Origin of the sequence: Pseudomonas sp. PvP089, from assembly GCF_017875165.1 — a bacterium.
Taxonomy (GTDB): domain Bacteria; phylum Pseudomonadota; class Gammaproteobacteria; order Pseudomonadales; family Pseudomonadaceae; genus Aquipseudomonas; species Aquipseudomonas fortuita.
The window spans coordinates 4,958,106-5,015,166 of the sequence record NZ_JAGGME010000001.1; the positions used below are offsets into that span (position 1 = coordinate 4,958,106).

The 57,061-nt window shown below is 63.2% G+C and carries 49 protein-coding genes, 4 tRNA genes and 1 pseudogene (2 of these 54 only partly in view); 29 read left to right on the forward strand and 25 right to left on the reverse strand.

Annotated elements, in window-relative coordinates; translation table 11 throughout:
• The 3 genes from ngg to J3A71_RS22590 all read left to right on the forward strand — a co-directional run.
• Positions 1–879, forward strand: the 3' portion of a protein-coding gene (gene ngg, locus J3A71_RS22580; RefSeq protein ID WP_016485338.1) for an N-acetylglutaminylglutamine synthetase. The gene continues 867 nt to the left of window position 1, outside the view; only the last 879 of its 1,746 coding nucleotides appear in the window; the start codon falls outside the window, past its left edge; it ends in the stop codon at positions 877–879.
• A 118-nt stretch (positions 880–997) separates the two neighbouring features.
• Entirely contained in the window at positions 998–2,182 is a 1,185-nt protein-coding gene (locus J3A71_RS22585) for an osmoprotectant NAGGN system M42 family peptidase (RefSeq protein ID WP_016485337.1), read from the forward strand.
• 82 nt (positions 2,183–2,264) lie between these two features.
• Entirely contained in the window at positions 2,265–2,492 is a 228-nt protein-coding gene (locus J3A71_RS22590; RefSeq protein WP_009682864.1) for a YheU family protein, read from the forward strand.
• Positions 2,493–2,528: 36 nt separating this feature from the next.
• Here the strand turns inward: J3A71_RS22590 and csrA are convergent, their stop codons facing one another.
• Positions 2,529–2,717: a carbon storage regulator CsrA gene (gene csrA, locus J3A71_RS22595; RefSeq protein WP_016485336.1), complete on the reverse strand. Its 189-nt coding sequence runs from the start codon at positions 2,715–2,717 to the stop codon at positions 2,529–2,531.
• A 120-nt stretch (positions 2,718–2,837) separates the two neighbouring features.
• Positions 2,838–3,647, reverse strand: coding sequence for an SDR family oxidoreductase (locus tag J3A71_RS22600; RefSeq protein ID WP_060518708.1), 810 nt, complete (start codon positions 3,645–3,647; stop codon positions 2,838–2,840).
• A 239-nt stretch (positions 3,648–3,886) separates the two neighbouring features.
• Here J3A71_RS22600 and J3A71_RS22605 point away from each other — a divergent pair, with 239 nt between their 5' ends.
• The gene (locus J3A71_RS22605) at positions 3,887–4,039 is read left to right on the forward strand and encodes a DUF3309 family protein (protein WP_016485334.1); all 153 of its coding nucleotides are present in this window, start codon (positions 3,887–3,889) and stop codon (positions 4,037–4,039) included.
• Positions 4,040–4,153: 114 nt separating this feature from the next.
• Here J3A71_RS22605 and J3A71_RS22610 read toward each other — a convergent pair whose 3' ends face one another.
• The 3 genes from J3A71_RS22610 to J3A71_RS22620 all read right to left on the reverse strand — a co-directional run bounded on the left by J3A71_RS22610 (position 4,154) and on the right by J3A71_RS22620 (position 7,225).
• Positions 4,154–5,818, reverse strand: coding sequence for a cation acetate symporter (locus J3A71_RS22610; RefSeq protein WP_016485333.1), 1,665 nt, complete (start codon positions 5,816–5,818; stop codon positions 4,154–4,156).
• Positions 5,815–6,126: a DUF485 domain-containing protein gene (locus J3A71_RS22615; protein ID WP_016485332.1), complete on the reverse strand. Its 312-nt coding sequence runs from the start codon at positions 6,124–6,126 to the stop codon at positions 5,815–5,817. The genes J3A71_RS22610 and J3A71_RS22615 overlap by 4 nt, the downstream gene beginning before the upstream one ends.
• Before the next feature lie 238 nt (positions 6,127–6,364).
• Positions 6,365–7,225: a glycine betaine ABC transporter substrate-binding protein gene (locus J3A71_RS22620; RefSeq protein WP_016485331.1), complete on the reverse strand. Its 861-nt coding sequence runs from the start codon at positions 7,223–7,225 to the stop codon at positions 6,365–6,367.
• Positions 7,226–7,422: 197 nt separating this feature from the next.
• Here J3A71_RS22620 and J3A71_RS22625 point away from each other — a divergent pair, with 197 nt between their 5' ends.
• Complete coding sequence (locus tag J3A71_RS22625; RefSeq protein ID WP_096425723.1) at positions 7,423–8,988, forward strand: beta (1-6) glucans synthase; 1,566 nt, start codon at positions 7,423–7,425, stop codon at positions 8,986–8,988.
• 26 nt (positions 8,989–9,014) lie between these two features.
• Here the strand turns inward: J3A71_RS22625 and J3A71_RS22630 are convergent, their stop codons facing one another.
• The gene (locus tag J3A71_RS22630) at positions 9,015–9,383 is read right to left on the reverse strand and encodes a hypothetical protein (RefSeq protein WP_209953300.1); all 369 of its coding nucleotides are present in this window, start codon (positions 9,381–9,383) and stop codon (positions 9,015–9,017) included.
• 190 nt (positions 9,384–9,573) lie between these two features.
• On the opposite strand from J3A71_RS22630, the gene J3A71_RS22635 reads away from it, so the two are divergent.
• Complete coding sequence (locus tag J3A71_RS22635; RefSeq protein WP_209953302.1) at positions 9,574–10,872, forward strand: serine/threonine protein kinase; 1,299 nt, start codon at positions 9,574–9,576, stop codon at positions 10,870–10,872.
• Entirely contained in the window at positions 10,865–11,692 is an 828-nt protein-coding gene (locus J3A71_RS22640) for a VacJ family lipoprotein (protein ID WP_016485327.1), read from the forward strand. The genes J3A71_RS22635 and J3A71_RS22640 overlap by 8 nt, the downstream gene beginning before the upstream one ends.
• Positions 11,693–11,726: 34 nt before the next feature.
• Here J3A71_RS22640 and J3A71_RS22645 read toward each other — a convergent pair whose 3' ends face one another.
• Together J3A71_RS22645 and J3A71_RS22650 are read right to left on the reverse strand one after the other, a co-directional pair.
• Positions 11,727–12,875 (reverse strand): patatin-like phospholipase family protein, encoded by a 1,149-nt coding sequence (locus J3A71_RS22645; RefSeq protein ID WP_016485326.1) that lies wholly within the window; start codon positions 12,873–12,875, stop codon positions 11,727–11,729.
• A gap of 146 nt (positions 12,876–13,021) precedes the next feature.
• Positions 13,022–13,957, reverse strand: a complete 936-nt coding sequence (locus tag J3A71_RS22650; RefSeq protein ID WP_016485325.1) for a lipid A biosynthesis lauroyl acyltransferase — start codon at positions 13,955–13,957, stop codon at positions 13,022–13,024.
• A 111-nt stretch (positions 13,958–14,068) separates the two neighbouring features.
• Between J3A71_RS22650 and minC the strand changes: the two genes are divergently transcribed.
• From minC to J3A71_RS22685, 7 genes are all read left to right on the forward strand, one after another.
• Positions 14,069–14,830, forward strand: a complete 762-nt coding sequence (minC, locus tag J3A71_RS22655; protein WP_016485324.1) for a septum site-determining protein MinC — start codon at positions 14,069–14,071, stop codon at positions 14,828–14,830.
• Between the two features lie 101 nt (positions 14,831–14,931).
• Positions 14,932–15,744, forward strand: a complete 813-nt coding sequence (minD, locus tag J3A71_RS22660) for a septum site-determining protein MinD (protein WP_016485323.1) — start codon at positions 14,932–14,934, stop codon at positions 15,742–15,744.
• 3 nt (positions 15,745–15,747) lie between these two features.
• Positions 15,748–16,002, forward strand: a complete 255-nt coding sequence (gene minE, locus J3A71_RS22665; protein WP_003252572.1) for a cell division topological specificity factor MinE — start codon at positions 15,748–15,750, stop codon at positions 16,000–16,002.
• A 151-nt stretch (positions 16,003–16,153) separates the two neighbouring features.
• Entirely contained in the window at positions 16,154–16,789 is a 636-nt protein-coding gene (locus J3A71_RS22670; RefSeq protein ID WP_011532730.1) for an RluA family pseudouridine synthase, read from the forward strand.
• Between the two features lie 169 nt (positions 16,790–16,958).
• Positions 16,959–18,248, forward strand: coding sequence for a M18 family aminopeptidase (locus J3A71_RS22675; protein WP_016485322.1), 1,290 nt, complete (start codon positions 16,959–16,961; stop codon positions 18,246–18,248).
• Positions 18,249–18,436: 188 nt separating this feature from the next.
• Entirely contained in the window at positions 18,437–18,604 is a 168-nt protein-coding gene (locus J3A71_RS22680) for a hypothetical protein (protein ID WP_012271002.1), read from the forward strand.
• A 44-nt stretch (positions 18,605–18,648) separates the two neighbouring features.
• Positions 18,649–20,802: a mechanosensitive ion channel domain-containing protein gene (locus tag J3A71_RS22685; protein WP_024717884.1), complete on the forward strand. Its 2,154-nt coding sequence runs from the start codon at positions 18,649–18,651 to the stop codon at positions 20,800–20,802.
• A gap of 116 nt (positions 20,803–20,918) precedes the next feature.
• On the opposite strand, the gene J3A71_RS22690 is transcribed toward J3A71_RS22685, so the two are convergent.
• Positions 20,919–21,632 carry a UTRA domain-containing protein gene (locus J3A71_RS22690; protein WP_023047315.1) on the reverse strand — a complete coding sequence of 238 codons (714 nt, stop codon included), beginning with the start codon at positions 21,630–21,632 and terminating at the stop codon, positions 20,919–20,921.
• Positions 21,633–21,960: 328 nt separating this feature from the next.
• Here J3A71_RS22690 and J3A71_RS22695 point away from each other — a divergent pair, with 328 nt between their 5' ends.
• The 6 genes from J3A71_RS22695 to J3A71_RS22720 all read left to right on the forward strand — a co-directional run bounded on the left by J3A71_RS22695 (position 21,961) and on the right by J3A71_RS22720 (position 27,246).
• Positions 21,961–23,019 carry an extracellular solute-binding protein gene (locus J3A71_RS22695; RefSeq protein WP_060518723.1) on the forward strand — a complete coding sequence of 353 codons (1,059 nt, stop codon included), beginning with the start codon at positions 21,961–21,963 and terminating at the stop codon, positions 23,017–23,019.
• A gap of 129 nt (positions 23,020–23,148) precedes the next feature.
• Complete coding sequence (locus J3A71_RS22700) at positions 23,149–23,955, forward strand: alkaline phosphatase family protein (protein ID WP_016485318.1); 807 nt, start codon at positions 23,149–23,151, stop codon at positions 23,953–23,955.
• Complete coding sequence (locus tag J3A71_RS22705; protein WP_016485317.1) at positions 23,952–24,803, forward strand: ABC transporter permease subunit; 852 nt, start codon at positions 23,952–23,954, stop codon at positions 24,801–24,803. Before J3A71_RS22700 ends, J3A71_RS22705 begins: the two co-directional genes overlap by 4 nt.
• Entirely contained in the window at positions 24,793–25,587 is a 795-nt protein-coding gene (locus J3A71_RS22710) for an ABC transporter permease (protein WP_016485316.1), read from the forward strand. Before J3A71_RS22705 ends, J3A71_RS22710 begins: the two co-directional genes overlap by 11 nt.
• Before the next feature lies 1 nt (position 25,588).
• On the forward strand, positions 25,589–26,578 hold the full coding sequence (locus J3A71_RS22715) for an ABC transporter ATP-binding protein (protein ID WP_016485315.1): 990 nt from the start codon (positions 25,589–25,591) through the stop codon (positions 26,576–26,578).
• A gap of 14 nt (positions 26,579–26,592) precedes the next feature.
• Positions 26,593–27,246 carry an HAD family hydrolase gene (locus tag J3A71_RS22720; RefSeq protein WP_209953304.1) on the forward strand — a complete coding sequence of 218 codons (654 nt, stop codon included), beginning with the start codon at positions 26,593–26,595 and terminating at the stop codon, positions 27,244–27,246.
• Positions 27,247–27,359: 113 nt separating this feature from the next.
• On the opposite strand, the gene J3A71_RS22725 is transcribed toward J3A71_RS22720, so the two are convergent.
• Positions 27,360–28,322, reverse strand: coding sequence for an NAD(P)H-quinone oxidoreductase (locus J3A71_RS22725; protein ID WP_096425720.1), 963 nt, complete (start codon positions 28,320–28,322; stop codon positions 27,360–27,362).
• 140 nt (positions 28,323–28,462) lie between these two features.
• On the opposite strand from J3A71_RS22725, the gene J3A71_RS22730 reads away from it, so the two are divergent.
• A complete protein-coding gene (locus J3A71_RS22730; RefSeq protein WP_016485312.1) occupies positions 28,463–30,544 on the forward strand; it encodes a carboxy terminal-processing peptidase in 2,082 nt (693 codons plus the stop codon).
• 118 nt (positions 30,545–30,662) lie between these two features.
• Positions 30,663–31,631 carry an EAL domain-containing protein gene (locus tag J3A71_RS22735; protein ID WP_023047312.1) on the forward strand — a complete coding sequence of 323 codons (969 nt, stop codon included), beginning with the start codon at positions 30,663–30,665 and terminating at the stop codon, positions 31,629–31,631.
• 59 nt (positions 31,632–31,690) lie between these two features.
• On the opposite strand, the gene J3A71_RS22740 is transcribed toward J3A71_RS22735, so the two are convergent.
• The 4 genes from J3A71_RS22740 to J3A71_RS22755 form a co-directional block, all read right to left on the reverse strand.
• Positions 31,691–32,059: a hypothetical protein gene (locus J3A71_RS22740; protein WP_016485310.1), complete on the reverse strand. Its 369-nt coding sequence runs from the start codon at positions 32,057–32,059 to the stop codon at positions 31,691–31,693.
• Positions 32,056–32,394 carry a helix-turn-helix transcriptional regulator gene (locus tag J3A71_RS22745; protein ID WP_016485309.1) on the reverse strand — a complete coding sequence of 113 codons (339 nt, stop codon included), beginning with the start codon at positions 32,392–32,394 and terminating at the stop codon, positions 32,056–32,058. The genes J3A71_RS22740 and J3A71_RS22745 overlap by 4 nt, the downstream gene beginning before the upstream one ends.
• Positions 32,395–32,505: 111 nt before the next feature.
• A complete protein-coding gene (locus tag J3A71_RS22750) occupies positions 32,506–32,946 on the reverse strand; it encodes a YkvA family protein (protein ID WP_016485308.1) in 441 nt (146 codons plus the stop codon).
• 288 nt (positions 32,947–33,234) lie between these two features.
• Positions 33,235–33,987, reverse strand: a complete 753-nt coding sequence (locus J3A71_RS22755) for an FKBP-type peptidyl-prolyl cis-trans isomerase (RefSeq protein ID WP_016485307.1) — start codon at positions 33,985–33,987, stop codon at positions 33,235–33,237.
• Between the two features lie 365 nt (positions 33,988–34,352).
• Here J3A71_RS22755 and J3A71_RS22760 point away from each other — a divergent pair, with 365 nt between their 5' ends.
• A complete protein-coding gene (locus tag J3A71_RS22760) occupies positions 34,353–35,684 on the forward strand; it encodes a hypothetical protein (protein ID WP_245353445.1) in 1,332 nt (443 codons plus the stop codon).
• A gap of 61 nt (positions 35,685–35,745) precedes the next feature.
• Here the strand turns inward: J3A71_RS22760 and pcaQ are convergent, their stop codons facing one another.
• The 4 genes from pcaQ to J3A71_RS22780 form a co-directional block, all read right to left on the reverse strand.
• Positions 35,746–36,678 carry a pca operon transcription factor PcaQ gene (gene pcaQ / locus J3A71_RS22765; protein ID WP_016485305.1) on the reverse strand — a complete coding sequence of 311 codons (933 nt, stop codon included), beginning with the start codon at positions 36,676–36,678 and terminating at the stop codon, positions 35,746–35,748.
• A gap of 122 nt (positions 36,679–36,800) precedes the next feature.
• Positions 36,801–37,163 carry a nitrite reductase small subunit NirD gene (nirD, locus tag J3A71_RS22770; protein WP_016485304.1) on the reverse strand — a complete coding sequence of 121 codons (363 nt, stop codon included), beginning with the start codon at positions 37,161–37,163 and terminating at the stop codon, positions 36,801–36,803.
• Positions 37,163–39,715 (reverse strand): nitrite reductase large subunit NirB, encoded by a 2,553-nt coding sequence (gene nirB / locus J3A71_RS22775; protein WP_209953306.1) that lies wholly within the window; start codon positions 39,713–39,715, stop codon positions 37,163–37,165. The genes nirD and nirB overlap by 1 nt, the downstream gene beginning before the upstream one ends.
• A 290-nt stretch (positions 39,716–40,005) precedes the next feature.
• Complete coding sequence (locus tag J3A71_RS22780; RefSeq protein ID WP_209953308.1) at positions 40,006–44,031, reverse strand: bifunctional nitrate reductase/sulfite reductase flavoprotein subunit alpha; 4,026 nt, start codon at positions 44,029–44,031, stop codon at positions 40,006–40,008.
• Positions 44,032–44,296: 265 nt separating this feature from the next.
• Between J3A71_RS22780 and map the strand changes: the two genes are divergently transcribed.
• Complete coding sequence (gene map / locus J3A71_RS22785) at positions 44,297–45,145, forward strand: type I methionyl aminopeptidase (protein ID WP_060518738.1); 849 nt, start codon at positions 44,297–44,299, stop codon at positions 45,143–45,145.
• 81 nt (positions 45,146–45,226) lie between these two features.
• On the opposite strand, the gene J3A71_RS22790 is transcribed toward map, so the two are convergent.
• The 4 genes from J3A71_RS22790 to J3A71_RS22805 all read right to left on the reverse strand — a co-directional run bounded on the left by J3A71_RS22790 (position 45,227) and on the right by J3A71_RS22805 (position 45,728).
• A tRNA-Asp gene (locus tag J3A71_RS22790) sits at positions 45,227–45,303 on the reverse strand.
• Between the two features lie 13 nt (positions 45,304–45,316).
• Positions 45,317–45,392: transfer RNA gene (locus tag J3A71_RS22795), tRNA-Val, on the reverse strand.
• Positions 45,393–45,562: 170 nt separating this feature from the next.
• Positions 45,563–45,639: transfer RNA gene (locus tag J3A71_RS22800), tRNA-Asp, on the reverse strand.
• Between the two features lie 13 nt (positions 45,640–45,652).
• A tRNA-Val gene (locus J3A71_RS22805) sits at positions 45,653–45,728 on the reverse strand.
• 215 nt (positions 45,729–45,943) lie between these two features.
• Between J3A71_RS22805 and rdgC the strand changes: the two genes are divergently transcribed.
• The 3 genes from rdgC to sugE all read left to right on the forward strand — a co-directional run bounded on the left by rdgC (position 45,944) and on the right by sugE (position 48,565).
• Positions 45,944–46,864, forward strand: a complete 921-nt coding sequence (gene rdgC / locus J3A71_RS22810; RefSeq protein ID WP_016485300.1) for a recombination-associated protein RdgC — start codon at positions 45,944–45,946, stop codon at positions 46,862–46,864.
• 186 nt (positions 46,865–47,050) lie between these two features.
• A complete protein-coding gene (locus J3A71_RS22815) occupies positions 47,051–48,016 on the forward strand; it encodes a bile acid:sodium symporter family protein (protein ID WP_209953310.1) in 966 nt (321 codons plus the stop codon).
• Between the two features lie 231 nt (positions 48,017–48,247).
• Positions 48,248–48,565, forward strand: a complete 318-nt coding sequence (gene sugE / locus J3A71_RS22820; protein WP_012270979.1) for a quaternary ammonium compound efflux SMR transporter SugE — start codon at positions 48,248–48,250, stop codon at positions 48,563–48,565.
• Positions 48,566–48,575: 10 nt separating this feature from the next.
• Here the strand turns inward: sugE and J3A71_RS22825 are convergent, their stop codons facing one another.
• Positions 48,576–50,453, reverse strand: coding sequence for an MFS transporter (locus J3A71_RS22825; protein WP_209953313.1), 1,878 nt, complete (start codon positions 50,451–50,453; stop codon positions 48,576–48,578).
• Between the two features lie 184 nt (positions 50,454–50,637).
• Between J3A71_RS22825 and J3A71_RS22830 the strand changes: the two genes are divergently transcribed.
• Both J3A71_RS22830 and J3A71_RS22835 read left to right on the forward strand, forming a co-directional pair.
• A complete protein-coding gene (locus J3A71_RS22830; protein WP_095117048.1) occupies positions 50,638–51,816 on the forward strand; it encodes an MFS transporter in 1,179 nt (392 codons plus the stop codon).
• A 125-nt stretch (positions 51,817–51,941) separates the two neighbouring features.
• Positions 51,942–55,421, forward strand: a complete 3,480-nt coding sequence (locus J3A71_RS22835) for a hybrid sensor histidine kinase/response regulator (protein ID WP_016485296.1) — start codon at positions 51,942–51,944, stop codon at positions 55,419–55,421.
• On the opposite strand, the gene rmuC is transcribed toward J3A71_RS22835, so the two are convergent.
• Positions 55,393–56,763, reverse strand: coding sequence for a DNA recombination protein RmuC (gene rmuC / locus J3A71_RS22840; protein ID WP_209953499.1), 1,371 nt, complete (start codon positions 56,761–56,763; stop codon positions 55,393–55,395). The two genes, J3A71_RS22835 and rmuC, sit on opposite strands and share 29 nt — an antisense overlap.
• 180 nt (positions 56,764–56,943) lie before the next feature.
• Positions 56,944–57,061, reverse strand: a pseudogene (locus tag J3A71_RS22845) (sel1 repeat family protein); its annotated part runs 221 nt beyond the window's last position; the annotation flags it as partial.

Genomic DNA, 57,061 nt, shown 5'->3' on the forward strand with positions numbered 1-57,061 from the left:
GACGTGCAGGTGGATGACGCCGCTGGCGGTCTGTTCACCCTGAGCCTTGGCGGGCGCCGCATTCGCTGCCGTGAATCGCTCAGCGACCTGACCAGTGCCGTGACCATGACCCTGTGCCAGGACAAACGCCTGACCCAGCATGCCCTGCACAACGCCGGGCTACAGGTGCCAGCGCAGCAGCTGGCCGGCAATGCAGACGACAACCTGGCGTTTCTCGACGAGCATGGCGCGGTGGTGGTCAAACCGGTCGATGGCGAGCAAGGCCAAGGCGTGGCGGTGAACCTGACCTGCATTGACGAGATCACCCGCGCCGTTGAGCACGCCCGCCAGTTCGACAGCCGCGTACTGCTGGAGAGCTTCCATGCCGGGTTCGACCTGCGCATCGTGGTAATCGGCTACGAGGTGGTGGCCGCGGCCGTTCGCCACCCTGCCCAGGTGCTGGGTGACGGCAAGCACAGCATCCGCCAGCTGATCGAAGCCCAGAGCCGTCGCCGCCAGGCCGCCACCGGTGGCGAAAGCCGCATTCCGCTGGACGGCGAAACCGAGCGCACAGTGCGTGCAGCGGGCTTTGCCTATGACGATGTATTGCCAGCCGGGCAGCGCCTGGCGGTACGGCGCACCGCCAACCTGCACACCGGCGGCACCCTGGAAGATGTGACCGAACGCCTGCACCCGGTGCTGGCCGACGCTGCCGTGCGCGCTGCACGGGCGCTGGAGATTCCGGTGGTTGGGCTGGACTTCATGGTGCGTGATGCCGGGCAGCCTGAATACGTGATCATCGAGGCCAACGAACGTGCCGGGTTGGCCAACCATGAACCGCAGCCAACCGCCGAGCGCTTTATCGACCTGCTGTTTCCGCATAGCCGGGCCTTGGCGTGAATCAATGACGGCCTTTTCGCGGGGCAAGCCCGCTCCCACAGGTCCACGGTGGCTCTCAAGTCAGCACTGACCTGTGGGAGCGGGCTTGCCCCGCGAAGAGGCCGATGAAGGAGTACATATGTCTGAGCACTACCCCGAGCCCGATCTCGACTACCTCAAACGAGTGCTGCTGGAGATGCTCGCCATCCCCAGCCCCACCGGTTTCACCGACACCATCGTGCGCTACGTGGCCGAACGCCTGGACGAACTGGGTATACCCTTCGAGTTGACCCGTCGCGGCACCATACGCGCCACCCTCAAGGGGCGGCAGTCATCCCCCGACCGGGCCGTATCGGCCCATCTGGATACCATCGGCGCCAGCGTGCGCCAACTGCAGGACAACGGGCGCCTGGCCCTGGCGCCGGTCGGCTGCTGGTCCAGCCGCTTCGCCGAAGGCAGCCGGGTCAGCGTGTTCACCGACACGGGGGTCGTGCGCGGCAGCGTGCTGCCGTTGATGGCCAGCGGGCATGCCTTCAACACCGCCATCGACCAGATGCCGGTCAGCTGGGACCACGTGGAGCTGCGCCTGGACGCCTACTGCGCCACCCGGGCCGACTGCGAGGCGCTGGGCGTGAGCATTGGTGACTTCGTCGCCTTCGACCCGCTGCCCGAGTTCACCGAAAGCGGCCACATAAGCGCCCGCCACCTGGATGACAAGGCCGGCGTAGCAGCGTTGCTGGCGGCGCTGAAGGCGGTGGTGGAAAGCGGCCAACAACCGTTGATCGATTGCCACCCGCTGTTCACCATTACCGAAGAGACCGGCTCGGGTGCCGCGGGTGCCCTGCCCTGGGATGTCAGCGAATTCGTTGGTATCGACATCGCCCCGGTGGCACCTGGGCAGGCCTCCAGCGAGCATGCGGTCAGCGTGGCCATGCAAGACTCTTCGGGGCCCTATGACTACCACCTGTCCCGGCATTTGCTGAAACTGGCCGGCGACCACGACCTGCCGGTACGGCGCGACCTGTTCCGCTATTACTTCAGCGATGCCCATTCGGCGGTAACGGCGGGGCATGACATTCGTACCGCGCTGGTGGCGTTTGGTTGCGATGCCACCCATGGCTACGAACGCACGCACATCGACAGCCTTGCGGCGTTGAGCCGGCTGCTGTCGGCGTACCTGTTGAGCCCGCCCGTGTTTGCCAGCGACTCGCAGCCGGCCAATGCCTCGCTTGAAAGGTTCAGCCACCAGCTGGAGCACGATGCGCAGATGGAGAGCGACACGCGGGTGCCGGCGGTGGACAGCCTGGTTGGCAATAAAGGCTGATGGCCTGGGGGCTGCTTTGCAGCCCCAAATGCCCGAACGTTTCGCGTAGCATTGCCCACACTTACTTCAGAACCTGCCCACCATGCTGATCCCCTACGAGCAACTGCAAGCCGAAACCTTGACCCGCCTGATTGAGGACTTCGTCACCCGCGATGGCACCGACAATGGCGACGACACCCCGCTGGAAACCCGTGTGCTTCGGGTACGCCAGGCGTTGGCCAAAGGCCAGGCGTTCATCCTGTTCGACCCGGAAAGCCAGCAGTGCCAATTGCTGGCCAAGCATGATGTGCCCCGCGAGCTGCTCGATTAGCACGCCAAGCCCGCGATGAGGTCAGCACTGGCAACCTCAAGCCCTGCGGGCCTTACGCTGACCTGCCTCCTTGATGCGCCTGTAGACCTCGGCACGATGCACTGACACCGCCTTCGGGGCGTCGATCCCGAAGCGCACCACCCCGTCACGCGTTTCTACCACCATGATCCGGATGTCATCGCCAATCACGATGACCTCCCCCACTTCGCGTCCTATTACCAGCATGTTCCGCTCCTCCAGCGAAAGGGAAAAACGGAGCGTGCATCGCGGGCATTCACCTACTCAATAGCTCCACAGCAAATCAGAAGCACCCTACATTCGCGGGTAATTTCCCCTACAGACCATTCACTTCGAATGCCCTCTGGCGCGCATTTTTACCGCCATTTCCGCCATTTCTTCATACAGCCGCTCAGGCGCCTGCCGCTTCAACGCCCAAGCTTCGCGCCCGGCTTCGTGGGGCAGGATCAGGAACTCGCCAGCGGCCACCTGCTGATGCATGTAGTCAGCTATGTCCGACGCACTGATCGGCGAGCCTTCCAGCAGCTTGCCCACTTGCGCTTTCATTGCCGGGTTGGGCCCGCGGAACGAGTCCAGCAGGTTGGTCTGAAAGAACGACGGGCACACCACGTGCACCGCCACCTCCAGTTGGCGCAACTCCACCAGCAGGCTCTCTGACAAAGCCAGTACACCGGCCTTGGCCACGTTGTAGTTGCTCATGCCCGGGCCCTGCATCAACGCGGCCATCGAGGCGATATTGATGATGCGCCCCTTGCTGCGCTCCAGCAGAGGCAGGAAGGCCTTGCAGCCTTTGACCACCCCCATCAGGTTGACCGCAATCTGCCAGTCCCAGTCTTCCAGCGACAGTTCAGCGAAGAAGCCGCCGGAAGCGACACCTGCGTTGTTGACGATCACATCGATGCCGCCGAGCTGCTCGGTGCAGGCCTGGGCCATGGCCGTCAGCTGGCTGTAATCGCGGACGTCGCAGCGCTGGAAGAAGCCGTCGCCGCCGGCAGCGCGGACCAGCTCCAGGGTTTCACGCAGGCCGGCTTCGTTGACATCGGCCAGCGCCACGCGCCAGCCCTCACGCGCCCAGCGCAGGGCGATCTCGCGACCGAGGCCGGACCCGGCGCCAGTGATCATGATGCGGTTTTGCATGGTGGCTGGCCTTGTTCTGGTGAGGGTGCAACGAGTCTAAACAAGGCCGAGTGGGCAGGCAGGGTTCATCAGGCTAGTGAATGGGCGGGCATGACTGTGTGGTCAGTACCGGCCCGGCGCGGCGAAGAATCCCATACCGGCAATACTCAAATGGAATCTTTGCCAAGCGGCAACAGTCCGACTTTACAAGAGGCCAGCAATCCGAGGCCCTTTACCCTCAACTACGCAAGGACTCCGTCATGACCACGATTCTCATCATCATCCTGATCCTGTTGCTGATTGGTGGCTTACCGGTCTTCCCGCACTCGCGCAGCTGGGGCTATGGCCCGTCTGGCATCGTTGGCGCCGTGCTGGTGATTCTGCTGGTGCTGTTGTTATTGGGCATGATATGAGCCTGTCCGCCTGAGCCGGGGGAGCTACTGGGCCTTTGTTATCAGCAGCCCCCCTGAAATGCAGAACGCCCCGGCAAGCGGGGCGTTCTGCATTTCAGGGGGGCTGCTACAGCATCAGTGGGAAACCGCCCCGCTGGCACCCAGGCCAGTCTGCGAACGCACGAACTGCGGGTAGAACAGCGCACGCTCGTCGTCAGCCGCCTTGGACTTGTCGGTGACCGAGAAGAACCAGATGCTGACGAAGGCAATAGCCATCGAGAACAGCGCCGGGTACTCGTACGGGTAGATCGGTTTTTCGTGGCCGAGGATCTGCACCCAGATGGTCGGGCCGAGGATCATCAGCGTCACCGCACTCACCAGGCCCAGCCAGCCGCCGATCATGGCGCCGCGGGTGGTCAGCTTCTTCCAGTACATCGAAAGCAGCAGTACCGGGAAGTTGCAGCTGGCGGCAATGGAGAACGCCAGGCCAACCATGAAGGCGATGTTCTGTTTCTCGAACAGGATGCCCAGGCCGATCGCCAGCACGCCCAGGGCGATGGTGGTGATCTTCGACACGCGGATTTCGTCCTTGTCGTTGGCCTTGCCCTTGCGCCATACGCTGGCGTACAGGTCGTGGGACACCGCCGAGGCACCGGCCAGGGTCAGGCCGGCAACCACTGCCAGGATGGTGGCAAAGGCCACTGCCGAAATGAAGCCGAGGAAGATGCTGCCACCCACGGCATCGGCCAGGTGAACCGCGGCCATGTTGTTGCCGCCCAACAGGGCGCCGGCGGCGTCCTTGAAGTCCGGGTTGGTGCTGACCAGCAGGATCGCGCCAAAGCCGATGATGAAGGTGAGAATGTAGAAGTAACCGATGAAGCCGGTAGCGTAAAGCACGCTCTTGCGGGCTTCCTTGGCATCACTGACGGTAAAGAAGCGCATCAGGATGTGCGGCAGGCCGGCGGTACCGAACATCAGCGCCAGGCCCAGCGAGAAGGCCGAGATCGGGTCCTTGACCAGGCCACCCGGGCTCATGATCGCCTCACCCTTGCTGTGCACCTTGATCGCTTCCGAGAAGAGGGTGTTGAAGTCGAAGCCTACGTGCTTCATCACCATCAGCGCCATGAAGCTGGCACCGGACAGCAGCAGCACGGCCTTGATGATTTGTACCCAGGTGGTGGCCAGCATGCCGCCGAACAGCACATACAGGCACATCAGGATCCCCACCAGGATCACCGCCACGTGGTAGTCCAGGCCGAACAACAGTTCGATCAGCTTGCCGGCACCGACCATCTGCGCGATCAGGTAGAACGCCACCACCACCAGCGAACCGGAGGCCGACAGGGTACGGATTTCCTTCTGCCCAAGGCGGTACGAGGCCACGTCGGCAAAGGTGTACTTGCCGAGGTTACGCAGGCGCTCGGCAATCAGGAAGAGAATGATGGGCCAGCCGACCAAAAAGCCGATCGAGTAGATCAGGCCATCGTAGCCAGAGGTGAACACCAGGGCTGAAATACCCAGGAAGGAGGCAGCCGACATGTAGTCGCCGGCAATCGCCAGGCCGTTCTGGAAGCCGGTGATCTTGCCACCGGCAGCATAGTAGTCCGCCGCCGACTTGTTGCGTTTGGAGGCCCAGTAGGTAATACCGAGGGTGAAGGCGACGAAGGCCACGAACATGGCAATCGCGGCAACGTTCAGCGGCTGTTTCTGCACCTCGCCGGTCAGGGCATCGGCTGCCCACACGGCGGGTGCAAAGGCTCCGCAGGCCAGTACGGCCAGGGCTTTGGCGTGACGAATCATTGTTGCGCCTCCTTGAGGATGGCCTTGTTCAGCTCATCGAATTCGCCGTTGGCGCGGCGTACGTAGATGGCGGTCAGGACAAATGCCGAAACGATCAGGCCGACGCCCAGGGGAATGCCCCAGGTGATCGACGACTCAGGGCTGAGCTTGGCGCCCAGCAGATGAGGACCGTAGGCGATCAGGAGGATGAAACCGCAGTACAGGCCGAGCATGATCGCCGAGAGAACCCAGGCGAACCGTTCGCGTTTGGTGACCAGCTCCTTGAAACGGGGGCTGTTTTGTATCGAGAGGTAAATGCTGTCGTTCATTGTTTTTGTCCTAGCAGCACAGGTAGGGGTGAAACCCACGCCCTTACTTTATGCGGCTGTTGGACGGCAACCAGACGACCTTAGTCTTAGATGCAACGGTGTTTTACCGGTTGCGTAACAAAGAAAATATGGGGGCAGGGCTGGAATGGGACCGGCTTCGGTTTAGCGGTCGGGCATAAAACGAGCGCCGCGCGGGCGGCGCTCGATCTAACTGGCGCTAAAAAAGCAACGGCAAACGCTACTTACCCGTCCACTCCTTCACGCGATCAGGGTGCTTGGCCACCCAATCCTTGGCCGCCGCTTCAGGCTTGGCCCCTTCCTGAATCGCCAGCATCACCTCGCCAATCTCGTCCTTGGACTTCCAACTGAACTTCTTCAGGAACTCCGCCACTTCTGGTGCCTTGGTAGCCAGTTCCTTGCTGCCGATGCTGTTCACGGTTTCTGCCGCGCCATACACGCCTTTCGGGTCTTCGAGGAACTTGAGTTTCCACTTGGCGAACATCCAGTGCGGGACCCAGCCGGTCACTGCAATCGACTGCTGCTTGGCATAGGCACGGCCCAGTTCCGCAGTCATCGCCGCGCCCGAGCTGGCCTGCAGCTTGTAACCCGTCAGGTCGTAGTCCTTGATCGCCTGGTCGGTCTTGAGCATCACGCCGGAGCCCGCGTCGATGCCAACAATTTTCTGCTTGAAGCTACTATCGGTCTTGAGGTCGGCGATGCTCGCCGCCTTGACGTACTCGGGGACGATCAGGCCGATCTTGGCGTCCTTGAAGTTGGCGCCATAGTCGACCACGTTGTCCTTGTTCTTGGCCCAGTACTCACCATGCGTCACCGGCAACCAGGCGGACAACATGGCATCGAGCTTGCCGGTTGCCACACCCTGCCACATGATCCCTGTGGCCACAGCCTGCAACTTCACGTCGTAGCCGAGTTTTTGCTTGATCACTTCGGCGGCCACGTTGGTGGTCGCCACGCTGTCGGCCCAACCATCCACGTAACCAATGCTTACTTCTTTAGCCATTGCCTGTGCAGCGCCCATGGCCATTACCAGGGCGGTGCCCACACCCAGGAACCGTCGCATTTTTTTCAAAGTCGCCATCAAAGCATCCCCTCGTCAGGTCTTGGAGATTGCATCATCTGCCTGCAATACAGGTCGACCTGATCCAGCAGCGACCTGCACCCGCCCCATATGCGACAGCACTGTGCCATTAGCGTCATTGGCCTACACCCGCCTGCGCGATCCTTGCATGCCAAAGCTTTGGCGCCGGGCTACTATCTACCCTTTTGCGCCTGACGATGGACCGCCCGATGCCCAGTTCTGCCCGCCTGTTGCTGCCGCTTTACCTGCTTGCCTGCCTGCTGGCCCTGGCCGGGCTCGCCGGGCTCTGGTACGGGCTTGGCAAGCCGGTGCACCTGCCCGATGCGGCCAGCCCGACGCACAAGTTGCAATGCGCGTCGTACACGCCGTTCGACAAGGACCAGTCGCCGTATGACCAGCCGTTTCGCCTGCGCCCGGCACGGATGGACGCTGACCTTGCCTTGCTGGCTGAGCGTTTCCAGTGCATCCGCACCTATTCCATGACCGGCCTTGAGGCCATCCCGGCGCTGGCCCGCAAGCATGGGCTGAAAGTGATGCTGGGCGCCTGGGTGAACGCTCACCCGGCCGACACCGACCGGGAAATCGACTTGCTGATCGCCACCGCCAACGCCAACCCCGATGTGGTCAGCGCGGTAATCGTGGGCAACGAGACATTGCTGCGCAAAGAAGTTACCGGCGCGCACCTGGCCAAGCTGATCGCCCGGGTGAAAAGCCAGGTCAAGGTGCCCGTGACCTACGCGGATGTGTGGGAGTTCTGGCTGCAGCACCCGCAGGTGGCGCCAGCGGTGGATTTTTTGACCATACACCTGCTGCCCTACTGGGAAGACGACCCGCGCGGCATTGACGATGCACTGGCCCACGTCGCCGATGTGCGGCGGGTATTCGGCACGCGCTTTGCGCCCAAGGACATCCTGATTGGCGAAACCGGCTGGCCCAGCGAAGGCCGCCAGCGCGAGACCGCCGTACCCAGCCGCGTCAACGAGGCGCGCTTCATCCGCGGTTTTGTAACCTTGGCCGAAAGCAACGGCTGGCACTACAACCTGATCGAAGCGTTCGACCAGCCATGGAAGCGTGCCAATGAAGGGGCGGTAGGCGGTTACTGGGGGCTTTACGATGCCGACCGGCAGGACAAGGGCATACTGGAGGGGCCGGTCAGCAACCTGCAGGACTGGCCGCAGTGGTTGCTGGCCAGTGCACTGTTGATGGCGGGCATGTTGTTGCTTGCCGGGCGCCCCGCCAGCCCGCAGGCTGCCTTGTTGCTGCCATTGCTGGCGGCGTTTGGCGCGGGTTGCCTGGGGCTGTGGGGCGAGCTGATGCGCACCCATGCACGCTTTGCCGGGGAGTGGCTGTGGGCCGTTGCACTGGCCGGGCTGAACCTACTGGTGCTGGCCCATGCGCTGCTGGCGTTGGCGCAGCGTGCCGGTTGGCGCATGCGCTTGTTCGCCTGGCTGCAGGCGCAGGCCGGCTGGCTGTTGCTGGCGGCGGGCTTTGCCGCGGCGGTGAGCATGCTGGCAATGGTGTTCGACCCGCGCTACCGCAGCTTCCCCAGCGCCGCGCTGGCGTTGCCGGCGCTGGTGTATGTGCTGTGGCCGGTGCCCGCGCGGCGAGCGGAGGTGGCGTTGCTCGCGTTCATTGTCGGGGCCGGGGTGGCGCCGCAGTTGTTCGTGGAAGGGCTGGAAAACCAGCAGGCCTGGGGTTGGGCGGTAGTGAGTGTGCTGATGACAGCCGCATTGTGGCGCAGCTTGCGGGTGCGCCAGGCTTGATGCCCGGGGGCCGCTTCGCGCCCCTGTCAGCCTTGCTGCGGTCTCCTGACCAGGCGCAACCCCGCCAACACCAGCGCAAACACGGCAATGCTGGCGGTATACAGCACCACCGCCGGCACCGCGAATACCAATGCCAACACCGCCAGCCACCAGCCGGCCCGCGCAGGCACGAACTGCGACAGCAGCGCCAGGCCCAGCCCGCCCCAGGCCAGCACCTGGTGGTGAATGCCTAGCCCCAGCAGCGAGCGCACCTCGCACTGCCAGTACGCCGCAGGCAATGTGCACAGCCCTACCCACTGGCCATCCTCCATCAGCCCATAACGCACGCCATAACTGGCAGCGAGCCACAGCCCCAGAAACAGCAAGAGCAGCGCAGCCGGCACTGAACGAGACATCCTGTTCTCCAATAGCGGTAATCGAAAGCATCCATGATCGCTTATGCCCGGTTGTAAGGCAAAATCACAACCCTGCAGCTATGTTGCAAATAACAAGCACACCAAAGGCCACCGCAACTGGCAACTTTGCCCGGTTGGCTGTGGTCCTAGCCTGCACACTGCTCGACCTTGCGTTCTTTTGGGGGATTACATGCATCGATCTTTGCGCCTCGCTGCCCTGCTGGGTAGCCTGCTCATGGCGGTGGCCGCTTCAGCGCGGGATATCGACGCTGCCAGCTACGGCTACCCCTTGACCAACCCGTTCGAGGCGACCATCGCCACCACGCCGCCGGATCAGCGGCCTACCCTGCCCAGCGACGAGGACATCACCCAGTCGGACTACAGCCTCAACCTGCGCCCCGAGCGTGAATTCACGTTGCCCGACAATTTCTGGGCCGTGAAAAAGCTCAAATACCGCCTGGCCCGCCAAGACCGCGAAGCGCCGCTTATCTTCATTATTGCCGGCACCGGCGCACCGTACACCAGCAGCATCAACGAATACCTGAAAAAGCTGTTCTACCAGGCCGGCTTCCACGTGGTGCAACTGTCGTCGCCCACCAGCTACGACTTCATGAGCGCCGCGTCACGCTTTGCCACCCCCGGCGTCAGCCGGGAAGACGCCGAGGACATGTACCGGGTAATGCAGGCCGTGCGCGCCCAGCATCCACGCCTGCCGGTCAGCGATTTCTACCTCACCGGCTACAGCCTGGGTGCGCTCGACGCCGCGTTCGTCAGCCACCTGGACGAAACCCGCCGCAGTTTCAACTTCAAGCGCGTGCTGCTGCTGAACCCGCCGGTCAACCTGTACACCTCGATCAACAACCTGGACAAACTGGTGCAGACCCAGGTCAAAGGCATCGATCGCAGTACCACCTTCTATGAGCTGATGCTGACCAAACTGACGCGCTACTTCCAGGACAAAGGCTACATCGACCTGAACGACGCCCTGCTTTATGACTTCCAGCAGTCGAAACAGCACCTGTCCAACGAACAGATGGCCATGCTGATCGGCACTTCGTTCCGGTTCTCTGCAGCGGACATTGCCTTCACTTCCGACCTGATCAACCGCCGCGGCCTGATCATTCCGCCGAAGTTCCCGATCACCGAAGGCAGCAGCCTCACGCCGTTCTTCAAGCGTGCCCTGCAATGCGACTTTGACTGCTACATGACCGAACAGGTAATCCCCATGTGGCGCGCCCGCACCGATGGCAACAGCATCTTGCAACTGGTCAACCAGACCAGCCTGTATGCCCTGCAAGACTACCTGCGTGACAGTGACAAGATCGCCGTGATGCACAACGCTGACGATGTCATTCTCGGCCCGGGCGACATCGGTTTCCTGCGCAAGGTGTTCGGTGACCGGCTGACCCTCTACCCCCATGGCGGCCATTGCGGCAACCTCAACTATCGCGTCAACAGTGACGCCATGCTGGAGTTCTTCCGTGGTTAACAAACTCCTCTTCGCCACTGCCTTGCTTGCCGCTGGCCACACCCTGGCCGCCGAGACCGCGCCCCGGGCCAGCGTGGTCGAGGCCGACCCGCAGGTGATCGGTACCGCTCCACTGGTGCCCGAAGCCGATGGTTTCATCGACCCGCTGCGCGAGCTGAAATTCAACCCGGGGCTGGACCAGCGCGAGTTCGAGCGTTCAACCCTGGAAGCACTGAACGTGTACGACCCGCTGGAGTCGATCAACCGGCGCGTGTATCACTTCAACTACCGGCTGGACCAGTGGGTGCTGCTGCCACTGGTGAATGGGTACCAATACGTCACGCCACGCTTCGTGCGCACGGGGGTGAGCAACTTCTTCAACAACCTCGGCGACGTGCCAAACCTGCTCAATAGCGTGTTGCAGCTCAAGCCCAAGCGCTCGGCCGAGATCACGGCACGGCTGATGTTCAACACCCTCATCGGCGTGGGTGGGCTATGGGACCCGGCGACCAGCATGGGCCTGCCGCGCCAGAGCGAGGACTTTGGCCAGACCTTGGGCTTCTATGGCGTACCGGAGGGGCCGTACCTGATGCTGCCGCTGCTGGGGCCATCGAACCTGCGCGATACCACCGGGCTGGTGGTGGACTATGCCGGCGAGCAGGCGATCAATTACCTGAACGTGGCCGAAGCCAGCACCGACCACCCGGAAATCTTCGCGCTGCGCGTGGTGGACAAGCGCTACACCACCAACTTCCGCTATGGCCAGCTGAACTCGCCTTTCGAATACGAAAAAGTGCGGTATGTGTACACCCAGGCGCGCAAGTTGCAGATAGCGGAGTAAACCTGCTTCGGCCCGATCGCCGGTACAGGCAACATTAAATTCCGAGGAACTGACACAGCTCCCGCTTCTTGGCCAGGGCATCCTTGCGCCCCAGTTCGATCAGCTCACTGCAATAGCTGGCCTCGAACAGCAGATAGCTCAACACCCCCGCCCCGCTGGTGCGGGTCGCCCCTGGCCCACGCAGGAACAGGCGCAACGCCGCCGGGAGCTCACGCCGGTGCCGGGCGGCGATCTCATCCAACGGCTGGCTGGGGGCTACCACCAGCACCTCGACTGGGGCCAGCCCCAGGCGCCGGGCATCCAGATGCGCCGGCAGCAGCCGGCTCAGGTGGTTCAGCCGCTGCAGCAGCTCGATATCGTCTTCCAGGCTGTCGATGAACGTGCTGTTAAGCAAGTGCCCACCAATCTGCGCCAGGCTGGGCTGCTGCCCGCTGAACACGCGCTGAGTGGGCAAGGGCGGCGCTGGCCGCTGCGGGTTGCCGCTGACCCCGACCACCAGCACCCGGCTGGCGCCCAGGTGCAGGGCTGGGCTGATCGGCGCTGACTGGCGCACCGCGCCATCACCGTAGAATTCGTCGCCCAGCTGCACCGGGGCAAACAGCAGTGGAATGGCCGCGCTGGCCAGCAGGTGGTCGATGGTCAATGGCGTGGGCACACCGATGCGGCGGTGGCGCAGCCAGGCTTCGATGGTGCCGCGCCCTTGGTAGAAGGTGACCGCCTGGCCAGACTCGTAGCCAAAGGCGGTGACGGCCACCGCGTGCAACTGCTCGGCGGCCAGCGAATGGCCGATGCCATCCAGGTTCAGGTGTGCCTCCAGCAGGCTGCGCAAGGGGCTGCTGTCCAGCAGCGCTACTGGCGCCTGGCCGCCCAGCCCCAGCAGGCTGTGGCCGACAAAACGGCTGGCCTGACGGACTACCCCGGGCCAGTCGCTGCGGATGACCAGATGGCTGCGAAAGTTCTGCCAGAAGGCGGTTAGCCGCTGCACGGCGTCGTTGAAGTGGGTGGCGCCGCTGGCCAGGGTGACGGCATTGATGGCACCGGCAGAGGTGCCGACGATGACCGGGAACGGATTATGTGCGCCGGCGGGCAGCAGCTCGGCGATGCCGGCCAATACGCCGACCTGATAGGCGGCACGGGCGCCGCCGCCAGAAAGGATAAGACCGGTTACCGGGGGTGGGGCCATGGCTTCCTTCCTGGATTCACTTTGTCAGTACCAGCCTCTTCGCGGGGCAAGCCCGCTTCCACAGGTATCCCTGCTCCCTCAGGCCGTGTAGAAAACCCGTGGGAGCGGGCTTGCCCCGCGAGGGGCCGGCACTCACAGCACAAATTTCAGCGCTTTTTCTTGTCATACAGCCGCGGCGCACCCTCGGGCCGCGACTTGAACCGGCGGTGCGCCCACAGGTACTGCTCGGGGCACTCGCGCAACACACGCTCGACCCACTGGTTGATGCGCAGGCAGTCGGCCTCTTCGCTTTCGCCGGGGAAGTCCGCCAACGGCGGGTGGATGACCAGACGATAGCCGCTGCCATCCTCCAGGCGCTTCTGGGTGAACGGAATCACCTGTGCCTTGCCCAATCGGGCGAACTTGGTGGTGGCGGTGACTGTCGCCGCCGGGATGCCGAACAGCGGCACGAAAATGCTCTGCTTGGCCCCGTAGTCCTGGTCCGGTGCGTACCAGATCGCCCGGCCCGAACGCAGCAGCTTGAGCATGCCGCGCACGTCCTCGCGCTCCACCGCCAGCGAATCGAGGTTATGCCGCTCGCGGCCGCTGCGCTGGATGAAGTCGAACAGCGCATTGCCGTGCTCGCGGTACATGCCGTCGATGGTGTGCTGCTGGCCCAGCAGCGCGGCGCCGATTTCCAGGGTGGTAAAGTGCACGGCCATGAGGATGGCGCCTTGCCCCGCCTGCTGGGCGGCCTGCAGGTGCTCCAGCCCCTCGATATGGGCCAGGCGCGCCAGCCTGGCCTTGGGCCACCACCAGCTCATGGCCATTTCGAAGAAGGCGATACCGGTAGAAGCGAAGTTGGCCTTGAGCAAACGGCGCCGTTCGTCGACCGACAGCTCCGGGAAGCACAGCTCTAGGTTGCGGGCGGCAATGCGCCGACGCTCGCCGGCAAAGCAATACATCACGGCCCCCAACGCGGCACCGGCTTTCAACAGGACCCGGTACGGCAACTGGACCACCAGCCACAGCAGGCCCAGGCCCAGCCACAGGCCCCAGAACTTTGGGTGAAGGAAATAGGGGCGAAAACGCGGGCGTTCCATTGAAGCTTCCGGAAAGACAAAGGCTGCGCATTCTACAACGGATCAGCGTATGTTGCGGGCAACCGGTGTTCTCGTTATAAATCAGGGCACTTTTTTCGCAACAAGCCGTCTATGCAGACCATGAGCCCAAACCACACACCCGACACCGCCTCCGTGTTCCAGCTCAAGGGCAGCATGCTCGCCATCACAGTGCTGGAACTGGCGCGCAATGACCTTGAGGGCCTCGACCGCCAGCTGGCGGCCAAAGTTGCCCAGGCACCGAATTTCTTCAGCAATACGCCACTGGTGCTGGCGCTGGACAAGCTGCCGGCCGGCGAAGGGGCAATCGACCTGCCAGGCTTGATGCGTATCTGCCGCCACCATGGCCTGCGTACCCTGGCCATCCGCGCCAACCGCATCGAGGACATTGCAGCCGCCATCGCCATCGACCTGCCGGTGCTGCCACCGTCCGGCGCCCGCGAGCGGCCGCTGGAGCCGGAACCCGAGGTTGTCAAAAAACCCGAGCCGGCCCCCGTGCCACCACCCCCCCCCGAGCCCGAGGTGCGCCCGACCCGGATCATTACCGCGCCAGTGCGCGGCGGCCAGCAGATCTACGCGCAAGGTGGCGATCTGATCGTTACCGCCTCGGTCAGCCCGGGCGCGGAACTTCTGGCCGATGGCAACATCCATGTGTACGGCGCCATGCGCGGCCGCGCCCTGGCCGGCATCAAAGGCAACACCAAAGCGCGTATCTTCTGCCAGCAGATGACCGCCGAAATGGTCTCCATCGCAGGCCAGTACAAGGTTTGCGAAGACCTGCGCCGCGACCCTCTGTGGGGCACCGGTGTGCAAGTCAGCCTGTCCGGTGATGTGTTGAACATCACCCGTCTTTAACGGATACTTGCCGTCATTTTCAGAGCAACTTTTTTAACTGTTGCCGTTTTTATGCTTTTTGCCGGGACACGTGTCCCGACTTATTTTAGGGGTGAAACACCTTGGCCAAGATTCTCGTGGTTACTTCCGGCAAGGGGGGTGTGGGCAAGACCACCACCAGCGCCGCCATTGGTACCGGCCTCGCACTGCGTGGCCACAAGACCGTCATCGTCGACTTCGACGTGGGCCTGCGTAACCTCGACCTGATCATGGGCTGCGAGCGCCGCGTGGTGTACGACTTCGTCAACGTGGTCAACGGCGAGGCCAACCTCCAGCAGGCGTTGATCAAGGACAAGCGCCTTGAGAACCTGTTCGTGCTGGCCGCCAGCCAGACCCGTGACAAGGACGCGCTGACCCAGGAAGGCGTGGAAAAGGTGCTGATGGAGCTGAAGGAAACCTTCGACTACGTCATCTGCGACTCGCCGGCCGGTATCGAGAAAGGCGCACACCTGGCCATGTACTTCGCAGACGAAGCCATTGTGGTCACCAACCCCGAAGTGTCCTCGGTACGTGACTCCGATCGCATGCTGGGCATCCTGTCGAGCAAATCGCGTCGCTCCGAAAAAGGCGAAGAGCCCATCAAGGAACACCTGCTGATCACCCGTTACCACCCCGAGCGCGTGGAAAAGGGCGAAATGCTGAGCATCGCCGACGTCGAAGAGATCCTGGCGATCAAGCTCAAGGGCGTGATTCCCGAGTCTCAGGCCGTGCTCAAGGCTTCCAACCAGGGTATCCCGGTCATCCTCGACGACCAGAGCGACGCTGGCCAGGCGTACAGCGATACCGTCGACCGCCTGCTGGGCAAAGAAAAGCCCCTGCGGTTCATCGAAGTGCCGAAGCAAGGATTCTTCGCGCGACTGTTTGGAGGCAAGTAAACCATGAACCTTTTTGACTTCTTTCGTGGCAGACAGAAACAGACCAGCGCGTCGGTAGCGAAAGAGCGTCTACAGATCATCGTGGCGCACGAGCGCGGCCAACGCAGCGAGCCGGACTACCTGCCGGCGCTGCAGAAAGAACTGCTGGAAGTGATCCGCAAGTATGTGAACATCGGCAACGATGACGTGCACATCGAGCTGGAAAACCAAGGCAGCTGCTCGATTCTGGAGCTGAACATCACCCTGCCGGATCGCTGATCTGGCTGAAAGCCGGGGCTGCTTTGCAGCCCATTCGCGGCACAAGGCCGCGCCTACAAGGGATCGCGCTCCCCTGTAGGCGCGGCCTTGTGCCGCGAATGGGCCGCAGAGCGGCCCCGCTTTTTTCTCCCGATTTAACAGAGACCATGCAATGCCGCTGTCCAATATCCAGATCCTGCACGAAGACGCCGCCATCCTGGTGATCAACAAGCCGACCCTGCTGCTGTCGGTGCCCGGCCGCGCCGAGGATAACAAGGACTGCCTGATTACCCGCCTGCAGGAAAACGGCTACCCCGACGCGCTTATCGTGCACCGCCTGGACTGGGAAACCTCCGGCATCATCCTGCTGGCCCGCGATGCCGACAGCCACCGCGAGCTGTCGCGGCAGTTCCACGACCGCGAAACCGAGAAGGCCTACACCGCACTGTGCTGGGGCCAACCGGCACTGGACAGCGGCAGCATCGACCTGCCGCTGCGCTACGACCCGCCAACCAAGCCACGGCATGTGGTGGACCACGAGCAGGGCAAACATGCACTGACCTTCTGGCGCATCGTCGAGCGCTGCGGTGACTACTGCCGGGTAGAACTGACGCCGATCACCGGGCGCTCGCACCAGTTGCGCGTGCACATGCTGTCGATCGGCCACCCGCTGCTGGGTGACCGGCTGTATGCCAACCCCGAAGCACTGGCGGCCCATGAGCGGCTGTGCCTGCATGCCTCCATGTTGAGCTTTACCCACCCGGTGTCCGGTGAGCGGTTGAAGTTCGAGTGCCCCGCGCCCTTCTGATTTTCGGCTGCCTGTCCCGGCCTCTTCGCGGGCTCGCCCGCTCCCACAGGGATGACCCTGCGTTGGAAATGTGTGCAGTACCGGTGGGAGCGGGCAGGCCCGCGAAGAGGCAGACACATATTGTCGACATTGTGCGTTAAACTCGCGCCACTGCTGTCTGGAGTGAGCTATGCGCGATGCACTGAATACTGGCCTTATCGAATTCCTCAAGGCCTCCCCCACGCCCTTCCACGCCACCGCCAGCCTGGCCCAACGCCTGGAAGCTGCAGGCTATCAGCGCCTGGACGAGCGCGACAGCTGGGCCACCGTGCCTGGCGGCCGCTACTACGTCACCCGTAACGACTCGTCGATCATCGCCATCAAACTGGGCAAGCAGGCACCGTTGCTCAACGGTATCCGTATGGTCGGTGCCCACACCGACAGCCCGTGCCTGCGCGTCAAGCCGCAGCCCGAGCTGCAGCGCCAGGGCTTCCTGCAGTTGGGTGTGGAAGTGTATGGCGGCGCCCTGTTGGCGCCATGGTTCGACCGTGACCTTTCCCTGGCCGGCCGTGTCACCTACCGCCGTGACGGCAAAGTTGAAAGCCAGCTGATCGACTTCAAGCTGCCGATCGCGATCATCCCCAACCTGGCCATCCACCTGAACCGCACTGCCAATGAAGGCTGGGCGATCAACCCGCAGAACGAGTTGCCGCCCATCCTGGCTCAGGTAGCGGGTGATGAGCGTATCGACTTCCGCGCCCTGCTCACCGAGCAACTGGCCCGCGAGCACGAGCTGATCGCAGACGTGGTGCTGGATTACGAACTGAGTTTCTACGACACCCAGGACGCCGCGCTGGTCGGCCTGAACGGCGACTTCATCGCCGGGGCGCGCCTGGATAACCTGCTGTCGTGCTACGCCGGCCTGCAAGCCCTGCTGGCCGCCGACAGTGACGAAACCTGCGTGCTGGTGTGCAACGACCACGAAGAAGTCGGCAGCAGCTCGGCCTGCGGTGCCGACGGCCCAATGCTGGAGCAGACCCTGCAGCGCCTGCTACCGGATGGCGACGCCTATGTGCGCACCGTGCAGCGCTCGCTGATGGTGTCGGCCGACAACGCCCACGGCGTGCACCCCAACTACGCCGACAAGCACGACGGCAACCACGGGCCCAAGCTCAACGCCGGGCCGGTGATCAAGGTAAACAACAACCAGCGCTACGCCACCAACAGCGAGACCGCCGGTTTCTTCCGCCACCTGTGCATGGCCGAGGAAGTGCCGGTACAAAGCTTTGTGGTGCGCAGCGACATGGGCTGTGGCTCGACCATCGGCCCGATTACAGCCAGCCACCTGGGCGTGCGCACGGTGGATATCGGCTTGCCGACCTTTGCCATGCACTCCATTCGCGAACTGTGCGGCAGCCACGACCTGGCGCACCTGGTGAAGGTGCTGACTGCCTTCTACCGTAGCCGCGAGCTGCCTTGATGTAAGCAGGCCCGGCCTCTTCGCGGGCTCGCCCGCTCCCACAGGGACCGCACAACCTTCGGGAACTGCGCTGAACCTGTGGGAGCGGGCAAGCCCGCGAAGAGGCCGGGCCTGCTCAAGGTCAATCCCGCCTCGCTTGCCAAGCGCTATGCTTGTTACATGGCCCCACTGCAAAAGGATTGCTGTCCATGTCCCCGTTCCTGTCGCTGTTCGTGCCGGTGTTCCTGTTCCTGCTGCTGCTGACCATCGGCTTCAGCATGCGCGAGCGCAATATCGGTGTACTGATGATGTGGATCGGCACCTTGGGTATCTTTGGCCTTACCTGCTGGAAGATCCTCGAGAAACTGCCGACATAAACCTCTACACTCGGTCAATCGTTTGACCTGAGGTAGATTTGCCCGTGCCTGCCCTCCTGCGTTACCTGTTCCTTCTCCTGCTGCTGTTCATCACTCCGGTACAGGCAGCGGGCCTGCCCGGCCTGCTGGGCGGCAGTGCGCCCGCGCAACCGGAGGCCACCGAGCCGCTGGGCAAGTCGCTGGACGAAGTGATCAAGAACCTGGAAAACGACCAGCAGCGGGCCAAGCTGCTGGCCGATCTTAAAAAGCTGCGCGACGCCACCAGGCAATCGCAGCCCAGCGTGGAACAGGGCGTGCTCGGCCTGATTGGCGGCGCGCTGCATGATTTTGAAAAACAGTTCAGCGGCGATGCCAGCCCGTTTCACCGCTGGGCGGCAGAAATCGAACAAGCCCAAGCCGAACTGACCGACCTGGTAGTGCCGGTGCACCAGTGGCCGGCGATCCTGTTCGGCTTTGCCGCCGTCATTGCCGTGTGGAGCGTGCTGGCCTACGCCTTCAACTGGGTCGGCCACCGGATACGCCTGCGCTTTGGCCTGAGCGAAGAACTGCCCCAGCACCCGCGTACCTGGGACCTGGTGCGCTTTGCCCTGCGCAAGCTCGGCCCTTGGCTGGTGGCGCTGGTGTTCACCGTGTACCTGAGCGTTGTGCTGCCACCGTCACTGGGTAAATCGCTGGCCATGGTGCTGGCCTACGCACTGGTCGTCGGCACCTGCTTCTCGGCCATCTGCGTGATCGCCTTCTCGCTGCTCGACGGCCCGCACCGCCACCGCGCCCTGCATATCCTGCGGCATCAGGCATTTCGCCCGCTGTGGCTGATCGGCAGCTTCGCAGCGTTTGGCGAGGCCATGAGCGACCCGCGCATGCTGGTCGCACTGGGGACCCACCTGGCCCATGCCCTGGCGACCTTGGCCAACGTCATCGCCGCACTGTGCACCGGGCTGTTCATCCTGCGCTTCCGCCGCCCCATCGCCCACCTGATCCGCAACCAGCCGCTGGCACGGCGCCTGACCCGGCGAACCCTCAGCGACACCATCGAGATCCTCGGCAGCTTCTGGTTCATACCGGCGCTGATTCTGGTGGCCATTTCGCTGTTCGCCACCTTTGTCTCGGCCGGTGACACCAGCACCGCCCTGCGCCAGTCGCTGATGTGCACGGTGCTGGTGGTGGTGTGCATGGTGCTCAACGGCCTGGTGCGCCGCCACGCCGCCAACCCCAAACGCGCCAACAAGCGCCAGGCGGTGTATGCCGAACGCCTGCGCAACTTCGGCTACCTGCTGGTGCACCTGTTCATCTGGCTGGTGTTCATCGAACTGGGCCTGCGGGTGTGGGGCCTGTCGATGATCGGCTTTGCCGAGGGCGACGGCCATGAAGTGAGCCTGCGCCTGCTGGGCCTGGCCGGCACGCTGATCGTCGCCTGGCTGGTGTGGATCCTTGCCGACACCGCCGTGCACCACGCCCTGGTGCGTTCGCGCCGGGGCCTGGCGAACGCTCGTGCGCAAACCATGATGCCGTTGATCCGCAACGTGCTGTTCGTGGTCATCTTCATCATTGCGGTGATTGTCGCCTTGGCCAACATGGGCATGAACGTGACCCCGCTGCTGGCCGGTGCCGGTGTGATCGGCCTGGCCATCGGCTTTGGTGCGCAATCGCTGGTGGCCGACCTGATCACCGGGTTGTTCATCATCATCGAAGACTCGCTGGCCATCGACGACTACGTGGACGTGGGCGGGCACCTGGGCACGGTAGAGGGGCTGACCATCCGTACCGTGCGCCTGCGGGACATCGACGGCATCGTGCACACCATCCCGTTCAGCGAGATCAAGAGCATCAAGAACTACTCGCGGGAGTTTGGCTACGCGATCTTCCGCGTGGCGGTCCCGCACAGCATGAACATCGACCAGGCGATCACGCTGGTTCGCGAGGTGGGGCAGAAGCTGCGCAATGACCCATTGATGCGCCGCAACATCTGGTCACCGCTGGAGCTGCAAGGCGTGGAGAGTTTCGAATCGGGGTCGGCGATCTTGCGGGCCCGGTTCAAGACCGCGCCGATCAAGCAGTGGGAAGTGTCACGGGCGTTCAACCTGGCGCTGAAGCGGCAGCTGGATGAAGCCGGGCTGGACCTGGCGACGCCGCGGTTGTCGGTACAGGTGGTGACTGCTGGTGGAGGTGGGATAGCGGAATCCGGTTCCTCCAGTTAGGTCCCGATCGCCGGCAAGCCAGCTCCCACAGGCACTGCACAGGGCCTGAAGCCAATGCAATCAAGGTGGGAGCTGGCTTGCCGGCGATGGGCTGCAAAGCAGCCCAGAATCCAAGATCAACCGGCCTGTGCACGGATGCGGATGGCATCATGCCGCCAATACTCCAGATCACAGTCGATCAGGTGCCCATGCTGGTCGCTGTTGACCCGCGTAATGTGCAGCCCCGGGCTGCCCACCGACACCTTCAACGCCCCTGCTGCCTCCACCGGCAATGCCGTCGGCAAGATTTCGAAGCATACCTGCCCGTACCGGATGCCATACACCCGCCCATAAATCTCGGTCAGCGACTGCGCCAGGTCCTGTTCGAGAATGCCCGGAAAATAACGGGGATTCAGGTAGTGCTCGGCATACAGCACCGCGCGCCCGTCAATTCGCCGCAAGCGGCAGATTCGCACCACGCTGGACAACGCCGGTAGCTGCAAGCGGGCACAGATGGCCGCCGACGCTGGCTGCAGCCGTGCCGAGAGGAGTTCGGTAGTGGCCACACGCCCCTGATCGCGCACCATGGCATGGAAGTGGCTGCGCTCGATCAGGTCGTAGGTGAGCCGCTCGGGCGCGACGAACCAGCCGCGACGCTCTTCGCGGTAGATCAGGCCCTGGGCCTCCAGCTGCGCCAGTGCCTCACGCAGGGTGATGCGCGTGGTGTCGAACACCTCGCTGAGCTTGCGCTCGGCCGGCAGCTTGCCGCCGGGCGCCAGCAGGCCGTGCTCGATTTGCTCCAGCAGGGCATGGCAGATGGCTGTTACCGCACGCGGTGGCATCGGCTGCATGAATGGTTACCTATCTGGACTAGTCCAGCCCCAGAACAGGGCACTTGGAGAATAGTGCAAGCCTAGGCAGGGCTGATGAACATCCTGTGACAAGGCTGCCGACGGGGTACTGCCAGAATCGGGCCAGCCCCGCAAAACCGGGGGTTCACCATGGTCTACGCTGTATTGCCAGGAGCCCGTCGACACCTTGGCGGGCCCTTCCCTACATCAAATTGTCACGCAAGCGGCCTACCTTGGCTCAAGGTTTGCTGACCTAGACCAAAGGTTCCAGGCAACGGCTTCACTCATAACAACGATCGGTTAAAGGCACCCACCCAAGGAGCTACGGATGAAAAAGTTGTTCATGGCGTCACTGCTCGGTTCGGCCATCGCGTTCTGTACCTCGGCCATGGCCGAGGACCTCAAGGCCCTGGAAGATGCCGCCCGCAAGGAAGGCACCGTCAACAGCGTGGGCATGCCCGATGCCTGGGCCAACTGGAAAGGCACCTGGGAAGACCTGGCCAGCAAATACGGCCTCAAACACAGCGACACCGACATGAGCTCGGCACAGGAACTTGCCAAGTTCGAAGCCGAGAAGGACAACGCCAGCGCCGACATTGGCGATGTGGGGGCCGCCTTCGGCCCTATCGCGGTGACCAAGGGCGTGAGCCAGCCATACAAGCCAAGCACCTGGGACCAGGTGCCGGAGTGGGCCAAGGACAAGGACGGCCACTGGGCGCTGGCCTATACCGGCACCATTGCCTTCATCATCAACAAGGACCTGGTCAAGGAAGAGGAACGGCCGAAAACCTGGCATGACCTGGAAAAAGGCAAGTACAAGGTCGCCATCGGCGACGTCGGCACTGCCGCCCAGGCCGCCAACGGCGTGCTTGCCGCCGCCATCGCCTACAAAGGCGATGAAAGCAACGTGGCCCCCGGCCTGCAACTGTTCACCAAACTGGCCCAGCAAAAGCGCCTGTCGCTGGCCAACCCGACCATCCAGACCCTGGAGAAAGGCGAGGTGGAAGTCGGCGTGGTGTGGGACTTCAACGGCTTGAGCTACCGTGAACAGATCGACCCCAAGCGCTTTGAAGTGCTGATCCCGTCGGATGGCTCGGTGATTTCCGGCTATACCACGGTCATCAACAAATACGCCAAGCACCCCAACGCGGCCAAACTGACCCGTGAATACATCTTCAGCGATGCCGGGCAGATCAACCTGGCCAAGGGGCATGCCCGGCCCATCCGTGCCGAGCACCTGAAGCTGCCGGCGGATGTGCAGGCCAAGTTGCTGCCTAACGAGCAATACGGAGCTGCCCAGCCGATCAAGAATGCCGAAGCCTGGGAAGCCACCTCGAAGAAACTGCCACAGATGTGGCAGGAGCAAGTGATCATCGAGATGGAATAAACGGCTAGCTTGCCTAGTGCCTGACCCAGCCCCTTCGCGGGCACGCCCGCTCCCACAGAGGCCGTGCAAAACCCTGTGGGAGCGGGCATGCCCGCGAAGAAGCCAACGCGGTTTATGACTGGAGCCACCATGCAACACAACGTCATCCTGGTCCTGCTAGACGGCCTGAACTATCAGGTCGCCCACCACGCCATGGGCCACCTGCATGCCTATGTCGAGGCCGACCGCGCCGCGCTGTACCGCGTGGAATGCGAGCTGCCGTCGCTGTCAAGGCCGTTGTACGAATGCATCCTCACCGGCGTGCCGCCCATCGACAGCGGCATCGTGCACAATAACGTCAACCGCCTGTCCAACCAGCGCAGCGTGTTCCACTACGCCCGCGAAGCCAACCTGGGCACCGCAGCGGCGGCCTATCACTGGATGAGTGAGCTGTACAACCGCTCGCCTTTCGACCCCCAGCGCGACCGCCATACCCACGCGCCGAAGCTGCCGATCCAGCATGGGCTGTTCTACTGGGACGACCGTTACCCCGATTCGCATCTGCTGGCGGATGGCGAATACCTGCGCCGTCGCCATGCCCCCAACTTCCTGCTGGTGCACCCGATGAGCATCGACGATGTCGGCCACCGCCACGGCCTGGACAGCAGCCAGTACCGCAACGCAGCGCGCAGCGCCGATATCTTGCTGGCCGACTACCTGCCAGGCTGGCTCGAAGAGGGCTATCAGGTAATGGTCACCGCCGACCACGGCATGAACAACGACCGCTCGCACAACGGCCTGCTGACCGAGGAGCGCGAAGTGCCGCTGTTCGTCTTTGGTGACGCCTTCAGCCTGGACCCGGCGGCCAAGCCGCTGCAGACCGAGCTGTGCGGCACCCTATGCGAGCTGCTGGGCGCTGCCCACGACAAGACCGTGTGCCGGGAGCTGCTGAAGTGACCACACCCAAGCGCAGCGGCGCCCGTGGCCGCTACCTGGCCCTGCTTTGCTTGCTGCCGTTTGCCGTGTTCTTCGTCATCTTCCAGATTGCCCCGTTGGCCTGGGTGGCGATCAACAGCGTGCAATCGGAAGCCGGCTGGGGCGTCGAAAACTTCAGCAAGGTGTTCAGCTCCAAGTTCTACCTGCAGGCCATACAACGCAGCCTGGAGATCAGCTTCTGGTCGAGCCTGTTCGGCATCGTCATCGCCACCCTTGGCGCCTATTCGTTGCGCCAGGTGGACTCGAAGCTGCGCGACTTCGTCAGCGCCTTCGCCAACATGACCAGCAACTTTGCCGGCGTGCCGCTGGCGTTCGCCTTCATCATCCTGCTCGGGTTCAACGGCGCACTGACACTGCTGCTGAAGCAGGTCGGCCTGCTGGAAGACTTCAGTATCTATTCCAAAAGCGGGCTGATCCTGGTGTACACCTACTTCCAGATCCCGCTGGGTGTGTTGCTGCTCTACCCCGCCTTCGACGCCCTGCGTGAAGACTGGCGCGAGTCGGCCGCCCTGCTTGGCGCCAACCACTGGCAATACTGGCGGCACATCGGCCTGCCGGTGCTCACCCCGGCACTGCTGGGCACCTTCGTCATCCTGCTGGCCAACGCCCTCGGTGCATACGCCACCGTGTACGCGTTGACCACCGGCAACTTCAACGTACTGCCGATCCGTATCGCTGGCCTGGTAGCCGGGGACATCAGCCTCGACCCGAACCTGGCCAGCGCCCTGGCCATGGTGCTGGTGGGGCTGATGACGCTGGTCACGGTGGTGCATCAATGGCTGCTGAAGAGGAGCTACCATGCGCGCTGACGCCCGTTCCGGCGGCTGGTACCACCGCGTTGTGGTCTACCTGCTGTTCTTGATCCTGCTGCTGCCACTGGCCGGCACCCTGCTCTATTCGCTGGCCACCAGCTGGTCGGCCAGCCTGCTGCCCAGCGGCCTGACCCTGAAATGGTACGTGGCACTGTGGAGTGAGCCGCGCTTCCTCGCCGCCTTCGGCCAGTCGCTGCTGGTGTGCCTGGGCGCGCTGCTGCTGTCGGTGGTGCTGATCCTGCCGCTGCTGTTCGTGGTGCACTACCACTTCCCGCGGCTCGATGCGTTGATGAACATGCTCATCCTGCTACCGTTCGCGGTACCGCCGGTGGTGTCCTCGGTGGGGCTGCTGCAACTGTATGGCAGCGGGCCGATGGCCATGGTGGGCACGCCGTGGATTCTGATCGGCTGCTATTTCACCATTGCTCTGCCGTTCATGTACCGGGCCATTACCAACAACCTGCAGGCAATCAACCTGCGCGACCTGATGGACGCCGCCCAGCTACTCGGCGCCAGCACCTGGCAGGCAGCGCTGCTGGTGGTGCTGCCCAACCTGCGCAAGGGCCTGATGGTGGCGCTACTGCTGTCGTTCTCGTTCCTGTTCGGCGAGTTTGTGTTCGCCAACCTGCTGGTCGGCACCCGCTACGAGACCCTGCAGGTGTACCTGAACAACATGCGCAACAGCAGCGGCCACTTCAACAGCGCACTGGTGATCTCGTACTTCGCCTTCGTGCTGGTACTGACCTGGGTCGCCAACCGCCTGAACAAGGACAAGACCTGACATGAGCTTCGTCAGCGTACAGAACCTGCAGAAAAGCTACGCCGGCAGCCCGGTGTTCGAGAACATCGACTGCCATATCGAGCGCGGCGAGTTCGTGACCCTGCTGGGCCCGTCCGGCTGCGGCAAGTCCACCCTGTTGCGCTGCATCGCCGGGCTGACGCCGGTGGACAGCGGGCAGATCCTTCTCGACGGCCACGACATCGTGCCGCTGAGCCCGCAGAAGCGTGGCATTGGCATGGTGTTCCAGAGTTACGCGCTGTTCCCCAACATGACCGTGGAACAGAACGTGGCGTTTGGCTTGCGCATGCAGAAGGTCAAGGCCGACGAAAGCCAGGCCCGTGTCCGTGAGGTGCTGGCGCTGGTGGAGCTGGGCAACTTTGCCGGGCGCTACCCGCACCAGTTGTCTGGCGGCCAGTGCCAGCGCGTGGCCCTGGCCCGCTCACTGGTTACCCGCCCGCGCCTGCTGCTGCTCGACGAGCCGCTGTCGGCACTGGATGCGCGTATTCGCAAACACCTGCGCGAGCAGATTCGTGCCATCCAGCGCGAGCTGGGGCTAACCACTATCTTCGTCACCCACGACCAGGAAGAAGCGCTGACCCTGTCCGACCGCATCTTTCTGATGAATCAGGGGCGTATCGTCCAGAGCGGCGATGCCGAAACCCTCTACACAGCGCCTGTGGACCTGTTTGCCGCCGGCTTTATCGGCAACTACAACCTGCTCGACGCCGAAAGCGCCAGCCGCCTGTTGCAGCGCCCGGTCACCAGCCGCCTGGCGATCCGCCCAGAGTCGATCACCTTGGGCGTCAACGGCGAACTGGATGCCGAAGTCCGCAGCCACAGCCTGCTGGGCAATGTGATCCGCTACCGGGTAAACGTGCGCGAGGTGGAGTTGGTGGTCGACGTGCTCAACCGCTCGCCGGCCGACCTGCACGGGGACGGGAAACGGGTAAGCTTGTCCATCGACCCCACGGCGCTGCGGGAAGTGGCTTAAGGAGATTCAACACAATGGCACTGGCAATTTTCGATCTGGACGAAACCCTGATCCACGGTGACTGCGCGTCGCTGTGGAGCGAGCAGATGGCCCGGCTGGGCTGGGTAGACGGCAAAGCGTTCCTGCGCCACGACCATGAACTGATGGAGGCCTATGGCAAGGGCCACCTGCGGATGGAGGAGTACATGGCCTTCAGCCTGGAGCCGATTGCCGGGCGTACCCTGGAAGAAGTCGAGCACCTGGTGGGGCCGTGGGTAGAAGACGTGATAGAGCCGATCATCTTTGGCGACGCCTGCCGCTGCATTGCCGAGCACCGCCAGCGTGGGGACCGCATTCTGATCATTTCCGCTTCGGGGACGCACCTCGTCGGGCCGATTGCGGCACGGCTGGGGGTGGATGAATACCTGGCGATTGAGCTAGAGGCGGTGAACGGGGTGTATACGGGCAAGACCCACGGGGTGCTGACCTACCGCGAGGGCAAGATCACCCGGTTGCTGGAGTGGCTGGACCAGGAGCAGGAGAATCTGGAGGGGGCGAGCTTCTATTCCGACTCGCGCAATGACCTGCCACTGCTGCTGAAGGTGGATCACCCGCATGTGGTGAACCCGGATGCGGTGTTGCGCGTGCATGCCCAGACCAATGGCTGGCCGATCCTTAGCTGGTCCTGAAGATTTGTGTGGGCCTCTTCGCGGGCACGCCCGCTCCCACAGGTATCACCACACGCTCGGACATTGTGGGGTCTTTGTGGGAGCGGGCGTGCCCGCGAAGGGGCCGGGCCTGCTTACACCAGGCTTGGGTCTATCACCATCACCAGCTTGCCCGACACCTGATTGGTCTCAAGCTCGGCATACGCCGCCTGGGCAAACTCCACCGGGTAGGTATCGACCAGCTGGGGTGACAAACGCCCTTCGGCGAACAGCGGCCACACTTGCTGTTGCAGCTCGCGCAGCAACTCGGCCTTGAAGCCGTCATCGCGGTTGCGCAGCGTTGAGCCGGTAATTTCCAGGCGCTTGCCCAGCACCTGGGCCAAGTCCAGCTCAAACTTGCGCCCGCCCATCAGGCCGATGATCACCCAGCGCCCGTCACGGGCCAGCAGCTTGAGGTTGAGTTCGCCGTAGCTGGCGCCCACCGGGTCGAGAATCACGTCGAACGGCCCGAAACCTTCCAGTGCATCCAGGTTCTTGTTACGTACCACACCCCCCGCAGCGCCCAGCGCTTCGCAATAGGCCAGGCGATCCGGCGAGCCGACGCTGACCCACACCGGGCTGCCGAATGCCTTGCACAGCTGGATGGCAGCCGAGCCAACGCCACTGGCGCCAGCATGCACCAGCACCTTCTCACCGGCCTTCACACCCCCCAGCTGGAAGATGTTCAGCCAGGCAGTGGCATACACCTCCGGCAAGGCTGCCGCTTCATGCAGGCTGAGCCCTTCGGGCACCGGCAGTACATGACGGGCATCGACCACCACCTCCTCGGCCATGGCGCCACTGGCCAGCAGTGCGCACACCCGGTCGCCCACGCGCCAGTCGGCGCCGGCGCCCACTTCCTCGACCACCCCGGCGCACTCAAGGCCCATGTATGGGCTGGCGCCTGGCGGTGGCGGGTACAAACCTTTCATCTGCAGCAGATCGGCGCGGTTCAGGCCCGCAGCAGCCACGCGAATGCGCACTTGGCCCGCGTCACAGGCCGGGCGTTCGGCCTCGACCCACTCCACATGTCCGTCAACGCCTTGCAATGCCTTCACAGTGCCTCCATAGTTGAATCATGACTGGGCCTGGGGAACGCACACCCCAGGCTTTTTGCAGTATTTGCCCGGTTCCATGGAACCGGCAACGGAAAAGACGGCCTACTATGCGTGATCAATTGCCTCCACGTCGAATCAGCATGAAGCATTTCCTCCCAAGCACCGCCCTCGCTGTAATGATCGGCCTGGGCAGCCTCGCGCTCGGCGGCAATGCAGCGGCCGCCAACAAGTGGGACGGCCTGCAGCCGGACCGCGACGAGATCGTCGCCAGCCTCAACGTGGTGGAATTGCTCAAGCGCCACCACTACAGCAAGCCGCCGCTGGACGATGCCCGCTCGGTCATCATCTACGACAGCTACATCAAGCTGCTGGACCCGGCGCGCAGCTACTTCACCGCTGCCGACATTGCCGAATTCGACAAGTGGAAAACGCAATTCGACGATTTCCTCAAGAGCGGTAACCTGGACCCGGGCTTCACCATCTACAAACGCTACCTGGACCGTGTCAAGCAGCGCCTGGACTTCGCCCTGGCCGAGCTGAACAAAGGCGTGGACAAGATCGACTTCACCGCCAAGGAAACCTTGCTGATCGACCGCAAGGACGCCCCGTGGATGAAGGACCAGGCCGAGCTCGACGACCTGTGGCGCAAACGCGTCAAGGACGAGGTGCTGCGCCAGAAAATCGCCGGCAAGGAACCCAAGCAGATCCAGGAAACCCTGATCAAGCGCTACAAGAATCAGCTGGCGCGCCTGGACCAGACCCGTGCCGAGGATATCTTCCAGGCCTACATCAACACGTTCGCCCAGTCCTATGACCCGCACACCAACTACCTGTCGCCAGACAACGCGGAAAACTTCGACATCAACATGAGCCTGTCGCTCGAAGGCATCGGCGCGGTGCTGCAAAGCGACAACGACCAGGTCAAGATCGTACGCCTGGTTCCGGCAGGCCCGGCAGCCAAGACCAAGCAGGTAGCCCCGGCCGACAAGATCATCGGCGTGGCCCAGGGCAACAAGGAAATGGTCGACGTTGTCGGCTGGCGCCTGGACGAGGTAGTCAAGCTGATCCGTGGCCCGAAAGGCTCGGTGGTACGCCTGGAAGTCATCCCCGCCAGCAATGCGCCGAGCGACCAGACCAGCAAGATCGTGTCGATCACCCGTGAAGCGGTAAAACTCGAAGAGCAGGCGGCGAAAAAGTCGGTGCTCAAGCTCAAGCAGGACGGGCGTGACTACAAACTGGGTATCATCGAGATCCCGGCCTTCTACCTCGACTTCAAGGCTTACCGCGCCGGTGACCCGGAATACAAGAGCACCACGCGTGACGTGAAGAAACTGCTCACCGAGCTGCAGAAAGAGAAAGTCGACGGCGTGGTCATCGACCTGCGCAACAACGGCGGCGGCTCCCTGCAGGAAGCCACCGAGCTGACCAGCCTGTTCATCGAGAAAGGCCCGACCGTGCTGGTGCGTAACAGCGACGGCCGCGTAGACGTGCTCGAAGACGAAAACCCGGGTGCCTTCTACAAAGGCCCACTGGCGTTGCTGGTCAACCGCCTGTCGGCCTCGGCGTCAGAGATCTTCGCGGGTGCCATGCAGGACTACCACCGCGCGCTGATCATCGGGGGCCAGACCTTCGGCAAAGGCACCGTGCAGACCATCCAGCCGCTCAACCATGGCGAGCTGAAGCTGACCCTGGCCAAGTTCTACCGGGTTTCCGGGCAGAGCACCCAGCATCAGGGCGTACTGCCGGACATCGACTACCCGTCGATCATCGATACCAAGGAAATCGGCGAGAGCGCTCTGCCCGAAGCCATGCCGTGGGACACCATCCGCCCGGTAGTCAAGCCGGCGGCGGACCCGTTCAAGCCTTACCTGGCCATGCTCAAGGCGCAACATGAAGCGCGCAGCGACAAGGATGCCGAGTTCACCTACATTCGCGACCGCCTTGCCCTGACGCAGAAGCTGATGACCGAAAAAACCGTCAGCCTGAACGAGCAGGACCGCCGTGCACGCCACGACGAAATCGAAGCCAAACAGCTGGCGCTGGAGAACATCCGCCGCAAGGCCAAGGGTGAAGAGCCGCTCAAAGAGCTGAAAAAAGAGGACGAGGACGCGCTGCCGGTCGAGGACGAAAACACCAAGCCGGAAGACGACGCCTACCTTTCGGAAACCGGTCGTATCCTGATCGACTACCTCAGCGCCAGCACCAAGGTGGCCAAGAAGTAAGGCGAGTCGGCAGTGATGGCAAAATAGTGCGACCTGTCATCAAACAGTCATCGCGCTGTCGTGAAATACGGTGGCCGGGCATGCAAATGCCCGGCCCTTTCATTTTCAGGAATACGTCATGACCGTCGCCGAACAGCTCAGTGCCTTGAGTGCCATCCTGGCTCAACGCAGCATCCACAGTCTGTTTCAGCCGATCATGTGCCTGAGCGAGCAACGGGTTTTCGGCCATGAAGCGCTGAGCCGCGGGCCGTCCAACAGCCCGCTGCATGCCCCCCTGAACCTGTTCAGCATCGCCCGCCAGGCCGGCCGCCTCACCGAGCTGGAAGCCGCTTGCCGGGAAAGTGCCTGCCGGCGCTTTAGCGAACAGCAGTTGCAGGGCAAGCTGTTTCTCAACATCTCGCCTGAATCGCTGCTGGAGCCGCACTACCCGTCCGGCCTCACCCTGAAGCTGCTGGAGCAGGTCGGCCTGCCGCCCAGCCGGGTGGTAATCGAGCTGACCGAGCACACCCCGACCGACGACTTCCAGCTGCTGTCAAATGCGCTGCACCACTACCGTGACATGGGCTTTTCAATAGCCCTCGACGATCTGGGCGCGGGCTATTCAAGCTTGCGCCTGTGGTCGGAGTTGCGCCCTGAATACGTGAAGATCGACCGCCACTTCATCGACGGTATTCACCGCGACCCGCTCAAGCGCGAGTTCGTTGGCTCGATCTTGCAGATTGCCCGGGCATCGAAGGCACAGGTGATTGCCGAAGGCATCGAGCTGGCAGAGGAGCTGGCAGTGCTGACCGAGATGGGGGTAGACCTGGTGCAGGGCTACCTGCTGGGGCGCCCGCAAGAGCTGGGCGTACGGGAAAGCTGGCCGTTACCGGCGCTGGGCAGCGTGCCGTTGGCCGAGCAACCGACAGTGCGGCTCAACGCCACGCTTGGGCAGTTGCTGGAGTTGTTTGAGCGGCATCGGCACCTGGAGGCATTGGAGGTGGTGGATGCTGACGGCAAAGGTTGTGGATTGATCCACCGGCATGGTTTGCCTGCCCTGGCCCTATCGCCGGCAAGCCAGCTCCCACAGGTACAGCACAGGCTCTGAGTGATGGGGTGTGCCTGTGAGAGCTGGCTTGCCGGCGACAGGGCCAGAACAGGCCCCCATCAGGCGGTTTCGGGGTAGCTGTACTCGAACACCCGAGCCACCTCGGAGGCATGCCAGGAGGCCGCCTCCATTCCATCGACCGGCCCGGCAAACCGCCCCAGCCGTTCGACACATTCAAAAAAGCCGGTGCGCGGTAAACGGCTGGCGCCCTGGCTGATTACCAGCGAGCTGCGCAACGGCTGCTCGGCACGGGCATCCAGCACTGCCAGGTACTCCAGCGCGGCAGTCAGCGTCTGCATGGCGGGGCTGGGCAATTGCAGTCGCTCGATCAGCGCTCGGTAGGTCAGCAAGTGACGTTGACGTCGGGCCAGGTCAAGCTCGCCCAGCAGGTTCTCCCAGTGCTGACGGCTGATCCTGACCTGGCTCATGATGGCTCGCTCCAGCCAGCCACCCCAAGGTGCCAAGCCAAGGCGCGTCGGATGGCAGCATCCGGCTGACGTTCGCCCGACTCGATCATGGCCAGATACGCCGGGCTCACCCCGACATTGCGCGCCAGTTGCTCAGGGGCTATGCCCTTGGCCTGGCGGATCTGCCCTACTTCACTGAACGCCGGCATGGGCGCCACGGCAGCGGAGCCGGCATCTTCAGTGGCAACCGCCTCGGCAGGCGCCTGCCCTGCTGCCTTGAGCAGTGCCTGGTACTGCTCCCAGGGAACGACGGCGTACTCGGGTTGACCGTCCCGGCTGATGACCTGAATACCCATTACAAACCCCTTAAAAAAGGATTACAGCATGTAATCCGTAGGCATAACCCTTATGCCAATTATATTACCAACTCCGGGGTCTGTCCGGTTGAGGAGCAATTCAGGCTGATTTCACTGCGTATTGCGCTCCAGGCCCAGCGCTTGCGGGGTCGCTGGCAGGCGCTCGACCACGCGCAACCGCTCGGGTGCCTGGCTGTCGCGCCAGGCCCTGAAGCGCGCCAGTTCATCGGCCACAGTCTTCAACACCCAGCCCAGCACGGCGATGTCATCCAGAAAACCCACGCCCAGCAACCAGTCGGGGATGGCATCGATGGGGCTGACGAAGTACAACAAGCCGGCCACAATGGTGACCAGCGCCTTGGGGCTAATGGCGCGATACTCGCCGCGCCACCACGCCAGGCACAGCGACTGCAGCAGCTTCACGTCCTCACGCAGCTGGCCGAGGCGCGGGCCTTTGCGGGCCACTGCAAACAGCAGGGCCGGCAGCCGGCCACGGCTTAGCAGGCGCTCGGCCAAGGGCAGGAAACGGGCAAAATTCCAAGGTGCGCTCATGGAGCCTCCAGGCGGAACAGGTTATCCACATTTATTGTGGATAACCTTGTGAACAGGGGTACGTTTCTGACCCCAGGTGCCTGCCAGGCAAGGGCCACGGTCAGATCGGGCGTTTTTTACACAGCCGTTTCAAGCCGTGGATGCCGGACCGCAAACGATTTGCGTCAGAAACATCCTACATCTACACACTGCATTTTCTCGGACAGTATCAGTTGTCGCAGGTTCGTCCAATCGCCAAAAACGAAAACGCCCCGTCAGAACGGGGCGTTTGGCAAGCACCAGCCAGTGTTACTTGGCAGGTGCTTCAGCTGGAGCCTCGGCTTCCGGCTCAGCGCCTTGCAGTTGGGCCGGGTCCTTGATGGCGATCAGTTCCAGGTCGAACACCAGTACCGAGTTTGCCGGGATCAGCGGGCTTGGGCTTTGTGCGCCGTAAGCCAGTTCAGCCGGGATGAACAGTTTGTACTTCTCGCCGACGTGCATCAACTGCAGGCCTTCAACCCAACCCGGGATCACACCGCTGACCGGCAGATCGATCGGGCTGCCACGCTCCACAGAGCTGTCAAACACCTTGCCATCGATCAGCTTGCCTTCGTAGTGAACAGTGACCACGTCGGTCGGCTTGGGCTGCGGGCCATCGGCCTTCTTGACCACTTCGTACTGCAGGCCCGAGGCAGTGGTGACCACGCCAGGCTTCTTGGCGTTTTCTTCGAGGAACTTCTTGCCGGCCGAGGCGGCTTCTTCGCTGGCCTTGGCCAGACGCTCTTCGGCACGTTTCTGCAAGGCGGTGAACGCCTCTACCAGCTCTTCATCCTTGATGCGTTGCTCTTTCTTGCCAACCGCGTCTTCGATGCCCAGAGCGACCGATTTCGAATCAAGGTCTTCCATGCCTTCCTGAGCCAGGCTCTTGCCCATGTTCAGGCCGATACCGTAGGAGGCTTTCTGCGCCGGAGTCTTCAGCTCGGGGCTGCTGGCCTGTTGATCACAGCCAGCCAGTACCAGGCCTACCAGGGCAACCGCAGCCGCCAAACGATGCTGTTTCATGCTAATTCCTTGTTCATGCGCCATAAGGGCAATCAGGGTAAAGCCGCGAGCTTAGCAGGCGGCCATGACCAATGGCTACCGGCATAGGAGCGGGTTTCACGGACTAAGTTCAGTAGGCAGTGCGCTTCTTCACAATCTTCCGAGGCAATGGCCAGTATTGACCATTCGCAGCGACAGCGCCTCGCAGCCAACAGCCTTTTTAAACAACAAAAGGCTCAGCGAGCAAGCCGAAAAACCTGACATTTCTGCCAGTAGCGCCGAACTCGAGCCTGCTTTCCAATGACCAGGCAACGTAATTTGCCAAATCTGAGTGACCCGCCATTGCGGCCGCGCGCTCTGCATGTACCCTTTTCAAAGGAAATGTCATGAACGCCTCACGAAAGCCTAACCGTTCAACCCTGTTCCCCTCCGGTCCGGCCCCATCATCTACTCCATTGCCGAAGGCGCCGATCGATCAACATTATGGCGTCGGCGGGCTTGCATGTATCTTCGAAAAGGCAACTGGGTCTCGCGCCGATAGTAATGGGGTCATCAATAGCAGGACACGCCGTGGGCGCAGTTATGTAATGGGTAGGAGTAGCAACCCCAATACCGATGAGTTCAAGGTCTTCGTGGCTTGCTTGAATGAACACGGGGGGTTGGATAGCGGCTTCCATGGCGATGGCGTCTTCGATTTCAATCAGGTACCAAAAGCTGCCTACAGCAGGCTGAGCGGCCTCGTTGAAGATGCTGCAGGGAATTTACTGATCATTGCCCTCGTGGAGGGCGTGGAGGGTGAATCAACAAGTCACCTCTGGAAATTGACTGCCTCGGGGGAACCGGACCTCACATTTGGCCAAGGCAAAGGATTCGTAGATATTCGTGATGTGATCAAAGAAGAGCTGCTGCTTGAACACGTGGCACTGGCGAAAGATCGAATTTTCGCCAGCGGGTTGCGTCGCGGGCCTCAGATGTTCGAACCGGTGGTGATCGCGCTCGACCTCGAAGGCGCGCTATGGAAGCGTTTTGCGACTGATGGCGTCCTTGATGTGCTCAAGCTGATTCCAAATGCCCAGGATCACATCATCGATGGTATTGCCAGTTTCACGCTCCCCTCTGGCCCGGAGCGTCTGCTACTACCCCTGTACCTGATGCGCAACGGCGATGCGTACAGCGTCACTACGGCCTTGACCCTCGACGGAAAAATGGATGATGCCTTTGGCGATCATGGCCAGCATTGGTCGGACCCTTGGGTGATCAACAATGGCTTTTCAGTGGATGCCATCTCTCAACGCTTCAGTTTTTATGGCGAACTTTACTCCCTCGATGCAGATATCAGCCACCCGACTGTTTACCGCATCGACTATTCCGGCAAGCCAGCCAAAGAGTTCAATGACGGCAACGTTTTGGTATTCGACCGCCCCGGAGGCTGGTACGCAGGCGTCGAGGTAGCGAGCGGCCTGGTCGGCTATGGCATGTTCTACACCCACTCTCTTGCCTTTCGCTTCACCTCGGACGGCAAATTTGACACCACCTTCGTCCCTCCTCACGGTTATGGCACGTTCGGCGCTCATCTACCCGAGGACGGCTTCTATACATCGACGGGGTCGATCGCCCTCGATACACCTAACCAACGCCTGTTGCTCAGTGGCCGTGACGAAGAGGACCGAGGCTCCACTGTGCCTTGTGTGATCGCGGTCTCCTTGCGGGCTACGTGATTGCTACCGGGGTGATCCGTGCGAGCGTTTCTCAGCTGGAAACGCTCAACGGCCACGATGCTCACGGATACGACTGCTCCCGATATTGCGCCGCCACCTCACGCAGCACCTCGCATACCCACTGCCCCGGCAGGCTCTGCGGCAAGGCCGCATTGCGGCAGATGCCAACCGAGCCGCCGGGCTCGCGCACGCCCAGGTCAAGCTCGACCAGCTCGCCTCGGCGCAGGTCGAGCAGCACGGCATCGCGCGGTGCCACCCACAGGCCATCACTGCCCAGCACATAACGCCGGCTCAAAGCCAGCGACAAGGTCTCCAGGCGCTGCGCCGGCATCTGGATGCCGCATTGCACAAACAGGCTGTCGGCGTGCTGGCGGATGGTGGTCCCGGCGGGCGGCAGCACGAGCGGGTAACGCCCGACCTGCCCCCGCTCGACGGGCGTGCTGGCCAGCAGCGGGTGGCCCGGGCGCACCACCAGGCTCATCGACTCGCTGTACAGGTGTTCGAACGACAGCCCCTGGATCTGCGGGCTGTCAGTCATACGCCCGACCACCAGTTCCAGCTCGCCCAGGCGCAGTTGACCGAGCAGCTGCGCGCTGACCCCGGTGGCCACGCTGATGACCAGCGCTTCATGGCGCTGGTGCATGCGGCACAGCACTTCGGGCATGAGCAGGCCCTCGACCGTCGACAGCACGCCAATACGCACCTGCGACGGCGCCCGCGCTTCACCGCGCAGGCTGCTGACGCCATCGCGCAGGGCTTGCACGCTGGGCCCGGCATAACGCATGAAACGGGTCCCGGCCGGGGTAAGCTCGACGCCCTGCCGGCTACGCGCGAACAGGCGCGCTTCCAGCAGGTCTTCGAGTTCCTTGAGGGTCTTGGAGATGGCCGGCTGACTGATGGCGAGCACGTCGGCAGCCCTGGCCAGGCTGCCCTGCCGGGCAATCTCCAGGAAGCACAGCAGGTGGCGGTATTTGATGCGGGTGTCGAGGTTCATGGTTTAAAGCTTACCGCATCAGGATCTTCATCGCCTGGGAGACCGAGCGCCGCCCGCGCGGCGCTCGATTTCCCAGGCGACGAAAATGCAACGGCGAACAACTGCCGAGCCCCCGCAACCTCTCAGCCCACCGCCAACTCCACAGCCTCACCGTTCAAGCGCACCGGCCACACCCGCAACCTCTGCCCGCCATCCTCCAGGCACTCCCCGGTCTGCAGGCTGAAATGCTGCTTGTACAACGGCGCTGCGACCACCAGCTCGCCCTGCACACTGCCCACCAGCCCGCGGCCGATGATGTTGGCACCGGACCGCGGGTCGCGGTTGTCCACCGCATACAGCGGCTGCGCCTGCCCCGGCAGGTAGAACAGCGCCACTTGGGCCCCGTCCAGCCACACTACCACCCCAGAGTCGGGCACCAGGTCTTGTGCCAGGCACACCGCTTGCCAGTTCGCGTGGGTTTTCACAGCAGCATTGGACAGGTTCATCAGACAGCCTCCTCGACAGTAGCAATGAGGTGCAGCGGTGCAGCGGGCCGGCGTTGTTCGCGTTCGCGCACAAAGTGCACGTCGGGGTCGGCACGCCGGTCATTGACGAAAGTGCGAAAGCGCTTGAGCTTCTCCGGGTCGTTGAGCGCGTTGGCCCATTCGCACTCGTACTGGTCGACCACATGCTGCATCTGCGCTTCCAGCTCGCTGGCCAGGCCCAGGCTGTCGTCGATGATCACCTGCTTCAGGTAGCCCAGGCCGCCATCCAGGTTTTCGCGCCACACCGAGGTGCGCTGCAGCTTGTCGGCCGTGCGGATGTAGAACATCAACACGCGGTCGATCAGCCGCACCAGGGTTTCGTCGTCCAGGTCGGTGGCAAACAGTTCGGCATGCCGTGGGCGCATACCGCCGTTGCCACACACGTACAGGTTCCAGCCCTTGTCGGTGGCGATCACGCCGATGTCCTTGCTCTGCGCCTCGGCGCATTCGCGGGTGCAGCCCGACACTGCAAACTTGAGCTTGTGCGGGCTGCGCAGGCCCTTGTAGCGGTCTTCCAGGCGCAGGGCCATGGCAACGCTGTCCTGCACGCCGTAACGGCACCAGGTGCTGCCCACGCAGGATTTCACCGTGCGGGTCGACTTGCCGTAGGCATGGCCGGTTTCGAAGCCTGCGTCGATCAGCTCGCCCCAGATCAGCGGCAGTTCGTGCAACTGGGCACCGAACAGGTCAATGCGCTGGCCGCCGGTGATCTTGGTGTACAGGTCATATTTTTTGGCCACCTGGCCGATGACGATGAGCTTGTCGGGGGTGATTTCACCCCCGGGAATGCGCGGCACTACCGAGTAGGTGCCGTTCTTCTGCATGTTGGCCATGAAGGTGTCGTTGGTATCCTGCAACGGCACCAGCGCGGGGTCCATGATCGGCTGGTTCCAGCACGAGGCGAGGATGTTGCCCACCGCCGGCTTGCAGATGTCACAGCCAACGTGGCCCTTGCCGTGGCGTTCGAGCAGCTCGCTGTAGGTGCGGATGCCCTCCACCCGCACCAGCCCGTACAGTTCCTGACGGGTGTAGGCAAAATGCTCGCACAGGCTTTTGTCCACCGCTACGCCGCGGGCGGTCAGTTCGTGCTCGAACACTTGCTTGAGCAAGGCCGCGCAACCACCACAGCCGCTGGCGGCCTTGGTGCAGCCTTTGACCGCAGCAAGGTCGCTGCAGCCGCTGTCGATGGCCGCGCACACCGCGCCCTTGCTGACGTTGTGGCACGAGCAGATGGTTGCGCTATCGGGCAGCGCATCGGCGCCAAGGGCCGGTGCACCACCGCCTTGGGGCAGGATCAGCGCTGCAGGGTCGGCTGGCAGGGCAATACCGTTCTGGGCGTACTGCAAGAGGGTGTCGTAATACGTGTTGTCGCCGACCAGCACCGCGCCGAGCACGTGCTTGCCGCTGGCGTCCACCACCAGCCGGCGGTAGGCGCTGTTGGCTTCGTCGATGAAGCGGTAGCTGCGTGAACCGGCGGTGGCGCCATGGGCATCGCCGATCGAGCCGACATCCACGCCCAGCAGCTTGAGTTTGGTCGACATGTCCGCGCCGGTGAACGCTACCGCCGCCTCCCCCATCAGTAATGCGGCCAGGTTGCGCGCCATGCTGTAGCCGGGGGCGACCAGGCCGAACACGCTGCCGTTCCAGGACGCGCACTCGCCAATGGCGAAGATGCGCGGGTCGCTGCTGCGGCAGTGGTTGTCGATTACCACGCCACCGCGCACAGCGATATCCAGGCCGCAGCCACGGCCCAGGGCATCCTGTGGGCGGATACCGGCGGAGAACACGATCAGGTCGGTTTCCAGGTGCTCGCCACCGTCGAAGTTCATGCGGTAGCGGAATGCTTCACCGGTGCTGATCGACTGGGTGGCGCGCGACAGGTGCACGCCAACGCCCAGCGCTTCGATCTGTGCCTTGAGCGCGGCACCGCCCTCGCCGTCCAGCTGAACCGGCATCAGCCGTGGGGCAAATTCCACCACGTGGGCTTCCAGGCCCAGCGACTTGAGCGCATTGGCGGCCTCCAGGCCGAGCAGGCCACCACCGACCACCACGCCACGGCGGGCACCAGCGGCTGCGGCGCGAATGCCATCGAGGTCGTCGAGGGTACGGTAGACCAGGCGGGCATAGCCACTGGAGCCTTGGATCGGCGGCACGAACGGGTAGGAGCCGGTGGCAAGGACCAGTTGGTCGTAGCCATAGCGCCCCTCGGCGGTGACGACCTCGCAGCGCTCACGGTCGATTTCCAGCACGGCCTCACCGAGGTGCAGGTGCACGCCGTTGGCGGGGTAGAACTCGTGTTCGCACAGGGCCAGGGTCTCGGCACAGCTGCCGCCGAAGTACTCGGAAAGGTGCACACGGTCGTAGGCACGTTGGCGCTCTTCGCCGAACACCCGCACCTCGAAGCGCTGCAGGGCGCCGCGGCTGACCAGTTGTTCGACGCAATGGTGGCCGACCATGCCGTTGCCGACGATGACCAGTCGCTCTCGTTGCCCGCTGCTCGCTGTTGCCTTCATAAGCCGATCCTCGATCAAAAAAAAAGCGCCTGGAGCCGAAGCTCCAGGCGCCTTTGCCTGTATTCATCACGGTGTGCCCCCAGGTTGATCGCCGTTGATCAGTGGGGCTTGTTGTAGTGGAGTTAAAGCAGGGAATGTGCCAATTGCTTTGCCTGTACCAGCCTCTTCGCAGCACAAGGCTGCTCCTACAGGAGCACGCGATCCCTGTAGGAGCAGCCTTGTGCTGCGAAGGGGCCCCACAGGCGATCAAAATGCACAACCGGGGTGCACATCAGCCCATCCCGGTGCACTCAGTACACATCCCGCCGATAACGCTTGGCCTTGCTCAACCCTTCGACATAGGCAGCCGTCTGCGCCTCATCCATCCCGCCATGCTCAGCCACAACCGTGCGCAACGCCGCATCTACATCCTTGGCCATGCGCTGCGCATCGCCACACACATAGAAATACGCCCCCGCCTCCAACCACTGCCACAGCTGGGCGCCCTGTTCGAGCATGCGCTGCTGCACATAGACCTTATGCGCCTGATCCCGCGAGAACGCCGTGTCGAGCCGCAAGTGCCCTGCTTTCTCCCAAGCTTGCAACTGTTCGCGGTAATAGAAGTCGGTAGCGGCGTACTGCTCACCAAAGAACAGCCAATTCCGCCCTTTTGCGCCCCGCGCCTCCCGTTCTTCAAGAAACGCCCGGAACGGTGCAACGCCGGTACCTGGGCCAACCATGATCACCGGCACGCTGTCGTCCTCGGGCAGCCGGAAGTGCTTAGATACCTGCGGGAAAATGGCCACCTTCAACGCTTGCGCACGGTCGGCGAGGAAGGCCGAACACACCCCCTTGCGCTCGCCGTAACGCACGGTGGAGACGGTCAGTTGAACCTGGCCCGGATGGGCCAACGGGCTGGAGCTGATCGAGTAAAGACGCGGCTGCAAGGGCTTGAGCAGGCCAAGCCAGTCGGCCAGCGGCAGCTGTTGGGGAAAGGCGCGCAGCACATCGGCCAACTGCCGGCCGCACAGCCATTCCTGCAGCTCGGCCTTGCACTCCGGCCGCAGCAGGCGCTGCAGGTCCGGGCTACTGCCAGCGAAGGCCTGCAGTTGCTGACCGGTGACCTTGGCGATCTCCAGGTGCGTTTGCAGGGCTTCGGCCAGGGGCATGGCAGGCTGGCCCTTGAGCTCGACCAGCGTCTGGCCATCGAGCTGCATCAGCGCCAGCAGTTCGTCGACCAGGGCCGGGCAATTGCGCGGCCACACGCCCAGGGCATCGCCGGGGGCATACCTGAAGCCGCTACCGCTCAGGTCGAACACCAGTTGCCGAGTTTCCTTGCTGGCACCGGGGCCGTTGAGCAGGTGGTTTTCCAGCAAGGTGGCAGCCCAGGGTTGCTGTTTGCTGTAGGCCGGCATGGGTACGGGGTGGCTCGCCGGCTGCGGTGCAGCGGCACTGCCCAGCGTGGGCAGCAAGGCTTCTAGCCACCCCGCGAACGCTGCGTCAAAGTCCGGCTCGCAGTCCACCCGTTGCAGCAGGCGACGCCCACCCAGTTCGGCCAGGCGTTGGTCAAGCTTGCGGCCAAAGCCGCAGAACTGGTCGTAACTGGAGTCGCCCAAGGCCAGCACGGCATAGGGCAGCTCGGCACAACAGGCGCCCTCCTCGCCCTGCAAGGCCTGCCAGAATGCCGCCGCGCTGTCGGGCGCGTCACCATCGCCAAAGGTGCTGGTGATCAGCACCACGCTGGCCGCGCCCTGCAGTTGGCTTGGGCTGACCGCCTCCATGCAACTGAGCTGCACATCAAGGCCGGCACCGCGCAGGTGTTCGGCACAACGCTCGGCCAGCAGCTCGCCGTTACCGGTCTGCGAGGCCCACAACACTTGGTGCCGTGGGGCCACCAACGCTGCAACGGGCAGCGCCGCCGGCTGAGCGAACAGCCCGGCCAGCAAGCCGTCGATAAACAGCCGGCGGTTGCCTGCCAGTGGCGCACTGGCCGGCAGGCTTGGCACGCCCTCGGCGCGGGCCTGCTCCAGGCCCAGCAGGAAACCCTGCAGGTAATGGCGCTCTTCTTCTGCCAGCACCGGGGCTGGCAGGGTGTCCAGGCCAAGCAGACGGGACAGGGTGGCAGTGGGCATGCGGACTGGCTCCAGAATGGCAGTGTGCAGCTCAAGGGCGTCGATACGCTCGCCGGCGACCCGCTGCAGGGCGACGGCGCAGTATTTGAAAGCCGGCTGTAGCGACAGTGGATCGACCGCATCGCAGGTCACGGCATTGATTGCCAGTTGCTCACCGACCAGGTCGTTCCAGTGAAACGGCGCAAAGCAGTTGCCTGGCAGCACCCGGTCGCTGATTCGCACCGGTAGCACGGCTTGCCCGCGCCGCGAGCGGATGGCGACCTGGTCTTTTTCAGCTATGCCCAGGCGTGCGGCGTCGTCGGGGTGGACCTCGACGAAAGGGCCAGGCTCCAGCTTGTTCAGCGCCGGCACCTTGCCGGTCTTGGTCAGGGTGTGCCACTGGTGCTGCACACGGCCGGTGTTCAGCACCATGGGGTAGTCGTCATCCGGCAATTCTGCTGCCGGCAACCAGGGCCTGGCGAAGAAACGCGCCTTGCCACTGGCGGTAGGAAAGGCCAGCGCCGGGCGATCGCCCTGGGCATCGTGCAGCAGCGCCTGGCTGCTGCCGTCGTTCAGGTAGCGCAATGGGCTGCGGTCGCTGCCATGGCCGGGTGCACAAGGCCACTGGTGTGGTTGCCGGCGCAGCTCGGCGTAACCGATGCCGCGCAGATCGTAGCCCGTTGCGGGGTTATGGAAATGGCGGATTTCTTCATACACCGCTTCGGCATCGGGGTAGTCGAAGGCTTCGGCGTAGCCCATGGCGCAGGCCACCCGGGCGATGATCTGCCAGTCGGGCAGGCTTTGCCCGGGCGGCTCGACGGCGCGCGGCATCAGGGTAAGGTTGCGTTCGCTGTTTATCATTACACCCTCGCCTTCGGCCCACAGCGCGGCCGGCAGCACGATGTCGGCGTAGCGGTTGGTTTCGGTGTCGAGGAAGGCATCCTGGGTAATCACCAACTCGGCCTGGCACAGGCCATCGATCACCTGCTGACGGTTGGCGACGCTGGCCACCGGGTTGCTGCAGATGATCCAGCACGCTTTCACTTCACCCGCGTTCATCTGCTCGAACAGTGCCACCGTGCCCTCGCCGCCTTCACTGCGCAGGCTGCCGGGTGCCAGTTGCCACTGCTGCTCGACAAACGCGCGGTCGCCCTCCACCAACGCCGAGCGCTGGCCTGGCAAGCCGGGCCCCATGTAGCCCATTTCACGGCCGCCCATGGCGTTGGGCTGGCCGGTCAGCGAGAACGGCCCGCTACCGGGGCGGCAGATGGCGCCCGTGGCCAGGTGCAGGTTGCAGATGGCGTTGGTGTGCCAGGTACCGTGGATGCTTTGGTTCAGGCCCATGGTCCAGCAGCTCATCCAGTCGTTGGCACTGCCGATCCATTCGGCGGCCTTGATGATGTCGCCCACGGCCAACCCGGTGATGGCCGCCACGCGCTCCGGGCTGTAGTCATCGAGGAAGGCTGGCAGTTCGTCCCAGCCTTCGGTGTGGCGGGCAATGAAGTCGCGGTGGGTGTGGCCATTACGGTGTAGCAGGTGCAACAGGCCGTTGAGCAAGGCCATGTCAGTGCCGGGGCGTACCTGCAGGAACAGGTCGGCCTTGTCGGCGGTGGCGCTGCGCCGCGGGTCGACCACGATCAGCCTGGCGCCGGCCTTGACCCGGTCGAGCAGGCGCAGGAACAGGATCGGGTGGCAGTCGGCCATGTTGGCGCCGATCACCAGGAACACGTCGGCGTGCTCGAAGTCCTGATAACTGCCAGGTGGGCCATCGGCGCCGAGCGACAGCTTGTAGCCACTGCCGGCGCTGGCCATGCACAGGCGCGAGTTGGACTCGATGTGGCGGGTACGGATAAAGCCTTTGGCCAACTTGTTGGCCAGGTATTGAGCTTCCAGCGACATCTGCCCCGACACGTAAAGCGCCACAGCGTCGGGGCCATGCTGGTCAATGATGCCGCGCAGGCGTTTGCCTGCGTCGGCGATAGCCTGGTCCATGCCAGTGCGCGCCGGCTGCTGGCTGCGCTGCTGGCGCACATAGGCGTCTTCGAGGCGGCCGGCGGCCGTCAGCGGCAGGTGCGCGGTCAGGCCTTTGGTGCACAGCCGGCCAAAGTTGCTGGGGTGCTGCTTGTCGCCACTGACCTTGACGACTTTGCCATCGGCAACGCTCATGACGATGCCGCAGCCAACGCCGCAATAGGGGCAGACGCTGCGTACTTCGCTATTGGCCATGGGCGGGCTCCTGTTGAAAAACGCAAAAAGGCGCCGGCTGCCCCGCCTTGCTGAGCAAGTGGGGCAACACGGCGCCTTTGTCGTGAGTTTTTATGGGCTGTCGACGTTGATAGCCCGGGATGAAGGGAGATCAGCAATTTATGGGCCAGCCATACCGGCCTTTTGCGGGCACGCCCGCTCCCACAGGGCTATCGCAAGGCCTGAGGGGCGTGCCGTACCTGTGGGGCGGGCGTGCACGCGAAAGGGCCGGCACAGGCTGTGCACCATGCGGTGGCAAGCCGGTACCCGCTGGCGCTATGCTGGGGCAAATTCCAGCATGAGCAACTACCCTCCCCCCATGTCCCAGGTGATCCTCAAATCCCCCGCCCAACTCGACCTGATGCGCCGCGCCGGCCAGCTGCTGGCCCAAGTGTTCGCCGACCTCGACCGCTTCATCGGCCCCGGTGTGACCACCATGCAGATCAACGACCGCGCCGAAGCGTTCATCGTCGACACGCTCAAGGCGCGGCCAGCGAGCAAGGGCCAGTACGGTTTCCCCTACTCGCTCAATACCTCGGTGGACCACGTGGTGTGCCACGGCATGCCCAAGGTCGATGAAGTATTGAAGGAAGGCTCGATCATCAACGTGGACATCACCCTCGAACAGGGCGGCTATATTGCCGATTCGTCGAAGATGTACAGCATCGGCAAGATCAGCGATGAAGCCCGGCGGTTGGTCGACACCACCTATGACGCGCTGTGGAAGGGCATTGAGCAGGTGCGCCCCGGGGCTACGCTGGGCGATATCGGCCATGCCGTCCAGGCCCATGCCGAGGCGGCGGGCTACAGCGTGGTCCGCGAGTATTGCGGGCATGGTATCGGCCAGCAGATGCATGAAGGGCCTGAAGTACTGCACGTTGGCCAGCGTGGCATGGGCATGAAGCTGAAACCGGGGATGGTGTTCACCATCGAGCCGATGATCAACCAGGGTGGACGCGGAACGCGCACATTGAAGGATGGCTGGACGGTGATTACCCGTGACCACAGCCTGTCAGCGCAGTGGGAGCATACCGTGGCGGTGACTGAGGAGGGGTTTGAGGTGCTGACGTTGCGGGAAGAAGAGCGCCGTAGCTGAAATCGCAGACACAAAAAAAGCGACCTTCAGGTCGCTTTCTTTGTTACTTCCGGGTGTTCAGTGGGCCCTGGAAGTGGAATATGGCGCAGCGGACGGGACTCGAACCCGCGACCCCCGGCGTGACAGGCCGGTATTCTAACCGACTGAACTACCGCTGCGCTATACATCGAGTGGTGGGTGATGACGGGATCGAACCGCCGACCCTCTGCTTGTAAGGCAGATGCTCTCCCGGCTGAGCTAATCACCCATGTCTCTCGGTGTGGCGCGCATTCTACGGGCGACTTTGCGCTCTGGCAAGCACTTATCGAAGTTTTTTCAAACTTCGCGCCAACACCAGAATTCAGGCACAAAAAAAGCGACCCTAAGGTCGCTTTCTCTGTTACTTCCGGGTGTTCAGTGGGCCCTGGAAGTGGAATATGGCGCAGCGGACGGGACTCGAACCCGCGACCCCCGGCGTGACAGGCCGGTATTCTAACCGACTGAACTACCGCTGCGCTATACATCGAGTGGTGGGTGATGACGGGATCGAACCGCCGACCCTCTGCTTGTAAGGCAGATGCTCTCCCGGCTGAGCTAATCACCCTTCGTCTCGGTGTGGCGCGCATTCTACGGACGACCCCGCACCCTGGCAAGCACTTTTTAAACTTTTTTTAAAAAAAACCTCATGCCTTTCAAAGACCTAGCGTTGCCGGTTGTTTCTTTTATGCATAAGCCACTGCTGGCCCTCTGACAGGGTTGGCCTCAGAGCTCCGCTCGGAGAATAATGCCCGCCTTATGCATTAAGGAGAGTTACCCCTCATGTGGTTCAAGAACCTGCTGACCTACCGCCTGACCCAGGAAGTCCCGTTCGAGCCTGAAGCGCTGGAAGCCGCACTGGCCAGCAAGCCGGCCCGCCCCTGCGCCAGCCAGGAGCTGACCACCTATGGTTTCGTCGCGCCGTTCGGCAAAGGCGAAGACGCTCCTCTGGTGCATGTCAGCGGCGAGTTCCTGCTGATTGCCGCCCGCAAGGAAGAACGCATCCTGCCTGGCAGCGTGGTCAACGACGCGGTCAAGGAAAAGGTCGAAGAGATCGAGACCGAGCAGATGCGCAAGGTCTATAAAAAAGAACGCGACCAGATCAAGGACGAAATCATCCAGGCCTTCCTGCCGCGTGCGTTCATCCGCCGCTCGATGATCTTCGCCGCCATCGCCCCGCGTCTGGGTGTGATCCTGGTCAACTCGGCGAGTGCCAAGCGTGCCGAAGACCTGCTGTCCACCCTGCGTGAAGTGATGGGCTCGCTGCCGGTGCGCCCGGCCACGGTGAAGGTTGCGCCAACCGCCACCATGACCGACTGGGTAAAAACGCAGCAAACCGCCGAAGGCTTCTATGTACTGGACGAGTGCGAACTGCGTGACACCGCCGAAGACGGCGGCATCGTGCGTTGCAAGCGCCAGGACCTGACCGGCGAGGAGATTCAGCTGCACCTGAGCACTGGCAAGGTGGTAACCCAGCTGGCCCTGGCCTGGCAAGACAAGCTGTCGTTCATTCTGGACGATAAAATGGTAATCAAGCGCCTGAAGTTCGAAGAGCTGCTGCAGGAGCAGGCCGAGCAGGACGGTGGTGATGAGGCGGCGCAGCAGTTCGATGCCAGCTTCCTGCTGATGATGATGACCTTTACCGAATTCCTGCCGGCGCTGTTCGAAGCGCTGGGTGGGGAGGAAATTCCGCAAGGGGTCTGAGGTGGTTTGAAGGACTGGTGCTGGCCTGACGCACAACTTCAGCCAGTATCGGCCCCTTCGCGGGGCAAGCCCGCTCCCACAGGTACATCACAATGCCTGAAGGCTGTGATGTACCTGTGGGAGCGGGCTTGTCCCGCGAAGGGGCCAGTAAGATTCATAGTGCTATAAAAAGAAAGGAATTGCCCCATGCGCGCCCTCGCCGCCTTAAGCCGCTTTGTCGGCAATACCTTCGCCCTGTGGGTGCTGGTGTTTGCCGTGCTGGCCTTTCTGCAACCGCAATGGTTCATCGCCCTGAAGGTCGCCATTGTGCCGCTGCTGGGGCTGGTGATGTTCGGCATGGGGCTGACCCTCAAGCTCGACGACTTCGCCGCCCTCGCCCGCCAGCCGTGGCGGGTGATGCTGGGGGTCGTCGCGCACTTCGTGATCATGCCCGGCATGGCCTGGCTGCTGTGCCAGCTGTTCCACCTGCCGCCGGAAATTGCCGTGGGCGTGATCCTGGTCGGCTGCTGCCCGAGCGGCACGGCATCCAACGTGATGGTGTGGCTGTCCCGCGGAGACCTGGCGCTGGCAGTGGCGATCGCGGCAGTAACCACCCTGCTGGCACCGCTGCTGACCCCGGCGCTGATCTGGTTCCTGGCGTCGGCCTGGTTGCCGGTGTCCTTCATGGACATGTTCTGGTCGATCTTGCAGTTGGTGATGCTGCCGATCGTGCTCGGCGTGCTGGCCCAGCGCCTGCTCGGTGCCCGGGTTCAGGCGGCGGTGCAGGTACTGCCGCTGGTGTCGGTGGTGAGCATTGTGATGATCGTGTGCGCGGTGGTGGCTGCCAGCCAAGCGAAAATCGCCGAGTCGGGGCTGCTGATCATGGCGGTGGTGATGCTGCACAACAGCTTCGGCTATTTGCTGGGGTACCTGACCGGCAAGCTGTGCAAACTGCCGCTGGCCCAGCGCAAGTCGCTGGCGCTGGAGGTGGGCATGCAGAACTCCGGGCTGGGGGCGGCACTGGCGGCGGCGCACTTTTCGCCACTGGCGGGGGTGCCGAGTGCTTTGTTCAGCGTTTGGCACAATATTTCCGGGGCGTTGTTGTCGACCTGGTTCCGGCGCATGGATGAGCCTGAGACTGAGGCTGAAGGGATCGAACCGGCCAAGCATTGATGTCTGCCTGTGCGGGCCTCTTCGCGGGTACACCCGCTCCCACAGGTGCTGCGCAAGGCTTGATACCTATACGGTCCCTGTGGGAGCGGGTTTACCCGCGAAGAGGCCGGCACAGGCTTGCCCTGAAACCTGCAGGTGTGCACCATAGTGCCCACGGTGAGGACGGCCTCACGACGCACCGCGTGACCATTCCGGGGACGGCCCCATCATTTAAACGATGGAGACACTCACATGTCCTGGATCATCCTGTTCTTCGCCGGCCTGTTCGAGGTCGGCTGGGCCGTGGGCCTGAAATACACGGACGGCTTCAGTAAACCGATTCCCACCGTACTCACGGTCGGCGCCATGGTCATCAGCCTGGGCTTGCTCGGCCTGGCCATGAAAGAACTGCCGCTGGGCACCGCCTATGCCATCTGGACCGGTGTTGGCGCAGTCGGCACTGTCATCGCCGGGATCATCCTGTTCGGCGAGTCCATGGCCTTGGTACGTCTGGTCAGTGTGGCGCTGATCGTCTGCGGCCTTGTCGGCCTGAAAGTCAGCGCCAGCTGACCCTGCCTGGCTAGCGCAGGTCACCGCGCAGGCGGCTGACCTGCTCGCGCAACAGCTCAGGCTGCGCTGCCTCCACCGGGATGGCAGCGCCCGCCACAATGGTTACCCGCGACCACAGGCGCCTGAAAAAGCCTTTGGCCGGGTCACGGCTGAAGAAACTGCCCCACAACCCCTGCAAAGCCAGCGGAATCACCGGCACCGGCGTTTCTTCGAGGATGCGCTTGACGCCGCCTTTGAACACATCGATCTCGCCATCGCCGGTCAACTTGCCCTCCGGGAAGATGCACACCAGCTCACCAGCAGCCAGGTACCCGGCAATGCGTGCGAAGGCCCGCTCGTAGGTGGCGGGGTCTTCACTGCGCCCGGCAATCGGGATGGCGCCTGCGGTGCGGAACACGAAGTTGAGCACTGGCAGGTTGTAGATCTTGTAATACATCACAAAGCGGATCGGCCGGCGAATTGCTCCGCCCAGCAGCAATGCATCAACGAACGACACGTGGTTGCACACCAGCAGCGCCGCGCCTTCGTCGGGGATGCGCTCAAGGTCGCGGTGCTGCACGCGGTACATCGAATGGCTGAGCAGCCAGATCAGGAAGCGCATGGTGAACTCGGGCACGATCCTGAAGATGTAGGCGTTGACCGCGATATTAAGCAGCGACACCACCAGGAACAGCTGCGGGATGCTCAGCTCGGCAAGCCCCATCAGGATGATGGTAAGCACCGCCGACACCACCATGAACAAGGCATTGAGGATGTTGTTGGCCGCAATCACCCGGGCGCGCTGGTCTTCGGCCGTGCGGGCCTGAATCAGCGCATACAGCGGCACAATGTAGAAGCCACCGAACACGCCCAGGCCGACGATCGACAGCAGGATCCACCAGGCCTGGCCCATGCCCAGCAGCGCCAGCCAGTCGTGCGGCGCCGCTGCTACCGGCACATCGCCGGAGTGCCACCACCAAAGCAGGCCGAACAGGGTCAGGCCGAACGAGCCGAACGGCACCAGGCCGATCTCCACCTTGCGCCCGCTAAGCCGTTCGCATAGCAACGAACCCAAGGCGATGCCCACCGAGAACAGCGTCAGCACCAAGGTCACCACCGTGCCATCGCCGTGCAGCCAGTCTTTGGCATAGGCCGGGATCTGCGTGAGGTAGATGGCCCCGACAAACCAGAACCACGAGTTACCCACGATCGAGCGCGACACAGCGGGCGGCTGCCCCAGGCCCATGCGCAGAATTGCCCACGATTGCCTGAAGATGTTCCAGTCCAGCGGCATGTTCGGCGAGGCGGCAGCGGCCCGCGGGATCCAGCGGCTGGCCAGGTAGCCGAGCACCGCAGTGCCAACCACACCGCCGGCCACTACCGTGGCATAGCTGTCGGCCGACATCATGACCCCGGCACCGATGGTGCCGGCAAGGATGGCGAGGAACGTGCCGGTTTCCACCAGCCCGTTGCCGCCGACCAACTCCTGCTCGCGCAGGGCCTGCGGCAGGATCGAGTACTTCACCGGGCCGAACAGCGCCGAGTGGGTTCCCATGCCGAACAGCGCCACCAGCATCAGCGCCAGGTGGTTGGTGATGAAACCGAGCGCACCGATTGCCATGATGACGATCTCGGCCAGCTTGATCGCACGGATAAGCGCGTCCTTGGCGAACTTCTCACCAAACTGCCCGCCCAGCGCCGAGAACAGAAAGAACGGCAGAATGAACAGCAAGGCGCACAGGTTGACCCAGATCGAACGGTCACCGTCACCAAGGCTGAGCTTGAACAGGATCGCGAGGATCAGCGATTGTTTGAACAGGTTGTCGTTGAAGGCACCCAGCGACTGGGTGATGAAAAACGGCAGGAAGCGCCGCTTGCCGAGCAAGGTGAATTGCGAGGAGTGACTCATCGTCCTTGGTCCTGAGGGCTTTTCAATTGGAGGCGCGCCGGGCACGTCAGGCCACAAATCTGCATGGCAAATGCCTTGGCTGGCAAGCCTACACGCTTTTTGCAGAAGCAGCCGGGGCACTCCTGCCGAGGCCACATGTGGCTTATGCTTGTGCCCGGCAAACCAGAACAACAAGGACGTGGTAATGCTAGCTGCCCTGAAACGCTACCCGCACACCGTACGCCTGCTGCTGCTGACCACGTTCACCCTCACTGTCGCCCGCGCCCTCACCCTGCCCTACCTGGTGGTGTACCTGGCCGACAACTTCCAGCTGCAGATCAGCCAGATCGGCCTGCTGATCGGTGGCGCGCTGATCATCGCCTCGCTGCTGAGCCTGTATGGTGGCCACCTGGTCGACACCGTGCGCAACCACACGCTGGTCAGCGCCAGCACCCTGCTGTTCGCCCTGGCCTTCGTCGCCGCGGTCGTCAGTGAATCGGCGCTATTGTTCTTTTTGTGCCTGGTGCTGATCAACCTGGCGCTTGCAGTGGTCGACATCGCCGCCAAGGCAGGCTTCTGTGCCTTGCTGCCAGTGGAAGCGCGGGCCGAGGTGTTCGCCATCAAGTACACCCTCAGCAACGTCGGCTACGCCGCCGGCCCGCTGCTGGGGGTCGCCATGCTGGAACTGGACGACCACATGCCGTTCATCGCCTCGGCCCTGCTAGGCCTGGGCATGTGCCTGGCCTACTGGCGCCTTGGCGACCGTGACCTGCAGGCGAGCGCACCGGACAAGCCTGCGGCCGGCTTCGGCCAGGTGGCGCTGGGGCTGGCGCGTGACCGCCGGCTGGTGTATTTCACCTTGGGCGGGGTGCTCAGCGCGGTGGTGTTCGGCCAATTCACCGCCTACCTGTCGCAGTACCTGGTGGTCACCAGCAGCCCGACGGAGGCGGCGCGGCTGGTCGGCTACCTGGTCACCACCAACGCAGTGACGGTGATTGCCCTGCAGTACCTGATTGGCCGGCGCATCAGCCGCCAGCACCTGATGCCCTGGTTGCTGGCCGGCATGGCCCTGTTCATCGCCGGGCTGCTGGGCTTTTCGCTGGCAGGCTCGGTGCTGGCGTGGTGCCTGGCGATGCTGGTGTTCACCCTGGGCGAGATCATCGTGATCCCTGCCGAATACATGTTCATCGACCTGATCGCGCCGGAGCACTTGCGCGGGGTGTATTACGGCGCGCAGAACCTGTCCAACCTCGGGGCGGCGCTGGGGCCGGTGATGGTGGGGTTTGCCCTGGTGCACCTTTGGCCGGGGGCAATTTTCTACCTGCTGGTGTTGTCGGTGTTGCTGGCGGGGGTGTTTTACGGGTTGGGCACCCGAAAAAAATGATGTTTTGTTTCAGATCAATCGCGAGCAAGCTCTCGCCTACAACCATGGTCTGCGCTGACGAAGCTGCACCTGCGTGCCAGACTGGTTGATCGGGACCGCGTTATCTTTTTTGCTTCGGAGTTTTCATGTCGTTGTCCAGCGGGCTGATCGCCGTGGTCGCCCTGGCCTATATGGCCGTCATGTTCGCCATCGCCTTTTACGGCGACCGCCGCAGCACGCCGTTGCCGCCGAAGCTGCGTGCCTGGGTGTACAGTTTGTCGCTGGCCGTTTACTGCACCAGCTGGACCTTCTTCGGCGCCGTCGGCCAGGCCGCCGAACAGCTTTGGGCATTCCTGCCGATCTACCTGGGCCCGGTGCTGCTGCTGATCTTCGCGCCCTGGGTGCTGCAGAAGATGGTGCTGATCAGCAAACAGCAGAACATTACCTCAATCGCCGACTTCATCGCCGCACGCTATGGCAAGTCGCAAACCCTGGCGGTGGTGGTGGCGCTGATCTGCCTGGTCGGCGTGTTGCCGTACATTGCCCTGCAGCTCAAAGGCATCGTGCTGGGGGTCAACCTGCTGATCGGGGCCAACGCGGACGCCACCGGCACCCGCGTGCAGGACACCGCGCTGGTGGTGTCCCTGGTGCTGGCACTGTTCGCCATCGTGTTCGGCACCCGCAGCCTGGACGTGACCGAACACCACCGTGGCATGGTGCTGGCGATTGCCTTCGAATCGCTGATCAAGTTGCTGGCCTTCCTGGCCGTGGGCATTTTCGTGGTGTTCAACCTGTATGACGGCTTCGACGACCTGTTCAGCCAGGCACGCCAGTCGATCCACTTGCAGGCCTATTGGCAAGAAACCGTCAACTGGCCGTCGATGGTGGTGCAAACCGCGGTGGCGATGATGGCGATCATCTGCCTGCCCAGGCAGTTCCACGTCACCGTGGTAGAGAACATCGAACCCCAGGACATGCGCCTGGCGCGCTGGGTGTTTCCGATGTACCTGGCGCTGGCCGCGCTGTTCGTGGTGCCGATTGCCCTGGCCGGGCAGATGCTGCTGCCGGGCACGGTGATTTCCGACTCGTTCGTCATCAGCCTGCCGTTGGCCGAGGCGCACCCGAGCCTGGCCCTGCTGGCGTTCATTGGCGGCGCTTCGGCAGCCACCGGCATGGTCATCGTCGAGGCGGTGGCGCTGTCGACCATGGTCTCCAACGACATGTTGCTGCCCTGGCTGCTGCGCCGCAACAACGCCGAGCGGCCGTTCGAGGCCTTCCGCCACTGGATGCTCTCGGTGCGCCGGGTAACCATTGTGGTGATCCTGCTGCTGGCCTACGTCAGCTATCGCCTGCTGGGCTCTACCGCCAGCCTGGCGACCATCGGCCAGATCGCCTTTGCCGCCGTCACCCAGCTCACCCCGGCCATGCTCGGCGCGCTGTACTGGAAGCAGGCCAACCGCCGCGGCGTGTTCGCCGGCCTCGCGGCAGGCATCTTCCTGTGGTTCTACACCTTGGTGCTGCCGATTGCCGCGCATAGCCTGGGCTGGCCGCTGCAGCTGTTCCCGGGGCTGGCCTGGCTGCATGGCAACCCACTGGGCCTGCCAATAAGCCCGCTGACACAAGGGGTGGTGCTTTCCCTGGCGGGCAACTTCACCCTGTTCGCCTGGGTCTCGGTACTGTCGCGTACACGGGTTTCCGAACACTGGCAAGCCGGCCGCTTCATCGGCCAGCAGACCAGCGCCCGCCCCAGCAGCAAGCCATTGCTGGCGGTGCAGATCGACGACCTGCTGACCCTGGCGTCGCGTTTTGTTGGCGAGGAGCGCGCCCGGCAGAGCTTCATCCGCTTCGCCTACCGCCAGGGCAAGGGCTTCAACCCCAACCAGAATGCCGACGGCGACTGGATCGAGCACACCGAGCGCCTACTGGCCGGGGTGCTCGGAACCTCGTCGACCCGCGCCGTGGTCAAGGCGGCCATCGAAGGCCGCGACATGCAGCTGGAAGACGTGGTACGCATCGCCGACGAAGCCAGCGAGGTACTGCAGTTCAACCGCGCGTTGCTGCAGGGCGCCATCGAAAACATCAACCAGGGCATCAGCGTGGTCGACCAGAACCTGCACCTGGTGGCCTGGAACCGTCGCTACCTGGAGCTGTTCAACTACCCCGACGGGCTGATCAGCGTGGGCCGGCCGATTGCCGACATCATCCGCTACAACGCCGAGCGTGGCCTGTGCGGCCCAGGCGAAGCACAGGTGCATGTGGCGCGGCGCCTGCACTGGATGCGCCAAGGCCGCGCGCATTCTTCCGAACGGCTGTTCCCCAATGGCCGGGTGATCGAGCTGATCGGTAACCCGATGCCGGGGGGCGGCTTCGTCATGAGTTTCACCGACATCACCCCGTTCCGTGAGGCCGAGCAGGCCCTGCGCGATGCCAACGAAGGCCTGGAACAACGGGTGGCCGAGCGCACCCACGAACTGTCGCAACTGAACCAGGCGTTGTCCGAAGCCAAGAGCCAGGCCGAAGCGGTAAGCAAGTCCAAGACCCGTTTCCTGGCGGCGGTCAGCCATGACCTGATGCAACCCCTGAACGCCGCTCGGCTGTTCTCCGCCGCCTTGTCGCAGCAGGCCGAGGGCATGAACGAAGAGGCCCAGCAATTGGTACAGCACATGGACAGTTCGCTGCGCTCGGCCGAAGAGCTGATCAGCGACCTGCTGGACATCTCGCGCCTTGAAAACGGCAAGATCACCCCTGACGCCAAGCCCTTCGCCCTCAACGAACTGTTCGACACGCTGGGTGCCGAGTTCAAGGTACTGGCGGCCGAGAAAGGCCTGGAGTTCCGCCTGCGTGGCAGCCGGCTGCGGGTAGACAGCGACATGAAGCTGTTGCGTCGGGTACTGCAGAACTTCCTTACCAATGCCCTGCGCTACGGCAAGAGCCCGATCCTGCTGGGCGCGCGCCGCCAGGGCGAGCGGCTGTGGCTGGAGGTGTGGGACCGTGGCCCGGGCATCGCCGACGACAAGCTGCAAGTGATCTTCCAGGAGTTCAAGCGCCTGGACAGCCACCAGACACGCGCCGAAAAAGGCCTGGGCCTGGGCCTGGCGATTGCCGACGGCCTGTGCCGGGTGCTGGGGCACCCGCTGCAAGTGCGCTCGTGGCCGGGCAAGGGCACGGTGTTCCGCGTCAGCGTGCCGATTGCCCGCCAGGCCGCTCCGGCGCCAAGCGCCCCCGCAGAACAACAGGGCGGCCAGCCACTGGCGGGGCTGCAAGTGCTGTGCGTGGACAACGAAGACAGCATCCTGATTGGCATGAACAGCCTGCTCAGCCGCTGGGGCTGCCAGGTATGGACCGCGCGCAACCAGGCCGAATGCGAAGCCCTGCTGGCAAAGGGCATGCGCCCCCATCTGGCGCTGGTGGACTACCACCTGGATGACGGCGAGACCGGTACCGGGCTGATGGGCTGGCTACGTGCGCGCCTGGGCGAGCCGGTGCCAGGCGTGGTGATCAGCGCCGACGGCAGCAAGGAAACCATCGCCATGGTGCATGCCTCAGGCCTGGATTACCTGGCCAAACCGGTCAAGCCGGCGGCCCTGCGCGCCATGCTCAACCGCCATCTGAGCCAGGTTCAGTAACCGCTGCATCCGGCACCTCATCGGACAGCGCCCGCTCCAGCAAGTCTGCCGGCAGGCTCTTGCTGGCGCGGGCGCCCAGCAGCTTCAGCTGTTCGCTGCGGCTGACCATGTTGCCGCGCCCCTCGCACAGTTTGTTACGGGCCGCCGCATAGGCCTTGTCCACCTGCTGCAGCCGGCTGCCCAGCTCATCCAGGTCCTGGATGAACAGCACGAACTTGTCGTACAGCCAGCCGGCGCGCTCGGCAATTTCCCGGGCATTCTGGCCCTGTCGCTCCTGTTTCCACAGGCTGTCGATCACCCGCAGGGTAGCCAGCAGGGTGGTGGGGCTGACAATCACGATATGCCGGTCGAAGGCTTCCTGGAACAGGTTCGGCTCGGCCTGCAAGGCCGCAGAGAAGGCCGCCTCGATGGGCACGAACAGCAGCACGAAATCCAGGCTGTGCAGGCCTTCGAGGCGGTTGTAGTCCTTGCTCGACAAACCTTTGACGTGGCTGCGCAGCGACTGGACATGCTGCTTGAGCGCGGCCTCATCATTGCTGGCGACAAACTGCTGGTACGCCGTGAGGCTGACCTTGGCATCCACCACCACCTGTTTGTCGCCGGGTAACATGATCAGCACATCGGGCTGGAAACGCTCGCCGTCGGCGCTCTTGAGGCTGACCTGGGTCTGGTATTCACGGCCTTTTTCCAGGCCGGCATGCTCCAGCACCCGCTCAAGGATCAGCTCGCCCCAGTTGCCTTGGGTTTTCTGGCCTTTCAGAGCCTGGGTCAGGTTGGTGGCTTCGTCGGACAGGCGCAGGTTGAGCTGTTGCAGGCGCTCAAGCTCTTTGCCCAGGGAAAAACGTTCGCGGGCTTCCTGCTGATAGCTTTCTTCCACGCGTTTTTCAAAAGACTGGATGCGCTCCTTGAGCGGGTCGAGCAACTGGCCCAGATGCTGCTGGCTGGTCTGGGCGAAGCGTTGCTCGCGCTCGTCGAAGATTTTGGTGGCCATGTCGGCAAACTGGGCGCGCAGGGTGTCGCGGGCTTCCTGCAGGTCTTCCAGGCGCTGCTGATGGCTTTCCTGCTGCTCACGCAGTTCGGCCTCCAGACGCGCTGCCTGCGCCTCCAGGCGCCGCAACTCGGCTTCACGGTTGGCGCGCTCCAGGCTCCAGGCGTGGGCCGCGTCACGGGCGTTGTCGCGGTCAATCTGCAGCAACTCCAGTTCGCGGCCTTGGGCGGCCATCTGAGCCTGCTTGACGGTATTGGCTTCGCTGAGGTCGCTGACTTCGTCGCGGCTGGCCTCCAGCTGGGCCTGCAGGCCAGCCAGGGTCAGTTGTGCTGCGTTGAAGCGCTCTTCGAGCAAGGCCTGCTCGCTTTGCCGTGCACCCTGGCGGCGCTGCACCTGCATGACCCACACCAGGCAAGGTAAAGCACCTGCCACCAAGCCCAGCAGAATGCTGCCCAGATCCACTGTCATGCTTACCCCGATCACGCTGTTGCAAATTGAGTGCAGCTTATCAGCCCGGGGCTTGTCGGAGCATTACTTCGCCTGGTCCGGTGCGTTGTTCTGGCACAGCCGCGCATACTCCAGCTGTGCTCGCCGATCACCGGCGCGGGCAGCCTGGCGCAGCAGTTCATGGCCAATACGCCGGTCGCGGGCA

Coding starts and splice junctions, on each gene's coding strand:
- J3A71_RS22585 (WP_016485337.1), top strand. CDS start 998: ATGTCTGAGCACTACCCCGAGCCCGATCTCGACTACCTCAAACGAGTG.
- J3A71_RS22590 (WP_009682864.1), top strand. CDS start 2,265: ATGCTGATCCCCTACGAGCAACTGCAAGCCGAAACCTTGACCCGCCTG.
- csrA (WP_016485336.1), bottom strand. CDS start 2,717: ATGCTGGTAATAGGACGCGAAGTGGGGGAGGTCATCGTGATTGGCGAT.
- J3A71_RS22600 (WP_060518708.1), bottom strand. CDS start 3,647: ATGCAAAACCGCATCATGATCACTGGCGCCGGGTCCGGCCTCGGTCGC.
- J3A71_RS22605 (WP_016485334.1), top strand. CDS start 3,887: ATGACCACGATTCTCATCATCATCCTGATCCTGTTGCTGATTGGTGGC.
- J3A71_RS22610 (WP_016485333.1), bottom strand. CDS start 5,818: ATGATTCGTCACGCCAAAGCCCTGGCCGTACTGGCCTGCGGAGCCTTT.
- J3A71_RS22615 (WP_016485332.1), bottom strand. CDS start 6,126: ATGAACGACAGCATTTACCTCTCGATACAAAACAGCCCCCGTTTCAAG.
- J3A71_RS22620 (WP_016485331.1), bottom strand. CDS start 7,225: ATGGCGACTTTGAAAAAAATGCGACGGTTCCTGGGTGTGGGCACCGCC.
- J3A71_RS22625 (WP_096425723.1), top strand. CDS start 7,423: ATGGACCGCCCGATGCCCAGTTCTGCCCGCCTGTTGCTGCCGCTTTAC.
- J3A71_RS22630 (WP_209953300.1), bottom strand. CDS start 9,383: ATGTCTCGTTCAGTGCCGGCTGCGCTGCTCTTGCTGTTTCTGGGGCTG.
- J3A71_RS22635 (WP_209953302.1), top strand. CDS start 9,574: ATGCATCGATCTTTGCGCCTCGCTGCCCTGCTGGGTAGCCTGCTCATG.
- J3A71_RS22645 (WP_016485326.1), bottom strand. CDS start 12,875: ATGGCCCCACCCCCGGTAACCGGTCTTATCCTTTCTGGCGGCGGCGCC.
- J3A71_RS22650 (WP_016485325.1), bottom strand. CDS start 13,957: ATGGAACGCCCGCGTTTTCGCCCCTATTTCCTTCACCCAAAGTTCTGG.
- minC (WP_016485324.1), top strand. CDS start 14,069: ATGCAGACCATGAGCCCAAACCACACACCCGACACCGCCTCCGTGTTC.
- minE (WP_003252572.1), top strand. CDS start 15,748: ATGAACCTTTTTGACTTCTTTCGTGGCAGACAGAAACAGACCAGCGCG.
- J3A71_RS22670 (WP_011532730.1), top strand. CDS start 16,154: ATGCCGCTGTCCAATATCCAGATCCTGCACGAAGACGCCGCCATCCTG.
- J3A71_RS22675 (WP_016485322.1), top strand. CDS start 16,959: ATGCGCGATGCACTGAATACTGGCCTTATCGAATTCCTCAAGGCCTCC.
- J3A71_RS22680 (WP_012271002.1), top strand. CDS start 18,437: ATGTCCCCGTTCCTGTCGCTGTTCGTGCCGGTGTTCCTGTTCCTGCTG.
- J3A71_RS22690 (WP_023047315.1), bottom strand. CDS start 21,632: ATGCAGCCGATGCCACCGCGTGCGGTAACAGCCATCTGCCATGCCCTG.
- J3A71_RS22695 (WP_060518723.1), top strand. CDS start 21,961: ATGAAAAAGTTGTTCATGGCGTCACTGCTCGGTTCGGCCATCGCGTTC.
- J3A71_RS22700 (WP_016485318.1), top strand. CDS start 23,149: ATGCAACACAACGTCATCCTGGTCCTGCTAGACGGCCTGAACTATCAG.
- J3A71_RS22710 (WP_016485316.1), top strand. CDS start 24,793: ATGCGCGCTGACGCCCGTTCCGGCGGCTGGTACCACCGCGTTGTGGTC.
- J3A71_RS22715 (WP_016485315.1), top strand. CDS start 25,589: ATGAGCTTCGTCAGCGTACAGAACCTGCAGAAAAGCTACGCCGGCAGC.
- J3A71_RS22720 (WP_209953304.1), top strand. CDS start 26,593: ATGGCACTGGCAATTTTCGATCTGGACGAAACCCTGATCCACGGTGAC.
- J3A71_RS22730 (WP_016485312.1), top strand. CDS start 28,463: ATGAAGCATTTCCTCCCAAGCACCGCCCTCGCTGTAATGATCGGCCTG.
- J3A71_RS22735 (WP_023047312.1), top strand. CDS start 30,663: ATGACCGTCGCCGAACAGCTCAGTGCCTTGAGTGCCATCCTGGCTCAA.
- J3A71_RS22740 (WP_016485310.1), bottom strand. CDS start 32,059: ATGAGCCAGGTCAGGATCAGCCGTCAGCACTGGGAGAACCTGCTGGGC.
- J3A71_RS22745 (WP_016485309.1), bottom strand. CDS start 32,394: ATGGGTATTCAGGTCATCAGCCGGGACGGTCAACCCGAGTACGCCGTC.
- J3A71_RS22750 (WP_016485308.1), bottom strand. CDS start 32,946: ATGAGCGCACCTTGGAATTTTGCCCGTTTCCTGCCCTTGGCCGAGCGC.
- J3A71_RS22755 (WP_016485307.1), bottom strand. CDS start 33,987: ATGAAACAGCATCGTTTGGCGGCTGCGGTTGCCCTGGTAGGCCTGGTA.
- J3A71_RS22760 (WP_245353445.1), top strand. CDS start 34,353: ATGAACGCCTCACGAAAGCCTAACCGTTCAACCCTGTTCCCCTCCGGT.
- pcaQ (WP_016485305.1), bottom strand. CDS start 36,678: ATGAACCTCGACACCCGCATCAAATACCGCCACCTGCTGTGCTTCCTG.
- nirD (WP_016485304.1), bottom strand. CDS start 37,163: ATGAACCTGTCCAATGCTGCTGTGAAAACCCACGCGAACTGGCAAGCG.
- nirB (WP_209953306.1), bottom strand. CDS start 39,715: ATGAAGGCAACAGCGAGCAGCGGGCAACGAGAGCGACTGGTCATCGTC.
- J3A71_RS22780 (WP_209953308.1), bottom strand. CDS start 44,031: ATGGCCAATAGCGAAGTACGCAGCGTCTGCCCCTATTGCGGCGTTGGC.
- map (WP_060518738.1), top strand. CDS start 44,297: ATGCGGTGGCAAGCCGGTACCCGCTGGCGCTATGCTGGGGCAAATTCC.
- rdgC (WP_016485300.1), top strand. CDS start 45,944: ATGTGGTTCAAGAACCTGCTGACCTACCGCCTGACCCAGGAAGTCCCG.
- J3A71_RS22815 (WP_209953310.1), top strand. CDS start 47,051: ATGCGCGCCCTCGCCGCCTTAAGCCGCTTTGTCGGCAATACCTTCGCC.
- sugE (WP_012270979.1), top strand. CDS start 48,248: ATGTCCTGGATCATCCTGTTCTTCGCCGGCCTGTTCGAGGTCGGCTGG.
- J3A71_RS22825 (WP_209953313.1), bottom strand. CDS start 50,453: ATGAGTCACTCCTCGCAATTCACCTTGCTCGGCAAGCGGCGCTTCCTG.
- J3A71_RS22830 (WP_095117048.1), top strand. CDS start 50,638: ATGCTAGCTGCCCTGAAACGCTACCCGCACACCGTACGCCTGCTGCTG.
- J3A71_RS22835 (WP_016485296.1), top strand. CDS start 51,942: ATGTCGTTGTCCAGCGGGCTGATCGCCGTGGTCGCCCTGGCCTATATG.